Here is a 57,671-nt window from a genome sequence, read left to right as displayed (position 1 = left end):
AGCCTGCCTGCCCCTACCCTTGCGCCGCCTCGGGCCTCCGCATCGTCCCGGTGTAGAAAATCGTGAGCGTCACTTGTGTCCCCGTCTCGGATTGGGACATCTTGTGAATCTTGACGTCAGGGATATATCCCAGCCATTCCTGCAACAACGCTTGAAGCTTGTTTCCTTCTTCCCTGAAAACGATTACCTGCATGATGCGTCCGACTCCATTTGTGTTATAGTGTGCGAAAACTACCCATTTGGGGGACAACGTCAAGGATCAGCGGATAATTATCCTTCTTTCCCGACTTCGGACATCTCTTCCACCCTCATGCTTTCCGCAGGAGAAGGACTCAGATGGCGCCAAGAATCCTTTTCCGGATTCAACGCCTGCGGCGCGCCAACCAGCCGACCAGTGCCAGATTGAAAATCAGCAGGATACCGGGCTCCGGAACGGAGGTGATGGTGACGAATTTCGTCGCGCCCCCCTGATCGCTGGCAAAGTTCCCGCCACCCGAGCTGTCCGCGTAGTTGAAGAGCCATGAATTCCCGCCTATGGCGAGAACACCGCCATCCGTGACCGGTGTCCCGTCCACCGAGAACAATCCTCCATCCCAGCCGTCGACGTAACTGATCAGCGTCAGCTTGGAACCATAGGCGGCGAGTGCGGAGAGATCACCGCTGAATACCAGCGACGCCCCCCATTCGATGCCGAGTCCTCCTTCCGAATGAATGAGGCTGCCATGCAACGTCGTGGTGTTCATCGCATAGGTGAAGGTGGAGCCGCTGTCCAAGACCAGATCACCCACGCCGAGACTGCCGATGTGGGATCCGAGGGAATTCCCTGGAGAAATCTCGCCGGAGATCAACACATCGCCGGAAATCTCTCCGCTCCCCTCCAATCTCGCATTCAGACCGACTTCAACCGAGGAAGCGAGGCCACCATTAACGACAAGGGAACCGGCCTCGACCATGGTGGGCCCGGAATAGGTGTTTTCACCGGTCAGGATGACATCGCCTCCATCGAGTTTGCGTATGCCTCCCAGACCGCTGATATTTCCCGCCAGCGTTCCCTCGCCACGGATCGTGGCCGTCGTTCCACCGCTGATGACCATATTGCTGACAATGACATCCTCCGTCGCGAGCCGGAGGGTGACGTTGGAACCGGCGAGCGACACCATCGTCCCCACTCCGAAGGCGGATCCGCTGGCAACCTCCAGTTCACCCGCATTCACGACGATGGAGCCGGTGAAAGCAGCCGGTCCGCCACCACCTGCCGATGTTCCACCCACACTCAAGGTGCCCGCTCCGGTCTTGAAGAGCTGGCCGGATCCAGAAAGGCCGCCACTGAGGACCAGCCGTTCGGAAATCCTGGCGGTGATCCCGTCATTCCCGCTGCCGGATACCGCCAGAACCGCCTTCAGATCACGCTGGCCCGCTGGCGCGGTGATATCGTCCGCGATCGCTCCACCCGCTCCGGGATCCACCAGGCCGGTTTCAGCGGAGGTGCCGGTGGTGCGCAGCGTCCATCTGGTGAGTCGTCCCGCCGCCCCCTGGCGCGTATCGGCGATCAGCAGGTGCCAGGTTTCTCCCACCACATTTCCATTCAACGCCGCCAGCCCGTGGGTCACATCGCCTGGATTGTAGGGGACGGGCGGCGCGTATGGATCCACACCGAGCCTGCCGTCGGCCTGATAGGTGCCGGTGGCGGTCGCGATATTGAAAACATTCTGCGCCCCGCCCGAATCATCGAAAATGATGTTGGCAGATGACAGAGGGCTTCCGAACAGAGCGGTGTCCGTCATACGCGGACGGTTCAACAGGACCGCGACGCGCTCTTCCTCGGAAGCCGTGCCGTGCGTGAGTGAAACGTAATAGTCGCCCAATCGCATCGAATTTCCGGCGGCCCCTTCCAGCTCGAGTCCCACATCCACGTCCGTGATCGTGGCGAAACCGCTGTCGAAGTTCCTCACGTCCAGATAATGGCCGTTGTCAGGGACATTCTGGTTCACTTGAAACACACGCTCCACGGTGATCTGCGAGCGTGCCCTGGCGGCAAACGCCAGAAGGCACAGGATCGTGAACGCGTGGGGTTTCATGGATAGGATGGAGGAAGGGTTTTGTGGAGCGCGTTCAACGCCGCGCGCGGAAGAACAAGCTGCTGTTCCATGCCGCGGCAAAGTTGCCGGGGCGGTTCAGGAAGACGGTGAACGAGCCGGTCGGCCCGGTGGAGACGGTCCCGGCGGAAAGCCATTCCGCAAGATCAGTGGAATACTCGATCTGATAGTTCTGCCCGGGCACCCCGGCGAAATCAAAGCTGCCGGTGGTGCGGCTGCCGTCGAAGACCGCCGGTCCGCGCCTCAGCATGTTCAGATGGAAGGTGGGCTGGAATCCGGAGACGTTGACCGTAACCGTGACGGCGGCGGAGGACAGACCATCGCTCACCGTGTAGGTGAAGGTGTCGCTCGATGCGGTCGAAGGGACGAAGAGGATCCAGCCCGCGTCCGCCCCGGTTCCCCGGTAGACGGCATTCCCCGCTCCCGGCGCAACGGCGGTCACGGCCAGGCCGGCGGAGGTGATCGTGCCATTGGCGAGGACCCGGGCGTCATTCGCGAGAAGCTCCGACACGGAGATCAGGATCGACGCGTGATTCGCCGGCTTGGTCAGCGTGTCCGCGGCAGGAAGCGGTCCGGTGATCACGAAATCAAAGGAGGCGCTTCCGGCATACCACGAACTCGTGGGAGTCGCGGTGACGGTGTAGAGACCGGCCATGGAAGGCGCGCCTGAAACCGGACCGTAGGAGGTGCCTCCCCTCCCCTTGTAACTGAAGGTGAATCCGCTGTCCGCACTGCTGGTGACGTTGAAATTCTTCGGCCCGCCATCCGCCGCCAAACTGGCGGGAGGAATGAAGGTCACCGCCGGCAGTCCGGCGGGATCCTGCAACTGTCCGGCGTATCCGCTACGGGATTCATAGTGGGAAGATCTTCCGGCGTTTCCCGGGGATGCGGAGAAGCTTGCGCTGTAATCCCCACCGGAGGCGGACCGGCCGCCTTGGTCCACCGCCAACGGTTCGAGCGTGTAGCTGACGCTGGCCCCACCGATGGCGGAGCCCCGCATCAGAAGCATGAGCAATGCCTTGCGCGGGAATGTCATCGGTCACCTTCTCCGATCGCGGCTTCCAGTTTCCTCAGGCGGGCTTCCTGATCCGCCACCCGTTTTTTCAGGACCTCGTTCTCGCGATGGAGTTCCTGGATGGCGGCGGCGGAATAGATGGTCAGCGGATAGGTGTCCACCTGCAGGATCTCCGAGCCGTCCGACAATTTTTCCCCACCCCCCCGGACATGATCGGGAAACACGGCGGCGAACTCCTGGGCGATGACATTCAGGAAGCGGCCGTCGCCCAGCGAGGGATGCAGGGCGAGGTAGTCATCCGTGTAGCGGAAATCCACGAGCCGGACCAGATCCAAGGTTTCAAGAGCGCCTGTGACCGTGCGGATGTCCGTCTTGATGCGGCGGTCCGAGTTGGCGAGCCATCCGCCCGCGCTCGTCTTGCTGGCGTTTCCCTCGACTTCGAGGGGGTTGAGAACCGGAGCGCGTCCGATTCCAATCTTTCCGACATTGCTTTCATCAAGGCGGGCGACACGCACGGGAAGGGAATCCGCACGCAGGGCCACCAGATGATCTTCTCCGGCGGCGATGGCCGTCAGACGGCTGGCGTCAACCGGCACATCCAGCAGGCCCGGGCCGCGGGTGCCCCAGGCCACGAACGTTCCATCACTTTTCAATGCCGCGCTGAAGGAGTAGCCGCCGGCAACCGCAATGACTCCGGAGAGACCGGGCGGCACCGCCAGTTGCTGGCCATTGTTCCAACCCCAGGCAACCACGGTTCCGTCCCTCCGGACGGCGAGACTGTGGAAATCACCGGCACCGATCGCGACGACGTCCGCAAGATCCGCGGGGACATCGAGCTGCCCCGCGGTGCTGCGTCCCCAGACGACCACCGTTCCATTTCTTTTCAACGCCAGGCTGTGGTAGCCGCCGGCGGCGATGGCGATGACATCCGCCAAGCCCGCCGGCAGGTCCGTCTGTCCGAAACTATTGTCGCCCCAGGCCCTCACCGTTCCGTTCGCCAGCAAGGCGAGACTGTGGTCCTCACCCGCCGCCACCGCCGTGGCGGTCGTGATTCCGGCGGGAACCGCGGACTGCCCCAGACTGTTGTCCCCCCAGGCCACGACGCTGCCATTGCTCCTGCGGGCGAGATTGTGATTCCCGCCTGCGGCGATGGCGGTCACCGAATCGAGGCCCGCAGGTACCGCTGGACCGTCGCCACGGGTAAGAACCGTGCCGCCATCCAGCAACACCAGGGTATGGCCTCCGCGTGCGGAAATGGCAGCCACTCCAGCCAGCGGCGGCAGGCTGGTCTGTCCATGTTCATTGGATCCCCAGGCCAGCACCTGCCGGGATGGGGCACCCACGATCGCACCAGAGTCCACTTCCAACGCTTTTTCAGCCATCATCGCGTAGGGCGCGGCGGCAAGGCGATGGTCGGGGGCGATGTGTTGGAAACCGTTCACCCCATCGTTGAACCAGACGCGCAGGCGGACGTCCGCGTTCTGAAAAACCTCCGCCGGGACCGGAGTCATGTTCGTGATCGCGGCATCCCCCAGCAGCACCGAGTAGAGGCCGCGGGTGACATCGAGTGAAACGAAGGTGGTTGGTTCGCCTCCTCCGTTGCTGGAGCCGTCGTTGCTCCAGAAACTCTGCGTTCCCTGGCTGTTCACCAGCGCGAATTTGAACCGGCCGGTTCCCTGGAAGTTCGCGCCCGCGACAGCGATCCGCCCCTGGTGATTCAGGACACGCGGGGATTCGGCCTGGCCATGGGCGGCGAGCAGGCTCAGGGAAATCGCGCACTGGCAGAGGATCGCTCGAAAGGAAATCATGGATTGGGCTTGGGAGGTGAGGTAACGGGCAGACGGCCTTGGACGGTGTCCGGCACGGGTGCGGGTGCGGACTGCGGTGTGTGTGAAACCCCTTGTTGGAATCCGCCGCCCGAATCGGTCGCCAGAAGCACCTTGCCATCTTTGCTGAAAACGAGCCGCATGTGCCCGCGCGGTGCTTCCAGAACTTCGACCTCGCCGCGTTTGAAAGAAAACCACGATGGAGCCCCGTCCGAGACCGGAATCTCACCACTGGGGCGGAGATCGAACGCATTGTCCTCGCGGAGATGTTTCACGAGCGCGGCTGAAGGCTTGAGCTTGATGAACCACTGCCACCGGTTCACCCCATCCGCATCCGCCCACTCGCGCCGTTCTGCCGCCTCGATGCGGTCCTCCCCGGTGGGACGCTTCCAGAACGCCCGCTGGAACACATCGGCGGGATCGGCGTTCACCGAAGTCGGCGCGGGTCCCCGGGACGGGGCCGGCACAGGAGAGCGCGATACGGGAGGAGCGGATTCCCCGGCCCGCCATAGAAACACAGCCGCCGCAGTCACGCAAACCACGGCGGAGATGGAAAGCGCGGCTTTCATCAGTTCCCGGAATTCGAATAGGTGCGCAGGAAGAGCTGGATATCCTTCACGCTGGCGGCGAACCGGCTCAGACCGTCCTGTTCGTTGTTGGAAAGCGTGTTGGCAGGGATCACAAGCTTCCATTTGCTGTTCCAGACACTGCGGCCGATGAGACGGCTGTTGGTGAACTCGGCCGGCACGGAGCTGTAGAAGGCGCTCGCATCGGGCACCATCCGGAAGGCCTGGTGCTTGCGGAGTATCCAGGGCTGTTCGCTGAGAGTGCCGTTGGCGTTGAAGAACTTCGTGCTGTTGAAGTCGTTTGCTCCGAGGTTGTAGGGCAACGGCAGCGCCTGATCCTTCACCTGCCACGCCCGCAGGATGTTGTTGTCTCCGAGCGGCGGGGCGAGCATGTAGTCGCTGCCACACGGAATGAGATAGGCATACGGCGTGGCGCTGAGGGAATTGGCTCCCCCGTTGGCGGGTGTGCCGCTCACGACATTGCCGGTCGCGTAGGTATCCATGCCCACGTAGCCGGGAAGCGCGACGCCCACGTTGTAGATCTTGGTGGCGAAATTGCTCGGAGTGTAGGCGTGGTCACCACCCGCCAGGCTGAGTCCGAAGAAGTTCTTCCCATCCTGGATGGTCGTGCTGAATGGAATGACGATGCCGGGTATCGCCGTGCCATCGGGCTTCCTGGCGATGCGGCAGTAAGCCGCCACATCCGAGTCGCCGAGGACGTTCGCCACGATATGCCGCTCGAGCGTCTGCTGCCACGCGTTTTCATCACTGGTGATCGATGGATCGTCCAGCAGGCGGAACAACTCTTTCCGGAGCGAGAAGACGGTGCCGTATTCATCCGGGTTGTTGATTCCGAGGCGGCCCTCCGCCACCGAGAAATCCGCCTTGAGCTGGGCCATCGTTCCCGCGAGCCCCGCATCGCCGAGCGTGCTGACGGTGGATTGAGGCACGCCGCCGGTAAGATCACCCAGCGAGCGCGAGGCGATGATCTTGTCGAAGACTTCCTGACCTCTCGCCGTGCCGAGGAGGCCGGTTTCATAATCGTAGCTCTTGGCCGCGAGATAGCTGTAGCGGCTCGCGAGATCGAACAACGAGCGGTATTGCTCCAGCGCCTCATTGCGGAAGATCCGGAATCCGAGATCCCTGGTGCGGTATCCCTGGATCACCGCGGCGGCGCGCTGGCGGAAGACCTCGCGCTCGGCGAGGATGCGGTCGCCTTCGGCACGCAGGTTGACGGCTTTCTGGTCGGCGCGCTGCTGGTTGGCCACAAGTTCTGCGAACTCGAAGTGCTGGCTGAGAAGGTCGCGGTAGGAAGCCTCCATTTCATAAGCAAGCTGCTTTTCCTCCAGGTCCAGATTCATCTCCTGCAACGTGTCCTTCAGCAAACCGGAGAGAACATCCGCCGAAGCCTCGCTGGCGATGGCTCCCGCCATGAGTCCATATTTCGCGTAAGCCATCCCGTTCATCACCGTGGAGGTGGCGAGCTTGATGCTGCCACGGACAGGAGCGGTGGCATCGGTGGCGAGACCGACGGACTTCGGCAGCGACTCCGCGGCCGCCTCGGAAATCTGGTAGGTGGTGTCGGAGGTGATCGTGAGGAAGGACTGCGCGCGCGTCATGATCATGGAGGCCGTCTGCAGGGATTTCACCGCGATGGCGGTCTCCTTCGTTTTATCGAACTGGATGCGGTGGTTGCTGACGATCTCGCTGAACGCCCACGCCTGACGGGTGAAATTGGCCTGTTTCACCTTCAACTCGTTGGCCGCCTTGAGCAGCGCCATTTGCGAAAGATAGGAATCCAGCAGCGCTTCCTGCAGGGAACCCGTCTGCGGCCGAGTCCCTCCGATTCCCATGACCTCGGCGAACTGCGCGAAACGGTTCGGATTGATCGTCACGGCAGCCTCCTTTGTATCAACCGAATTGTAGCTTCCCACCACATCGGCGATCGTGTCACCGGTGAAGCCCCTCACCTGGGTGGGAACACGCATGGTAACGGTCACGGGCTTGGTGGTGTCCACCAGATCCGAAGGACGGTTCAAGACAAACCACCGCTCGGTATCGGGACCGACGTAGCCTTGCGCGTAGGTTTTCCCGGCTCCCACATCTCCCGAGTAAGGGCGGCCGAAGATATCGATCAACTGGTTCACGTAGGCGCGTTCCTGCTGGACGATCGCCGTGTTGTAGTCGTCGATCTGGTTCTGCTGGTTGCGCAGCGAACGGGTCATGCGGCTGGCCTGGTTGAAGGCGCCGCTCGCGTTCACGAGGGCGTTCAACGAGCGGGAATACACCTGCTCGAACTGGGAGTTCCCGGCCTTCATTTCCGAAGGAGAAAGATCGAAGGCGATGGTTCCCGAAGTCAGGCCCAGCGGATTGATTCCGGAGTTCGCATTGTCGATCGTGGTTTGGAAACTGGTGGCCGTGGCGACGAGCTGGGAAATCTCGGGCACCGTGGTGCGGTCGATTTTCTGCACGCCCGAATGGCTGATGTCATGGTCCGGCACCATCGCGTTCGCCACGGCCCAGTTGAGATACGCTCCCTGGGTGCTGCGGCTGACCCACTCGTCAAGTCCCTGGCGGCTGGTGATGCCGGTCTGCGGGTTGCTCCCTCTGGAATCGCGGTAGGAACTCCAGCCCGCCGATGGGTCGTCCTTGTAGCTCTGGCGGAAGACAAGCGCGCAGATCTGCTGGGCGGTGCGCGCGATATTCGATGCCGCGGCGGCGAACTTCCGTTCATCCATGTAGTCCACCGTCACCGGCTGGCCGAGCACGGTCACGGCCTCGGCACGCGGCGTCCACGTGAAGTTGCTGTTGGTGAGCAGGCGATAATAACCGGTGAGCGCGGTCAGGTAGTGTCCATAGGCGTCGCCATGGCCCTGGGGGAACATGCGCTGGGCGTCCGACTCGTCGATCACGCCATCCGCCGTGCTGCCGCCGACCTTCTCCTTCACGTTGTAATTCACCGCATAGATCACCTCGCCGCTGTTGATGCCGCGGGTATAGTTCCAATAAAGGCGGTTGTAGGCGGGTGCGGTGCTCACACCCGGACTGAGGAAATCATCCCGCCCGCGAAGCATCGCGAGCTCCTCTTCCAGGGAACTCGCCACCTGCCCCTCGAACGAGAAGCGGCTGGTGTTCACCTCGTTCACCGAGGTTTGGTCGTCCAGGGAAATGGTCGGGTTCGCGGCATCCGCATAGGCCTCGTTGCCGAGAATGGTGTAGAGATCGTTCAAATAACCCGCGGCGAGCGTCAGCGCGTTGTTGGTGTCGGGATCGTTGGTATTCGCGTTGATGCTCATGTCCTTTCCACGATTGAGCACCGTTTCGTAGATCGCGATGAGTCCGACGTCATTGATGTTCGACATCGTGAGCGCCACATCCCCTTCCCAACGCGTGCCGGCCTGGGTGAGCACGCTCACATCGGTGTTGGTCGCGTTGTTATACAGGTCCTTGACGCGCTGTTCGAACGGATTGATCGCGGCGAGCACGCGCTTGATCCATCCTTCCACGAACTGCGGAGGCATCCAGCGCGACCATTTCACCTGGCTCTGGCTCAAGCCATCGGTGAGGACGTTGCCACTGGAAACCTTCGGACGGTAGCGCATGGTGAACCACCGGTCGTTGAGAACGAACTGCGGCCCGCCGAACGGCAGCTCGCTCGAACTGCCGACCATCGCGATGTTGGTGTTGATTCCGGTGGGATCGAGCGGCGTCTGCCACACGTCTCCGGTCACGACCGCGTCGGTTTCCTGAGAAGCCTCGAGCATGAAGTCCAGCGACGTGACCGTGTTCGGATCGGCGGTGGTGTAAACCGCCACCTCGATCGCGTTGGGTCCCGCCGTGAAATAGCTCGGCGCGATGCTGAACTGTTTGGAGAGTCCGTTCTGGGTGAGACCCGCGCTCGCGTTGGTGAGAGCAAGGCCGGTTGTCGCAGCGTTGTGCGCGAGCACCGGACGCTGGTTCACATACAGGACCAGACCGTCGTAGCTGCCCAGAGCCGCGCTGAACACGATGTCACCGGGGACGCCGCTGCTGAAATCCACTCCCACGCTGGATTTCACCACGAGAGCCGGATAGCCCGCGGCCGCCTCGGCATCGGTGTAACTGGACGATGCGATCACCTCGGACGTCGGACGGTTCTGGGCATCGAGAACGTAGGAAACAGGATGGACATTCTCGCCGCGCGGGAATGGCAGGGAGCTTCCGGCAGCGGTGTATTGGTCGGCGGTCGGTCTCAAGGCACCGGGATCGCGCACCACCAGCCACTTGTTGGAGGCGTTCGACGCATCACCCACACGCTTGGTCATGACGGTCGAGTAGACGGCCGGCGCGCTCGCCGCTCCTGTCGTCCAGCGCCACTCGAACTCGTAGTCCTCGGGGCGTGAGGCGAAGTCGCCGCTCTGGCGCAGGGTGACCTGCTCGTCGAGCGGATTGCCGGACTGGATGACCTTCAGGTCCCCCACATAAAGCTGCTTGGCGACCTTGATGACCTTCACCTGGACCGGATCCTCCTGCGGCTGCTGGTCGGGGTTGCCGCCATTGCCGAAGACCATCGTGACATAGCCGGAACCCTTGCCCGACGCGGTCAGGGCGTAGCTGTCGACCGGAATGTTCGGATTCTCGGTGTAGGGAATTTCCTGGGTCCGGTAAGTGATGGAGTTTCCGACCACATAACTGCCCGCGCGGGACGGGTCCGGCACGTGGATGTCCACCTGGGTCTTCAGGGCGTCAATGGCGGAGTCCCAATCGGACTTGCCGGTGGTGCCCGTTGGCAGCAGGGCCTTGATGATCTCCACCTCCTTGGCGGCGAGGGTGTTCAGATCCAGATAATCCTCGCCCGCGGGCTCGTCATGGAACGCTCCGGCCAGAACCAGGGTGCCTTTGGTCCCTCGGTTGGGATCGTAGTAAAAGCGCTGCTGCAGATGGGCGGGCAGTCCTTGGAAATAAGTCCTCCCCTGATAGCTGGTGGTCTTGAGCAGGGACGGCACCGCGGCAAGCGTCACGCCACTGGAGGCAAGGGTGGCGACCTTCTCGCGCGTCGGGTCATGAAGCACGACGCTGTGCTTCGACATCGCGGACGCGGTGGCCGCGTTCGCGATGGACTGCTGATAGAAGATCTCCGTGCTCGCCTGCCCGCGCACCTGCGGCAGGCCGAACTTCGGCAAGGTCAGGGTTTCCGCCACCCGGAGTTCCGGAGCATCCGCCGGCCATGCGGGACGATAGGTGATCGTCAGAGGTTCGTCGATCCCACCGGGAGATCCGTCGGCATTGGAATCGATTTCTTTCAAACTGAACTCCTGTCCGCTCCGTTCCGGCCTGCGCAGGAACGGCATCAGGGTCCCTACCTCGGGTTCACCGGAATAAGGGATGAAAAATCCTTCGCGGCTGGGGTAATACAGCTTCATCCTCAACGTCGGAGACGCTTCCGCGGTATGGGGCCCGCGATGGATCCATGTGAATCCCTTGCGATCCTTGAACGTGAATCCCTTGTAGGCGGGCAGGGTTGAAACGGTTCCGTTCGCCGGAGCATCCGCACCGATGATTTCAAGATCCTTGCTGGTCCGGTTCGCGCCGGTACCCACCATCGGCGCCGGCATCAGCGGCAGCGGATAAGGTTTCACCAGCAAGGTCCCCGCGGTGGCGGTGTAGTCGAAGTCATAAGTGGCGTTCGACCGCCTCACCTTGTAGGCCTTCATCGCCGGACGGGCGTCGACGGGATTCTGGTAAGCGAGAAGCAGGAAGGGCTCGGAGGTGTAATTCTCCCCGCTGGTGATATTGAGGTCGTCCCGCAGGGCATACGCACGCGGTGATATCGAAAAGGCGTGTTCCTCGTTCGGATTGTAACCGGGCTTCGAGGGATCGTTCTGGTAATAGACGTATCCCGCATCCTGCGCGGCGGAAAGATCGTCGGTGCCGACGCCCTGCGCGATCACGATCTCGGGAGAGGTGGTGGCGGGATAGCTGACGGTGTATCTGCCGATTTTGCCGGGCACGTAGAGATCCGGAAATTCCGTCGAGGGACGCGCGATCTTCTTGAACCAGCGGACGGTAAGCTGCTGGTGGTCGGCAGGAATGACGTTCACCGGGATGATCGCCCCTTTGTTGGCCGCTTGGATGCCGGCGACGAAGGGATTGACATAGCCTTGAGGGAAATAGCCTGTCCCGTAAGAGATGTAGCCCGCGTTCTCATGCCCGTCGGGAGCAACCAGGCGGTCGCCCACGGTCGCAACGGTTTTGATCGGCGAACCGACGTCGCTTTCAACGGTGTGAACCAGGGTGGCGAAGTTCCGGAGGGTGAAATTATCCAACAACAGCGAATGGTCGCCGGAGACAGTCGCATTCTCGATCAACAAAACGGCGGTGGCTCCTGTCGCGGTGAAAACAACCTTTTTCACCTGGTAGCCGCCCGAGGAGACCACCTCCGACAACAAGGTCTTTCCGTCAGCCTTCACCCTCATGGTGGGCGTGTTGCCGCTGCGGGCATTGACACCGAACGAAACCTGATAGCTCCGCCCCGCGATCAGTCCTGTGATGGTGGTGGACAGGTTGTCGGTACCGGTTTCACGCTGGATGAAGGCGACATTCGATCCCTGGGGGATCGTTCCGTTGTCGGCGAACGGACCGGCAGCGGTGTTCAGGCCAACCCTGCCGGCTTTCGTCCATCCGGTGATGCTGTTGGCGGCACTGACATACCCCGGGCCTGCGGGTGCCGCATTCGCCTCGAAACTCGGATTGCTGATTTGTCCTTCCACCACGGGCACGCCCGCTCCCACGGGAACCATGACGTAGCGGGTCCCGTCAATGATGCGCGTGATCACCCCGTGGCCCGGAATCCCGGCACCGGTGACGACCATTCCCACTTCCAATCCCGCCGTGCTGCCGACCGTCACCGTGATGGCGCCATTTTCAGCGATCATTGTGGAATCAAGATCCAACGAGCGGGCTTCTCCCTGGCTGTAGAGATTCACATACCAGACATTCGAACTGCCGATGAATTTCAGCAACGAGCGGTTCCGTTGGTCGGAATCGGCGGCGAAATTGACGAACAACCGCTGTGTCGAGAGATCGATCGACGCCTCGCTCTGGGCCGGATCATCCTGATAGATGATGGATGGCAGCGAGCCGTCGGAGAACGGCACCCCGGTGCTGGCGTTACCGAGGGAGGAATCAACGGTGTAATGGGCATAGTCCCGGAGATTCGGCGACCAACGGAGCCAGTAGCGGTCCTGAAATTTCGGCCACTGGATCCCGTAGGCACCCGCCTCAAGCCAGTAGAAAACCACCCGGTTGTAAGCGTCCAGGGAGGCCGGCGTGCCATCGTCCGGGGTGTTCTCGCCACTCGTCGTACGTTCGGCGAAATAACCGACCGTAGAATCGGGCCGGACGGTCGTCCCATAGTAGCTCGATCCATTCTGCAGGCTGCTCAGGACCGGAGCGGGCGTCAGGGCCGGGTAGCCGCTACCGCTGTTGACCAGGGTGAGCCCGGTGACCGTTCCATTCACCACCGTCGCCGTGGCGGTGGCCGCCATGCCCTTGTCCGGCGTGGCGAATGTCACGATCGGGGCGGTGCTTCCATAGCCGCTGCCACCGTTGATCAGGTTGAGGCCGGTGACCTTGCCGTTCGTCACCATGGCGGAGGCCTCCGCCGCCGTGCCGGCGCCCGGAGGCGGAGCGATCGAGACGGATGGTTCGTGGGGCCCGATCTCCTTGCCGAGGTGCACCGTGTTGTAATGGACCTCCGGCACGCGGACGATCTCCACCACATCGGAACCGATGAACTCGTGGATATTGCCACCGAGGCGGACATTGCCGAGATATTCGATGAAGATCCGGCCTTCGACGTTGTAGGCATGGAGCTGGCCGATCCCGCTGAACTTGTCGAACGAGAGCGTGGTCAGATTCGGCGTGAGCGGATTGTTGCCGGGAATCTGGATCTCCTTCGCAACCGCCTTCGGCACCGTGCCGTAATACGCGGGATTCACCGTGGTGATGCGGCTGTCCGTGATCTGCACCTTGGGCCCGTCGAAGCCGCCTTCGGTCCAATAAATCCTGCGCACCGGCAGCGTGGTGTTGGAGGAAACTGCGAAATCCTCGGTCCGGATGAGGTAATTGTTGTTCGCATCGGGCACTCTCGTCACCCAGGTGATGGTCACCCTGCCCGCTTGTGAGGCGAAGACCTTTTCCGCGTGCGGACTGTAATAGTACGTGTTCGCGGGCATGATCTGGACCGATGTCGCGCTGTTGATCGTTGCGTTGGAATTGCCCGCCAAAGTGACGTTGTTGCCTTCGATCGAAGTGATCGGCTGGCCGAGAATGGTGGCACCGACGACCAGGCTGGCCGGCAGCGTGCCGCTGACGGTCACGCTGGTGGTGTTGATGGACGCGTTCGCAACCGTCACATTGGAAACGGGAAACACGGTGGTCGCCACACCACCGATTTGGAAAATTTCTCCGGGCTGGACCGGCTGCACGCGCCAATAGGAGGAACCGGCGGTGGTGATGCCGTCGGCCTGGGCGAGCGGAGGGGTGATCACGTCGCCGAGGGAGAACCGCGGGACCCCCGAGGCGAACACGCCGCCGATCGTCACCTGACGCAGCACCAGATTCTTCGCCGTGTTCGACGGATAACGTGATGTCAGGGTCGATGAGTCGGAAAGAGGTCCGCCTCCACCCGCCACCTGCCCCATGGAGGAGAACTGCGAGGAGGTGGGAGGAGGATTCGTGACATTGGGCGGACCGGAGGGCGTCGCCGCCGTACCGCTTGCGGTCTGCGGCACGAACATGCTGTTGAAATTACCCGATTTCAGCTCGTACTGCCCCATGGCAGCCGCTGCGAGCATCAGCGAGCCGAGGAAGGATAGAACACTGCAGGTTCGGTTCATTGCGTGAGTTGAGTGGAGGAATGAAACAGGAAGACAGGATCAGCCACGGATTCACTCGGCACCGGTCTCGTGCGAGACGGTGCGGAGCTTGCCTTCACCCGAGCCGAGGGAGCTCTCGATGGCCGAGAGGCGCGCATCCCGCTCCTGGTCTTTCGTTTCGAGCGCGGCGAGACGCGCGCGCAAGCCATCGTTCTCCGCCTTCAAGTCCTGGATCTCCTTGTCCTTTTCCTTCTTGATCTGCTGCGTCGCCGAGATGTTGAGCATCGAGAGCGCATCGTAGTCCACGGTGCGGAAATCCTTCACCTCACGGCCGTAAACGAGAACTTCGCCGTTTTTCGAGTCGACGTCGGCACGGAATTTCCGACCTCCCGCCGAAACCTCGAGGACTTCATGCACGGCATCCTTCTCGGCGGTGACGAGCCTGACCTTCTCTCCTTTTTTCAGGTCCGTCTTCATGTCGATCCAGCCATCCTCGCATTTCGCCATTTCCAGGATGTCGGGGATCGTTCCCATGCCTTTCTTGACCGCTGGCGGATAGACTGCCTCCACCTGCTGCGCGACCACCTTTTTTTGCACGGGGTTCGCACGACCTTCCGGCAGTTCCCTCATCGTGTAGTTCGTGATATGGATGCCCTGGAGCGTGCGGAGATCCTCGGCTCCGTTTGAAACACCTTGGATCTTTTTAATCCGTTCGTCCGATTGGACCACGAAATACTCACCAGCGATGGCCCCGGAAGCCCTGATGGAAGTTTCCCAAGCTGACGTTTGATCGTCATCGTTGTAGCCACCGTTCGCGATGCGGCCCAGGCGGGTGATCGTGACATACGGCTTCCTGTTGATCTCCAGCCCGGCAAGCGGATTTGTCGTTCCGATGCCCACGTTGCCATTTGGCATGATCCGCATCTTCTCGACGTTGTCCGTCCAAAAGGTCATCGTCCCGTCGGCAGGCGAATAAATGCCGCCGTCAACGTCGTTCGCGGAGAAAGTGTAGCCCGTCGCCGAAACATTTCCCGACACCGTAAGCCGATGGTTCGGATTGGTGGTCCCGATTCCCACGTTGCCTCCCGACCCGCACAAGACAAGGTTCCTCCACGCGACATTCTGCTCCACAGCCTCGATATATCCATAGTTGTCGGTCGGGTTGAATCCGATCCCGAGCTGTTTGTTCGTATTGGCTTCCGCTTGAATCACCATTCTCGGATTGTCGGCCTGGATGGTGAGCCTGGAACCCGGGTTGTTGGAGCCGATGCCCACGTTTCCATTGGCGGCGATCCTCATTCTCTCGGTCACCGCGTTTGCGCTGCTGACCTCGCCGAAGGCAATGCCACCGGTGCCAAGCCCCTTTTGATTGAGTATCCACGACTCTCCCGCTCCGTTCTTGTTCCATTCAAGGTGGATGCCCTGGACATGGTTGACGGAGCCGTAGGTGGCCGTGATTCCACCGTTGACCTGGAGACGGGAGGTGGGATTGGAGGTGCCGACACCCATATTGCCGTCCCAAGTGACCCGGACTTTCTCTGTCGAATTCGTGCGAATCGTGATGGTTCCATCTTCCGGGGAAAACAGACCGCCATCACCATCGCCGCCACCGTTGAAGGTGTAGCCTGCTCCGTTCGCGCCGGTTGCCGAGATGCCTCCCTGGATCTCAGTGTTGCCGACCACGGTCAGCCTGCTTCCCGGACTAATGGTACCGATTCCGACATTTCCGCCTCCGGAATTGAGCACAAGATTGCTGGCCGAGGAGGCCCCCGCGTAGGATTGCAGGGAACTGTAGTTGCTGGAGGTGTTGTAGCCGATCAGGAGGCGTTTGTTCGTATCCGAATTGCCGCGGATGTTGAGCTGCGCCGGCACAGTGTTGGAATCATCTCCCTGGAGAACCAGCCTGGTGGTCGCGGCGGCACCGTTGAGTTCGCCGCCGATCCCCACCGCACCGGTGGCGTTCCAACGCAGCGCGATGTTCCTCGTTGCTCCGTTGACCGAGCCGAGTGCTCCGCCCGATAGGCCGAAAAGCACCGGGCCATCCACCGCGATGGTGTTGAACGGGCGGGTCGCGCCATAGTAACCGAGACCGTAGTTCGAGTTGTTGTTGAGCTGCAGGTCGGTGCCGGAGGCGATCATGTCCGCGGCACGGGCGCGGAAGCTGTAGGCGGTGGTGGTGATCTGCTGGCGCGGCGCGATCGCCGCGTCGGAGGTGTTGAGAATAGTATCTCCGTTATCCACGACGATCTCTACATAACGTCCCACACCGGCGGTGGTGAAAACCGTATCGAGCGGCGTGTTGGTCTTCGAGGGATTCTCGGTGGCACTGTTGTAAACCGCATCGATGCCGTTGCCCAGCAGGACGCTGAACTCGCCACCGGAGAGGGTCACGGTGTGCTGCTCCGACCAGAGACGGTTGCCGCCGGTGGGCGCGTCGAAAATCCGGAAGATGACCTTGCGGTTGACCGGGGTGCCGGTTCCCAGGCCGACACCGGCGCTGTCCGTCAACTTGCCTTGGTAGTTGATGTATGGCGGCACGGTCTGTGCGTGCATCTGGCCGGCGGTGATCCCCAACAGGGACGAAAGGGTGAAGAGGCGCGTTTTCATGGCTGGGAACGGTTTGGAAAAAAGGCTTGGGTTGGAGGATTATTCGCTGAGGGTTCCGATTTCGGATGCGCGGTTGAGTTCGAAGGTTCCGGAGACGACCACGGGAGTCTTGTGCACGCCGGTGATGGTCTCTGTGTAGGTTCCGCCGATCACGCTGCTGCCCCAGCCGGTGGACGAGGTGCTCCCGGCCGGCGGTGTGGGAGTGAACGTGAACGTGCAGGTCCGGAGGATATCGTAGCTTTCCACTCCCGCTCCCACCGGACGCTGGCGCGCGTCCTTGTTGTCGTGGTCCGGATGATACTGGTGCACGAAAGGGTTGGTCGGATCGTTGTAGGGAATGCCCACCTCGCAAGTGAGGGAGCCACCCATCTCAACGCCACCGTCGCCGATGATGACCCTGTCGAGCGGCAGGTGGGCGGCGACGAGACGCCGGGCCTTCGCCTTCTCATCCTGTTTCAGGAGCGCCTCACGCGTGCAGACCCCCTCGTCGTTGGGAGCGACGGCCAGCCGCCCGAGGAATACCTGGGAGAGCAGCCTGGCGGTTCCGTTTCCGGACACGTGGATGAGCGTCCTTAGCGGAAAGCTCTGCGGCGTGCTATTTCCCGTCGCTCCGGCAACCTTGCTTTCGACGGCACTCACCTTGACATCCCCGATCCAAAGGCCGGCCAGCGAGGCCGGCTGCGCCCTGACTGGCAGATACACATCCATCAGGTTTCCGCTGTCGGTGATGCGTAGGAAGGAGGCGAACAGCGATTCGAGGTCGCCATCCATGGATCCGCGATCAAGACCAAACAATATCTCGAGCGTGCTTTGCGGGGCGATCGTCTCGGTGATGGCCCCGGTCAGCGGCACATCGACCAGGGCCACCGCTCCCGGATCATAGATCCGCCGGGTCAGCGGAACCGCTCCGGCGATCGCCGTCTCGTCTCCAGGACTCGCCTCGCTGTTGACCGGTGCAAAGGTCACGTTGACCACCTCGGTGCTGCGGTTCCTGATGCGGAGGGTCACGGACGATCCCGAGCGGCCGAAGTCGAGACCGGAGGAACTCGACAGGCTGAGTTCGAGCGGAGCGTAGAAATTCTCCACCACTTTCGCCGAGAACCAGTAGGCCTGCTTGCGGTCGAGTTTTTCGGAAGTATTGGAAAAAATCTGGATCGGGTTGGCCGGTCCAAGCTCTCCGCCGACATATTTGTAAATCTTCGCATTCGCCGCGACCGCCGCGGGGAAGGTCGAGAAATAGCTCGCGATGGAGGGAGAGTTCGCACCGGTGCCATAGGTGGGAAAGCCCATCAGGTTCGCGCCATTGCGCACCCAGGCGGCGCTGGGCAGGAAGGGCGACTGCTTGATCGCCACGGTATGGGTGGTGGAAGCGGAGCCGTCTGATTTCACCAGGTAGGCGGTCTGGCCGCCCAGTTGGGTCAGCTTGCTGTCCGCGGGAAATCCCCTCCTCCACACGGTCCACTCGGAAGTGCCCTCGGATGGAATCAGCGAGGATTCCGTGAACTGGACCTGGGTCGGATTCGGATTCCAGCGCCACACCTCGGTGACCGCCGCCGGGAAAATGTTGTCGAGCGTGTCATATCTCGCATCGCCGCTCAGGTAGATCGAACTCCATCCGCCTTTCAAGGTGTAGGTGGTGGTCTGCCATTGGGCGTGCGCGGTGCCGAGGCACAGCAAGGGCAGGAAGACGGTAAGCAGGCGGATCAATTTCATCGGACTGTCAGGCGGTAGAATTCCTCTTTGTTGTTCCGCAGCGCGGTGAAGGCGGAAACGATACCCACGCCGGTCGCCCGGTGGGCGATATCGGCCTCCGTGGCGGCACCGACAGTGAACGGCACCCTGCTCCAGTTCTTCAGATCGGAGGTGCTTTCCAAGGTGTAAACCTTGCCTGTGATGCCGAAGAACTCGAGACGCACGCGGTCGGAGGTCTTTTCCTTGATGCTCAGGGCGAAGGTCTCCGTCGCATCTCCTGCGAAGGTCCCGGCCAGATATTCAAGATAGTTGCTCTGCCCGTCCTTGTCGAAGTCCCCGTTTCGGGAGATCAGACCGAGATCCCATTGCCCGTCGTCACCGGGAAAATGCCCGGCTTGGTAAAGCTGCCATTGTTCCCATACATCCGGAAGGCCGTCGCGGTCGGAGTCCTCACCGAGATTCAGGTCCAGTTTCACCCGCTCGCCGCCCTTGCCCACACGGAGGGTGCCACTGACTTCGATGGGATAGAACAACGAGCCGTTCATTTCCACCACCAGGCTGTACACCCCTTGGGGGGCCACGGCTTTCTCCGAATAAAACGCGGTGCCGTTCCGCGCCTGGTCGATCCGGATGTTCAACTCGTAGTTCTGATCGATGCGCCCGGTGGAAATCAGGGTCCTTCCGATCTCGGCACCGTCTTTCAGGAGAATGATCGTGGCGCCTTCAGCGGTCACCGTCTGGCCCACCTGGTCCCGGACCATCCCATAGATCGTATAATGGGGCGCGGGAGGGAACGCATGGGCCAGTGAGGCGGACATCGCCAGCAGCGCGGCACACAGCACCCGCGTGGTGAATAGTTTCCGGACGGAGGGCATGATCATAAAACAGGTTCCAGAGAAAAAATCGGGTTTACTGGATTGGGCTAAAAAACACCGTAGGTTTCTGGTATCAAGCTTGGAGGGAGCGCAACATTCTTTGCCGGAGCGCGCCTTATTAAATGACGAAACAGGCAAATCGGGGGACGAATCCGGTTAGAGCCGATTCATCTTCCGCCCATCACCGCCCTGAGGCGGGAAACCGCCACCCGCCCGACGTGGAGCTCCATTTCCATATCTTCAAAACGCAGGGCCGCGACATCGCGTGATTTCCGTTCGATGGCCTGCAGCAGCTTGTGTTGGATGATCAGGGACCGCTCGAGCCGGATGAAATCCCCCATCGGCAGCCGCGCCTCCCACTCTGTCAGAGTACGTTTCAGGAGAAACGCGGCCCCGCCGTGGAGTTGCACCCGGCTGTAGTTCTGCTCCGCCTGGATCCATGCGATCCGGCTGCAGGAAACCCACTCGGCCTGTTTCCCCCGGCCCGAAGGCAACAGGAAACGCAGTTCCCCGTCAGCGGAAGGATCGAAGGGAACCTCAGGCGGTGGCTGTCCGGCACCGGCCTCGCGGCCCGCCAGTATCCGCATCGCCGTGAGATGGAGCCGGCCGGTCGAGACCGGTTTGAGAAGATAGTCCACCGCGCCCAGTTGGAACGCCCGGAGGGCGAAATCCTCATCGGAGGCCAGAAACACGATCTTCACCTCGGGACCGAAAAGCGGGATCATCTCCGGAACCACCTCACTGAGATCCAGGTCCAGAAACACAAGTTCCGGGCAATGCTCCCCGATGCATTTCCCGATCTCATCAACACTGCGCGCCACCGCGAGAATCAGGAACGAAGGATGGACTGAAAGCAGTTCGATCAAACACTGCCCCACCAACTCCTGACGGATGGCTACCAGGGTCCGTATTGAAAGACTGTCTGACATGGGAGACTAAATGGGCTTTATAAAGAATGGGGGAGCAGTCTGACAGGATGCTGTCACGCATGTCTCGGACATCCGTTCACACGAGGGTCTGGCATCCGTCTCATCGTCATGCCCGGTGAAGTTGTCACTTAAGGTGTTAGACAAAGCGTCCGACGACGCAAGCAGCAATGCAAAATGCCTCAACAATTGCTTTCCGGGAGAGGTGAAGCCTCCAGCGCCGGCGGCACCCATTTCAAATGCCCTACCCGCGCAACAACGCAGGCGCCATCCCCCCCGGCGGCCGCCCGCCATCCGGACACGAAAAAGGGAGTCTTTACAGACTCCCTAATCATTACCACCCAACAACTTCCGAAGAAGTGCTCGAAAGAGGACTCGAACCTCCACAGGTCTCCCTACTAGATCCTTAGTCTAGCGCGTCTACCAATTCCGCCATCCGAGCGTTACCTCGTTGGGTGGGCGGGCACTTGTTAAGGTCCCACCCGATTGTTTGCAAGAGAATCTTGGATTTTTTTTCGCCACGCACTCAAACTGCTTAGGGCTTGATTGATCCGGCCCAAACGAAAGCATGGAGCGAGATCAAATCATCATGGAATCCATCCGCGCCGAATCAGTCGTGAAATCGTTCGGAACCACCCGCGCGCTGGACGGCATCAGCGTCGCGATCGGATCCGGCGAGCTTTTTTTCCTGCTGGGTGCGTCCGGCTGCGGCAAAACCACCCTGCTGCGCTGCATCGCCGGATTGGAAACGCCCGACAACGGGTCCATCTTCTTCGGAGACCGCGACGTCACGAACATCCCGCCTCACAAACGGGAGGCGGCGATGGTTTTCCAAAGCTACGCGCTGTGGCCGCACCTCACCGTGGGACAGAACATCGCGTTCGGACTGGAAGAGCGGAAAATTTCCAAGCCCGAGATCAAACGCCGCGTCGGGGAGGCGTTGGAAATGGTCCGGCTGCCCGGCTACGGCGGACGCTCGATCGACCAGATGTCCGGCGGCGAGCAGCAGCGGGTCTCGCTGGCCCGCGCCCTGGTGGTGAAACCGAAATGCCTTCTGCTGGACGAGCCGCTTTCCAACCTCGACGCCCGGCTCCGCGTGGAGATGCGCAGGGAGATCCGCCGGATCGTGAAGGAAAACGGACTCACCGGTATCTATGTCACCCACGACCAGGAGGAAGCCCTTTCGATGGCGGACCGCATGGCGGTGCTCTCGCACGGAAAAATCGGCCAGACCGGGACACCGGAGGAAATCTACCGCAGCCCGCACAATTCCCACGTGGCGGGCTTCATCGGCGAGACCAATCTCATCACCGGCACCGCCCTCGAAACCCATGGCGGCTTCACCCTCGCGAAAACCGCCGCGGGTCCCATCATCGGACGCGTCGGCGACCCGGGTTGGACGCCCGCGAATGAAGAGGAGCTTTGCCTTTCCATCCGCCCCGAGGCCTGGCGGCTGCGGCCACAGGAGGGAGACAATGTGGTTTCCGGAAACATCGTCGAACGCAGTTATCTCGGTCAGCGCATCCAATACTGGGTCTCCACGGAGGCGGGGCGGCAGCAGGTGGTGGAGATGAACCCGCATTCCATCCACGCTCCGGGGGATGCCGTCATCAACCTTCACTGCAGGCATGAGGACGTCGTGATCCTGAAGCCATGAAAACACGGGCGGGAATCATTTTCGGACTTCTGACGCTCATCGTCGCGCTACCGATGGCCTTGCGCCGGGAATCCGCCACCACCACCTCGCGCGGAGCGGATGACAGCCTGGTGATTCTCAGTCCGCACAACCAATCCATCCGCCAGGAATTCGGCGAGGCATTCGCCACCCACTGGAAAAAGACCACCGGACGCTCGCTTTACATCGACTGGCGCACGCCGGGCGGCACCTCGGAGATCCGCATGGTGCTGGACGCGGGATTCAAGGCCGCGGAGGAAACCAAACGGCCGGGCATCGGCGTGGATGTCTTTTTCGGCGGAGGCGAGCCGGACTTCGCCAGCCAGGCGAAAATGGGACGCCTCGTGAAGCTGGATGTTTTCGAAACCCATCCCGGATATTTCGCCAGCGACGGTCCCATCCCGGAAACATTCACGGGCGAACGATACTATCCCGCCGACCACGTCTGGGTCGCCACCGGCATGTCGCAGTTCGGAATTTGCTACAATCCCGACGTCCTTCGACGCCTGCGGGTCCCCTCGCCCACCGTTTGGAACGACCTTGGTGACCCACGCTACGCGGGCACGCTCGCCTTGGCGGATCCCACGAAGAGCGGATCCGTGGCACGCACCTTCGAGCTGCTGGTCCAGGGAGAAATGCAGCGGGAGCTCGCCGTCCCGGGCACGGACCGGAACGAAGCCATCGCCAAAGGCTGGGACTCGGGCCTGCGGCTCATCCAACGCATGTCGGCCAACGCGCGCTATTTCACCGACAGCGCCTCGAAGGTGCCGCTGGATGTGGGACAAGGAAACTCCTCCGCCGGCATGTGCATCGACTTCTACGGTCGCTCGTTTTCCGAAAAACTCGGAACCGCGTCCGGAACGCCTCGCGTCCTCTGGATCGCACCGGTCGGCGGCACGACCTTGAGCGGCGATCCCGTCGCCGTGTTGAAAGGAGCGCCACACCCGGAAATCGCACAAAAGTTCGTGGAGTTCCTCCTCACTCCGGAAGCGCAGCGGCTCTGGTTCACCAAGCCGTCGCAACCCGGAGGTCCGAAAAACCATCCGCTCCACCGCCTGCCCATCCGGCGCGACAGCTACACACCGGAAAATCTGGCGGCCTCCACCATGCCGGCGGCGAAGCCGTATGAGGACCCCGCGAACTTCACCTACCGGAAGGAACTGACAGGAGCCACCTTCAACACCCTCCGCCAGCTCGTGAAGATCATGTGCATCGACTCGCACGAGGAGATGAAATCCGCATGGCTCGCCCTGCGTGACGCGGGAATGCCTGCCGACGCCCTCGCGGTTTTCTCCGACGTCTCGCGCGCGGACTACGCGAGAATGGGCAAGGGCGACCCCATTCTGGACGGTGCCGACGCGCTGAAAGCGGCGGAACACGCGACCGAACTCGGCGAGTGGTTCCGTGCGAACTACCGCAGGGCCGAGGCCATGGCGAAATCCTCCACCGCCACCACACGATGAAACGCGGAAATGCCATCCTCATCAGCCTGGTGGTCGTCGCCTTGTTCGCCGTGTTCTTCATCTATCCCGCCGGGATGGTGGTGAAACAGGCGTTCGAGGGGACCCGGGCGGACGGCTCCCACTATTTCACCTTGGATTTCTTCGCCGCCATTTTCCGCAATCCGATCTATCAGGAAGGCCTGTGGAACGCGTTGTTGTTGGGAATCGCCAGCACCGTCGCCACCCTTGCCATCGCGCTTCCCCTCGCCCTGATCGGCCACCGGTATGATTTTTTCGGAAAAAGCGCGCTGGGTGTCCTGGTCCTTTCCCCGATGATCCTGCCGCCTTTTGTAGGCGCGGTGGGCGTGAAACAGATGCTGGGGGTGAACGGAGCGTTCAACGCGCTGCTCATCGACCTGGGGATGATGGACGCGGCCGCGCCCTACGACTGGCTGGCGAACGGACGCTTCCTCGGCATCGTCCTGATGAACGCGCTGCACCTTTATCCGATTCTCTACATGAACATCGCCGCCGCGCTGGCGAACCTGGACCCGGCGATGGAGCAGGCGGCGGAGAACCTCGGCTGCCCGCCGTGGAAGCGCTTTTTCCGCGTCACCCTGCCGCTCGCCATGCCCGGCGTGTTCGCGGGGTCGTCCATTGTCTTCATCTGGGCGTTCACCGAACTCGGCGTGCCGCTGGTGTTCGACTTCGCACGGGTCGCTCCGGTGCAGATCTTCGATGGTTTGAAAGGGCTTGGAAAAAACCCGGTTCCCTACGCCCTGACCGCCGTCCTGCTGGTCGTGGCAACCGGGGTGTTCGCCCTTTCCAAGCTCGTCATCGGCAGGTCTCCGCTCGGCACCGCGCCACGTCCCAAGGGACGGGCGAACGCCATTCCGCTTGGTGGCTGGAGATCCGCCGCCTGCTCGCTGCTGTTCCTCACGACTTTCCTCATCGCCACCATCCCCCACCTCGGTGTCCTGCTGCTTTCGTTCGCCGGACGCTGGTACGGCACGGTGATTCCCGACGAGCTGACCGCCCGCCATTACATTGAAGCGCTTGGCGACGGACTTGTCGTTCCATCCATCCGGAACAGCCTGATGTATGCGGGCACCGCCACCGTCATGGCACTCGCCATCGGCCTCTCGGTGGCCTGGGTGGTGGTCCGGTCGGACTTGAAATTCCGCAACGTGCTGGATGCGCTGGTCATGCTGCCTCTCGCCGTGCCCGGACTGGTCATGGCATTCGGATACCTCGCGCTCTCGCAGGATGGAAAGGCGTTCCATTTCCTCGTCGGAGGCGATGGCAGCCCGTTTCTGCTCATCGCCGTCGCCTATGCGTTCCGCAGGCTGCCTTACATCGTCAGGTCCGCCGTCGCCGGGCTGCAGCAGGGCAATCCCGCATTGGAAGAAGCGGCCAAATCGCTCGGAGCCACTCCCTGGCGGACACTGCGCCGCATTTCGGTTCCGCTCATCGGAGCGAATCTGGCGGCGGGCTCCATCCTCGCCTTCGCCTTCGCCATGTTGGAGGTGAGCGACAGCCTCATTCTCGCCCAGCAGGCGCAGCACTACCCCATCACCAAGGCGATCTACACCCTGCTTTCCACCTTGGGAAATGGCACCGAGCTTGCCGCCGCACTGGGGGTCTGGGCAATGGTTTTCCTTTCGTTCGCCATCATGGGTGCGGCGGTGCTGGGAGGCAGGCGCGGAGGACTCTTCAAGGTCTAGCCAAGCGACCGCATCACTTCGGAGAAAATTTCAAATGATCTCAACCTCGCACCGTGGTCGTGGATCTGCGCGGTCGCGATGATTTCATCCGCGCCGGTTTCACGGATCAGGTCCTCCGCTTTTCCCCGGACCGTTTCCGCGGAACCCACCAACGAATAGTGTGTCATCCGCCGCACATGCTGTTCCTCGGCCACGGACCAGCGCAACCGCATGTCATCGACCGGCGGGCGGATGGCACCGGGGTTTCCCCGGATCAGGTTGAGGAACTGCTGCTCCAGCGAGGTGAACAGGTGGCGGGCTTCCTCGTCCGTCTCCGCCGCGAAGACATTCACGCCGACCATCGCGTGCGGTTCCGGGTTCCGTTCCGACGGTTGGTAGTTTTTCCGGTAAATCTGTAGCGCGGTTTGCAGGTAATCCGGCGCGAAGTGGGAAGCGAAGGCGAACGGCAGTCCCAGTTCCGCTGCCAGCCGTGCGCTGAAATCGCTCGACCCCAGCAGGTAGAGAGGCACCTCCAGTCCGGCACCCGGGATCGCCTGCAGAGGCTGGCCTTTCACCGTGGGCCGGAAATACCCCTGGAGCTCCAGCACATCCTGCGGAAACGTGTCTCCGCTGCTGCCGAGATTTCTCCGCAAGGCGCGCGCCGTCACCTGGTCACCACCCGGAGCGCGTCCGAGTCCGAGATCGATCCGCCCCGGATAGAGGGCCTCCAGCGTGCCGAATTGTTCCGCAATGACGAGAGGAGCATGGTTCGGCAACATGATGCCGCCCGACCCCACCCGGATTTTGGAAGTGCCGCCCGCCACATGGCCGATCACCACGGAAGTCGCCGCACTGGCGACACCGGGGATGTTGTGGTGCTCCGCCAGCCAATACCGGTGGTAGCCCCATTTCTCGGCATGGCGGGCGAGGTCCAGGGTATTTCGGAAGGCGAGGCCCGCATCCCCGCCCTCGATGATCGGCGCGAGATCCAACACAGAATAAGGAATCATGCGCGGAACCTAACGCTACCCCGGGGAAACGCAAATCCACCTCCGGGGATGCTATGTGAGAGGAGAGGCCGTGTTCGGAACCGTGAACTTCCGGCTCAGCGAAGCCGACGATGGATCTCCGAAACGCCATGGAAACTCCACCGCCCTGGTGATGCCGATCCGCTCTCCACAACAGGTTTCCACCCGCTCTCCCCGATAGATGCCACAATCGCGGTCGTTGAGAAAATCACCACCGTGGGCGGAACCATCGATCCCGAACGCCTTGGTCAGCTTCCCGGGCCCGGCGGCCAACAGGTGGTCCGCGAAGCCCGGCCGCCGCTCCCGCATGGGTTCCAGTCCCTCCAGCGGCTCCAGCGCGCGGAACAATACGAATCCGGAACCGTCATCCCCCTTTACCAGCACGTTGAACAACCAGTGCATCCCGTAATTCAAATAAACATACGCCGCACCTGCCGCATGGCTTTCCACGAAACTCCGTGCGCTCGGACGGAACCAGGTGTGGCATGCCGGATCGTCAACGGACAGATAGGCCTCGGTCTCCACGATTTTTCCAACACAGCCATTCCAGTGGAAACGCGCGCCGATCAGCTCCCGCGCGCAAATCACCGGATTCCGTTCGAAAAACGATGACGTCAGGCGCTCCATGACATCACCGTTAGCCGAACGGGTGGACCATTCAATGGAAAACATTCTGGGAAAAATCTTCCGAAGCCACTCGTTATGAATGTGAAGATTCGGTCGCATAAAATCTCTGGAAAACGCGCTTTTCCAACGCTATTTTCTTCGACGCATGAATTCCCATTAACGGGATTCGTGAAACCATCATGAACGCGACATTCGATCAACAAGCGGCATCCCGCGGTCTGGCGTATCATCCAGCCACCCCTTCCCCGATTCATTCCCATGAATCGCCCGTTGATCCCCCCAAGCCCCACAACACATGGTTCTCCAGCTACGATGAGGAATGGGCCGCATTCCTCGCCGAGAAATCCCGGAGGAAATCGTCCGCCACTCCCCATCCCGACGGCTTCGAAGTTCTGCCCCGGGTATGGAATTCCCCAGCTTGAAGACGAGGATTTTCCCGACCTCCGAGGATTTAATCCCCATGATCTGGTCGCTCTTGGCTGACAGGCCGGGAGACATTTCCTGTTGACTTGAAATCCGCTTGGCGGGTGGCGTGGCCAGGCATAGAAATTCCACCACATGGAACCGCCGCCGCTCCCTCATTTCGCATACCTTCCCCAAAAGGATGACGAGCACCTCAAACTGCTGGCGGTTTTCCATTTCATCGTCGGCGGGTTTTCATTGGTAATCATCGGCTTCCTCGTGATGCATTTCATGATCATGAAGCAGGTCTTCATGAATCCCAGCATGTGGAAAGGAAGCGGCGGACCAGCCCATGCGCCCCCGGCGGAAGTGTTCCAAATCTTCATATGGTTCTATGTTGTGGCAGGAGTGCTCGTTGTGCTGAGCGGCGTTGCCAACGTGCTGTCGGGGCTGTTTCTCCAGCGGAAAAAATATCGGACCTTTTCTCTCGTCGTCGCCGGAACCAATTGTCTCCATTTTCCGTTCGGCACGGTGCTTGGAATCTTCACCCTGCTGGTGCTGCTGAGGGAATCCGTCCGGCAGTCCTACGAACGGGAGAACGCGGTTCCCATGCGATTTTGAAATATGGATGCCTTCACCCACGCACTGGCCCCGGTCATCATCACGAAACTCGCGTTCGGCCACCCGCCATGAATCCGTAAATATGGATTCATCGCCATCGGTCTCTCCGGCGCCCTGCCGGATCTGATCAATCCCCATCTGAACCTCGCCGCCCGGTTGTCGAGCTGGTCGCACGGCCTGCCTTTTTGGGGCGGATTCACCGCATCACTGCTCGTTTTATCCGTCATCAGGCGTTCATGGCTCGACCCCCGCCTGGCCGTGATCCTGTCCATGGCCTATCTGCTCCACATGATCTGCGATGCCATCTCCGGAAGTATCAACTGGCTGCATCCGTCGGGCAACTTCATCTGGGGAGATTATTATGTGGACCCCATCTATTGGATTCCGCTGGATGTGGTTTGTTTCCTCACCACCTACTATCTCTTCCGTATCGCGCCGTTGCGGAAGAAGATACGTGGAAAGATTGAAAATCCCTCATAATCCCCGGCTGGCGGGGATATGAGGAAATGAACCAGCCGCCTCGGCTGTGCTCCCGGTTATGGGTTTCAAGAGCCCTGTGGGCCAAAACGGACTGGCATGGAAATCTCCGCGTGGAAACCGGATATTTCAACTGATTTCTCAATCCCCCGTCAGGGGTCATGTTTTCTTTGAAAAACAGAACGGATTGGTCGCCTTATCAATCATGAGAACCCTCACCCGCTCTCACGGACCGCGCGCACCCTCTTGAGGATCTGACGGAGTTCCTCGGGGTTGACGGGTTTCACCAGGTGCTCGTCGAAACCGGCATCGGTGGTCCTCCGGCGGTCCTCATCGCTGCCCCAGCCACTGAGGGCGACGATATAGGCGTGCGGGCAGATTTCCCGCATCCGGCTCGCGGCCTGATAACCGTCCAGAACAGGCATGCCCAGATCCAGGCAAACGAGCTCCGGGCTGAAGCGTCCGGCAACGGCCAATGCCTCCGCTCCGTCATAGGCCACCTCGCATTCCATCCCCTCCATCCGGAAAAACATCCCAAGGATATCGGCGGTGCTCTTCCCGTCATCCGCCACCAGCACCCGGATCTTTCCGGCAGAAGCGGGAAGGACCGGCTCCGGTTTTTCATCCACGGGCGACCGCGTCAGAACTCCGGGGACCTCCACCACGAACTCGCTGCCGAATCCCTCGCCCTCGCTGCTCACGGTGATGGTTCCGCCGTGCATCTCCACCAGCGACCTTACCAAGGTCAGTCCGATCCCCAACCCGTCCTTCGGTCCCGACGCGCCTTGGTCGAACAACTCGAAAATCCGGGTTTGATGCTCGGGCTTGATTCCCTTGCCATTGTCCCTGACGGAAATGCGGACATGATCGGAACCGGGCTGATTGACGGAAAGGATGATCCTGCCTCCGGGCGGCGTGTATTTCGCCGCGTTGGACAACAGGTTCGAAATCACCTGTGTGAGGCGGTGATAGTCGGCGCTGAGGGTCAGCGCGGGATCGGAATTCTCGACCACCAGTTCGTGTTGGAACGCGGCGATGAAGGGCTGCACGGACTCCACCGCCTGCTTGACCACCACCGACATGGCAACGGCGTCCTTCTGCAATTCGATCTTTCCGTGGTTGATGCGCGAGACATCCAGCAGATCGTCGATGAGATGTGCCATCTGGCCGACCTGGCGTTTCATCATGCCGGCGATCTCCTCCAGGGTGGAAGCCTCACCGGGAGAAGCCAGCAGGATCTCGATTCCGGTCAGCAGAGGAGCCAGCGGGTTGCGGAGCTCGTGCGCCAGCATCGCGAGGAACTCGTCCTTCTTCTTGTCCGCGTTCGCCAGTTCCGCATTGCTCCAGGCGAGTTTCTCGTTCGAGTCGCGGAGCTGGCGCTCGCGTTGTTCAAGCGACTGCCGCTGCACCGCGAGTTCGAAAAAGACGGATGCCTTGTTCAGCAGGATCGTCGGATCGATCGGCTTGGGCAGGAAATCGATGGCACCCGTTTCATAACCGCGGATTCGGCGCTCCTGATCCACATTCCCGGCGGTCAGGAAGATGATGGGCGTGCCACGGGTTCGCTCGGTGCTCCGCATGATCTCCGCCAGCTCGAAGCCGCTCATGACGGGCATCTGGATGTCCACGAACGCCAGGGCGATCTCATGGACCAACAACGCCTCCAGAGCCTCCTGTCCGGACCTGGCCTTCAGCAGCTCGAGGCCGTCCCTCTTCAACAATGCCTCCAGCGCGACGAGATTCTCTTCGAGGTCATCGACAAGGAGGAACTTGATTGGTTTGGGGGTGGTCATGTCAACGAGAGTGGAGGGAGTTCAGTGCCGCAGGAATCTCCGACAGAGAGAGGGATCTGGCCCCCGGACAGGCTTTCAAGGCGGCGAGCGGCATTTCGTGAGCGTCGGCGGTGTCGGGGGTTTGCACCAGCGCTATTCCACCCGCATCACAAATGGCACGCAACCCCTTCGCTCCGTCGCTGTTGGAACCCGTCAGGATCAATCCGGTGAGATCGTCGCCGAAGGCATCCGCGGCGGATTCGAAAAGCACGTCGATCGAAGGGCGGGAATAGCGGACCGGCTCGTCGCTGGAAAGCGAGAGGCGGTAATCCGACTCCGCGAGCAGATGATAGTCGGACGGGGCGAAATAGATCGTGCCCGGGGAAAGCGGTTCCTTGTCCTCCGCCTCCTTCACCCGCAGATTGCAGCGCCCGGCGAACAAGGAAGCGAGGTGGCTCCTGGGATCCGACGGAATGTGCACGACGATCAGCACGGCATAGGGAAAGTCCGCGGGAAGGGCTGGAAGGATATGTGACAAGGCCTCGACCGCACCTGCGGATGCGCCAATCACAATCACGGGAATACGAACCGGTTCTTTCATCCTTCCGCTTGTTTCTGATAGATGCGCTCGTCCCTGTCGAACTCGTTGAACGACTCCGAATGGCTTGAGAAACGCAGGTTTTCCTTGGATCCCAGCCCCAGAAAGCCTTTACGGACCAATGACTCGCGGAAAAGCCCCACGGCACGGTCCTGAAGCTCACGGTTGAAATAGATGAGGACGTTCCTGCACGAAACCAGGTGCGTTTCCGCGAACACCGCGTCCGAGACGAGGCTGTGGTCGGAGAATACCGTCTGCTGGGTGAGCGAGGGATCGAACTTCGCACGGCCATACCCGGTGGTGTAGTAATCCGAAAGCGAGCTTTTCCCGCCGGAACGCCGGTGATTTTCGGTGAAAAGGGCGATCCGGTCCAAACCGAACACCCCCGCCCTCGCCTTTTCCAGCGCATCCCCGTTGATGTCGGTGGCGTAGAAGATGGTGCGGCTTTCCAAGCCTTCCTCGCGGAAAAGGATGGCCATCGAGTAGAGTTCCTCACCCGCGCTGCATCCCGCGATCCACACCTTCAGCGAAGGATAGGTTCTCAAATGCGGGATGACTTTCTCGCGAAGAGCCCGGAAATAGGACGGATCGCGGAACATCTCGCTGACCTGGACGGTGAGGTAGGGCAGCAGGCGGTCGATGATCTTCGGTTCATGCAGCGCCTTGTGCTGGAGTTGCGAGAAACTCTCGCACCCGAAGTGTGTCCTGGCCTGGACAAACCTGCGTTTCAAGGACGCGGGCGAGTAGCCGCGGAAGTCATAGTGATACTTACGATAGATCGCCTCGAGCAGCAGATGCAGCTCGATTTCCTCCGTTTCTGCGGCATGGCTCTTCATCGCGGCATCCACACACGGATGAGTGAAAGGAGTTTCTCAACATCAAGCGGCTTCGACAGATAATCGTTGGCCCCCGCCTGGAGGCATTGCTCCTGGTCGCTTTTCATCGCTTTCGCGGTGAGCGCGATGATGGGCAGCTTGCTCCACTCGGAACGCTTGCGGATCTCCCGCATCGCGGTGAGACCGTCCATCTCCGGCATCATGATGTCCATCAGCACGAGGTCCGCCTGCAGTGCCGGATCGGTGAGGGACTTTTCCAGGATCGTGACCGCCTCACGCCCGTTCCTGGCGATGAGGAGCTTCACTCCCCGCCCTTCGAGCAGGCTGGTCAGCGCGAAGATGTTCCTCACATCATCCTCCGCCACGAGGATGCTGCGTCCTTCGAGCGCGGAATCCCGGTTGTTGGAGCTCTCGATCATCCGCTGTTTTTCCTCCGGCAGGTCCGAGACCACCTGGTGAAGGAACAATGTCACTTCGTCCAGAAGGCGCTCCGGAGACTTGGCCCCCTTGATGATGATGGATTTCGAATAACGCCGCAGCTTCTGCTCTTCCTCGTGGGTCAGCTGCCTTCCCGTATAGACGATGACGGGAGGGAAAGAGTAGTTGTCATCCAGGCTGAGTTTCTCCAACAGGGCGAAGCCGGAGGAGTCCGGCAGGCTGAGATCGAGCACCATGCAGTCGAACGTCTCCGCGCTCAGCTTCTCCAGACACTCGGCGGCGGTCTGCGCGCAGACGGCCTCGACATCTCCGGAGCCAAGCAGGTCGCACATGGCCTCCACCTGGACGGGATCGTCCTCCACGACGAGCACCCGCCGCATTTTCTGGGTGAAGCGGGTCTCAAGATTGCGGAACGCCTCCGCAAGTTCGTCTCGCTTCACCGGCTTGAGCATGTAGCCCACCGCGCCGAGGGCCATCGCGGTCTTGGTGTAGTCTCCGGCCGAGACCACATGAACCGGAATATGGCGGGTCCGCGAATCCGACTTCAACCGTTCCAGAACAACCAACCCCGAGTTGTCCGGAAGCCCCACATCCAGCACGATGGCACTGGGGAGAAACTGCTTCGCGAGAACCAGCGCCTCCTCCGCCGTGGTGGCGATGAGACACTCGAAACGCATGTCGTGCGCGAGATCATAGACCACCCCCGCGAATGGCTCGTCGTCCTCCACTACAAGAATGACACGTCCGGCGGAAGTGAGTGATTCGCGATCATCATGAACCTTCGCCCAGACGGGGACGGCTGTGGGCGGGGCTGACGGCGCCCGCCGGGTTTCCTCGGCAAAGACGATTGGCTCGCCGATCTCCACCGGACCGTCATGGATGACCGGGATGACCACGCTGAAAGTACTACCCTCACCCAGTTCGCTGCTCAGGAGGATCTCCCCGCCCAGCAACCGGGCGAGATTGCGGGAAATGGAAAGGCCCAGACCGGTCCCGCCATACTTCCGGGCGGTGGTCCCGTCCGCCTGTAGGAATGGATCGAAGATCGCCCTCTGCTTGTCGGGGGCGATGCCGATGCCGGTATCCGAAACCGAGAACGCGATGCTGTTGTTTTCCGCTGCCGCCACACGCAGTTTGATCGTTCCCTGTTCGGTGAATTTAAGGGCGTTCGACAACAGGTTCTTCAAAACCTGCACGAGGCGCAGGGGATCCGTTTCGATGACTTCCGGCGCGGAAGCGTCCATATCGATGAGCAGTTCCAGCGACTTTTGCGAAGCCATCGGCGCGAAGGTATCCCGCAGGCTTCCCAGCAGGCGTTGGACCTTGACCGGTTCGACGTTCATTTCCATGTGCCCCGCCTCGATCTTGGAAAGGTCGAGCACATCGTTGATCAGGGTCAGCAGGTCCTCTCCGGCGGACTCGATGGTGAGAGCGTATTTCACCTGCTCTTCGGTCAGGTTTCCCTTGGGATTCTTCGCCAGCAACTTGGCCAGAATCAGGGTGGAATTCAACGGGGTCCTGAGTTCGTGCGACATGTTCGCAAGGAAGTCCGACTTGTAACGGCTCGCCTGCTCCACCTCGCGGGCCTGGTTTTCCAGATCCACCTTGGCGAGCTGCAGATCGCTCTTCTGGCGTTCGAGAATCTGCGTCTGTTCCTCAAGCTGTGTGTTGATTTGTTCCAGTTCCGCCTGCTGCAGTTCCAAGCGGGATTGGGATTCGCCGAGCGCGCGCCCCTGCTCCTCCAGCTCTTCGTTGGAGACGCGCAGTTCCTCACTCTGCGCCTGCAACTCCTCGGCCTGTTGCTGCGTTTCCGTGAGCAGTTCCTGAAGGTGCTCGCGATACAGCGCGGACTTCACGGCGACTCCCACCAGTTCGGAAATCTGTTGGAGAAACTCCTGTTTCGCACCGGTGACGGGATGCAGGAAACCGAGTTCCAGCACCGCGTTGACCGAGCCATCCGTCGATGCGGGAACGATCAACAGGTGCCGCGGCCGTCCTTGTCCGAGGCCGGACCCCACCATCAGGTATCCCTCGGGCACATCGTCGATCCGGCGTGCGGTTTTTTCCACCACCGCCAGACCGAGCAGTCCTTCGCCCGCCTTGAATTTTTCCGGAATGTCGCTGGAAAGCGGGGAACCAACAAGCGCGACCCGCTGGAAATGGTCCTTCCTCAGGATGAAGATCGCTCCCGCGTGGGCATCCACATAGCGCGTGAGAAAGCCCAGGATGCTTTCCGCCAGCGGGCCGAGCGTCTTTTCGCCGGACACCACCGAGTTCAGTTCAAGCCTGCCGTTCTGGGACCACTCCTGCCGCATGCGGAGCAGGTGGGCCCGACGGATCAGCCAGGTGACCGCGAACGAAAGTGCGATGCCCAGCCCGGCGGTGATCATGCCGCTGGCCAGTGCGGCGCGGTGGGAAGCGTTCATCTCCGCAGTCCGGAGATCCATCATGCGCTTCTCCTCGCGTTCCATGGCTCCGAGATTCGACCGGAGTCCGTCCATGGTCTGCTTGCCACGATCGGTGATGACCACCTCGCGGGCGGGCTCGAAACCGCGCTCGCGCCGGAGGGAGATCGTTTCCTCCATTTCCACCAACTTCGACTCGATCTGCGCCTCGACCTGCGGCATCAGATCCGACTGGATGACGCTGTTCCGGGTGAATTCACGCAGTTTGGCGACCTCCGCATTGATGCCCGTCCGTGCCAGTTGGTAGGGTTGGAGATAGCTTTCCTCGCCTGTGATGAGGAATCCCCGCTGTCCGGTCTCCGCATCCTTCACGGAGGAGAGGACGTTCTTCAACGCGCCGATAACGGCATGGCAGCGTTCCACCTGCTGCGTCCCTCTCTGCAACGAAAGAGTGTTCTGATAGGAACTGTAACCACTGATGACGAAGAAGATCACACCCGCCGTGAAACCGATGTAGAGGGGAAGATTGGTAGCCGCAGCTGAAGCCCGGGGCGGAGACGGACGATAATTCGTAGGCATGGAATACACGCAAGGGAATGCATTTCTGAAGCGACGTCAAACAGGCATGGTGTCAGATTCAGAAAAACGCATGATTCGGGCAAAAAGCAACGATTCAACTCATGCGACTGACTCGAAGCCAGCCAGATCCGCTCAGATCACTCTCTCAGTTCGTTTCAACAAACGACGGAGGAAACGCCATGGCCCAAAGTTGTTCCCACGAGATTCCCAACGATTTGGCCCACGCCCGGAGTTCCCTGCAAGATGGAATGACGAGGCCTTTTTCGGCATCGATAATGACCCCATCCCGCAACTTCGCACGCGTGGCGACCTCCTGAACCCCCAAGCCCTTCCGCTTCCTTTCCCGGCGCAGGAGCCCGAACACCTGGCGCAGGTAATGCAAGTCCGAGAATCCCTGGAACTGTTGTGAGGAAGGTTGGGCGAATGGACCGGAAGCGGCCCTTTCTGAGGCTGGAGCCAAGGCGGAAGCCGAAGCCGGGGAAGACGGAAAATCCAAAGAGATCATGATGCGGCCACCATTAGCTGGTGAAGTGCCATCATCCCTCACCAAGACAACATGTTGATAATACTACAGTGTGACGAAGACGTAACGTGATCGGGACCAGGACCGTCATGCACTTTTCAATCTTCATGTTGCAACGTGCAACTTGGCTCGCAAATAAAAAGCCCGCCATCTTCCGATGACGGGCTTTCACGGGTAGAAGGGATGTCAGGCATGCTGGCCGCGATGCGCGCCTTCCAGGATTTCCTCACACATCTTGTTGCAGAAATCCGGAAGGTCGTCGGGCGAGCGTGACGTCGTCAGTCCATTGTCCACCACGACACTCAGGTCTTCCCAAGTGGCTCCGGCATTTTCCAGATCCAGCCGGATGGATGAATAGGAGGTCAGCGTCCTGCCGTCCACCAGGTCCGCCTCGATCAGCAATTGACCGGCATGACAGATGGCCGCCACGGGTTTCTGCTGTTCGAAGAACTCACGCACGAACTCCACGGCATCGGGAATGGTCCTGAGCTTGTCGGAATTGAGGACTCCACCGGGCAAAACCAGAGAGTCGTAGTAGTCCGCGTTGACCTCGGCCAGGGCCTTGTCCACCTTCCGCGATTGTCCCCAGTCCTTGCCGCTCCAGCCGCGGATGGTGCCAGCCTTGGGCGCGACGATGTCGACCTGGGCACCGCAGGTCTGCAGCGCTTCCACGGGCACATCCAGTTCGGATTGTTCGAAGCCATCGGTCGCCAGGACGGCGACGCGTTTTCCAGAGAGATCATAAGTCGCCTTGAGTAGATTGAAGTCGGTTTTCATGGTCCGCCCGCTCTCGCATGAACCATGCCGCGGGTAATCCGTTGGAATGGCAGTGTTTCGGACGAACAGGTGACTTTACGCGGATGCATGTTGCACCTGTTTTTTGCAATTCGCATCCCGCACGTCCCGAAGAGAGACCTGCGTTGGCGGAAGGACCCGTTCAACAGCAAGACCCTACGGCTGAACGTGCCCCATGGCATGACTCGTGATGAAGGATGCACATCCCGGGCTGGCGTGAAAACGTGCCCGGTCATCCATCACCCCTATCTGACCTACTATGAAAGCGAACAACGATGTGGAAGCTCCGGAGGAAGCCATCTATGCCCCGGAAAGCCATCCGGTGGCCGGAGGAATCGGCGCCTTGGGTGGCGCGGCGGCGGGTGCGGCACTCGGAGCTGGCCTCGGTCCCCTCGGGGCCGTTACCGGGGCTGTCATTGGAGTCGCCTGTGGAGCCATCGCCGGAAAAGCGATCGCCGCAGGAATTGATCCGGAAGCCGAGGACGTCTACTGGCAGAAGCAATACCGTCACGAACCCTATTATGAGAGCGAGTATGCCTACGACGACTATGGCCCGGCCTACCGCCTGGGCTGGCAGCTATACTCTCCCCACCAGTCGTTCGAGGCTGCGGAAAAAGTCATGAGCGACGAATGGGCTCAAGGGCGCGGTTCATCAAAGCTTGAGTGGAACCAGGCCAGACACGCCGCGAAAGCCGGTTGGAGCAGGATCGGTTCGCTTCAGGTGGGGGACTGATCATCACATCCGACCCGATTACAATCATACCTCCCCGGAATAACCCATCAACAACCACCAGCCATGCCACAGGGAGATAAATCCAGCTACACGGACAAACAAAAACGCCAGGCCGAACATATCGAGGAAAGCTATGAGAAACGCGGTGTTTCGAAGGATGAGGCGGAAAAACGGGCATGGGCCACCGTCAACAAGGAGTCCGGTGGCGGTAAAAAATCCGGAAGCGGTAGGAAGACGGCTTCCAGGAAGGTCGGAAAGCAGGCGCGGAAATGAAGCTGGTCTACACCACCGACCAAATGCCGGGATACCGGAGGCTTCGCAAGGGAAAGGGGTTCTCATTCCGGCTGCCGGACGGAAGCCGCCTGCTTGATGAGGGCGAGAGGCGCAGGATCCTCTCGCTTGCCATCCCTCCGGCCTATGACGATGTCTGGATCTGTTCCTTGGCAAACGGCCATCTCCAGGCGACCGGCATCGATGCGAGGAAACGCAAACAATACCGTTATCATCCGCTATGGCACGAAGGTGCCGCGGATCGGAAGTTCGAAATGCTCGCCTCCTTCGCCGCGGCGCTGCCGAAAATACGGGCAAGCCTCCGCAGGGAACTGTCCGACACGGAACTCACCCGGGAACGGGTGATCGCGGGCATTGTCGCCTTGTTGGATCTGACCGGCTACCGCATCGGCAATTCGCGCTATGTCAGGGAAAACAAGACCTTCGGGATTTCGTCGCTGCTGGGACGGCACCTGAGGGAGGAGGACGGACACCTGCTTATGAAATTCCGCGGCAAGGCCGGGCACGAGCACCAGGCCGAGATTTCCCACCCGCGTCTGACGAGGCTGATCGCGGAACTCCAGGAGCTTCCCGGACAGCACCTTTTCCGCTACGAGGATACGGATGGAAATTTGCACGACATCGGGACCTCCGATGTGAATGCGTGGCTCAAGGAAACGGGCGGGGGCGACTATACCGCCAAGCAGTTCAGGACGTGGCGTGCCAGCCTCTTGTTCGCAAGACAACTGGCGGTATCTCCCCCACCCGATTCAGCCACCGCGCGCGAACGGATGGTGCGCGAGGCCATCAAGACCACCGCGGTCAATCTGAACCACACTCCGGCCACCTGTCGCAAATATTACATCCACCCTGCCCTGATCACCGCCTACCGGAGCGGCGAACTCCACACGGTGATGAACTCGACCCCTCCCCGCCTGAGCCGGATCAATGGCACGGCGAAACTGCAAGCCGATGAAAGACGGGTTTTCAAATTGATCACGGGCGCCGTCCGCCGTCCGCTCCGGGCTTGATCATGGCAAGGGAGGCCCGGTGGAGATCCGGTCGATGACTGGCACGACCGGATCTCCCTATGGGATCATTGGATCAGAAGCCGTAGGAGGCGCCGATGCCGAAGGTTTGCGACGACTGCGAGTCCGAACGGAATTCACCACGATAGGTGATGCCGACGCGGGCATTGTCGGTGACGTCGTAGAACAGTCCGAGACCGAGGGTCGCGCCCTCGCTGTCGACACCCGGAGCGCTCACCGAGAATGGCACGCCGTCCGCGCCAGACGCGGCGAAGGTCGAGCCGACCTCATAGTCGGTGTCCGAAAGGTTTCCAACGTAGCCGACCCGGCCTCCAACCGAGAAGCGCTCCGCGAGCTGGTAGCTGATGTCAAAGCCGACATCGAGGAGCACGCTGTCGATGTCCTGCGAATCCACCGAGAGCGGAACACCCGGGCCGCTTTCCTCGAAGCTGTCCACGCTGCCACCGATGTAGGTGAGGGTCGCGCTCGGAGCCAGGCGGAAGCCATCCTTCTGATACAACACGGTGCTGACGCCCAGCGAGAGTTCGATCGAGTCCGCGCCGATGCCGTCGGCCCTCGCGTCCCCTTCGAAGCTGTCACGGGTGGCATCATAGTCGTAGCTGCCGTAGGCGGCGACGGCGGTGATCTTCGTCTGGTTCGGATCGTTGAAGCGGTAGCTGCCGAAGCCGCCGATGACGAGGCCCTTGGCGTCGGTGTCGATGAGCTGGCCCTCGATGTTTCCAGTGTCCAGGCCGAAGAGGCCGCCGACCTGGAAATTCTTGTCCACGTCGTGACGCACACCGGCGGTGGCTCCGGTCATCTCGATGTCGTAGGCGGCGTTCGACTCGGTGGCGTCGGTACCGTCCGAAGTGTTGTGGACGGTGGCGAACACCTGGGTCTTGCCGACGCGGGCGACGGTGGCGGCGCTCTCCACCTCACGCACGTGGTTGCGCAACGATTGCTCGGTGTAGTCCGCCATTCCGCGGTGCACTTCCGGAGAAAGCAGGTTCATCGTGTTCGCATCGATCGTGCCCGGATTGGAGAACGTCGACTGATACAGCGCGGTGGCCAGCTGGGCATCCCCGTTGGTCGGGCCGCTGATGAACTTGACGAGCTTGCCCGAGCCGGACGGATTGTCCACGAGCACGACGTTTTTCTGCCCCGGAGCCACAGCATCGTCATACAGCGCGAGATAGGTGGCGGTCTGGTTCTTGGACAGGTTCAGGTATTTGGCGGCGTTTTGTGTGCCGCCGGCCATACCGATCGCGATGCCGGTGCGGTCGTTGAAGAGCACGCCGTTGTCAAAACCGATGGTGGTGAAACCGGACACGCCATTCGAATAGGTATTGGCATCGATGAGCTGCGCCATCTCCCCATTCGCAAGACCCGATCCGTCGTTGGTGAGGACAAGGTCGCCACCGAGATTCGCATGATCGGCGCTGATCTGCTCGAAGTCGTTCTTGTCATTCAGGGCGAGGGCGATTGTGCCGCGGGTGTAGAGATCGCCGGTGATGGTCAGCTTGTCCCCCATCGAGTCCACGGCCAGCGTGCCGAAGTTTCTGAGGTTTCCATTGATCACTCCGGTTCCCTTCAGCGTGCCGGGGGTGTTGATGAGGGTCGGTGAATTGACCGTGCCGGTGAGTGTGAGGGTTCCGCTGTCCACATGGAGGAAACCTCCGCCGATGGTGCCCGAGACCAGGACGTCCCCGGTGCTGGTGGTGTCTGCGAGCAGATGGCCGGAAATCCTGCCTCCGCCAAGTGTCGCACCATCCGTGGCGGTCAGGCTGCCGGTGCCGGAAAGCTCGCCATTGCCGTTCTGCGCGTAGGTTTTCACCGTATCGTCGAGATTCAGCCAGAGCTGGCCGTCGTTGGTGATCTCGGCCACGGAGGAAAGGCCTCCCGCGGCGTCCAACAAGGAGGCACCTGCGGAGATGTTCACCGGAGTGTTCGTCGAGGTTCCGGTGAGGGTCAGCGTGCCGGCGGTGATGGCAAGCGAGCCGCCGCCGATGGAACCGGAAACCAGAACCGTGCCGGTGCTGGTGGTGCTTCCGAGGAGCTGGCCGGAGACCGTGCCGCCATTGAGGGTCGCACCGTTGGTCGCGGTGAGTGCGGCGGTTCCTGTGAGGACACCGCTGCCATTCTGGGTGTAGGTGGAAACGGCATCCGCGGAATCCACCGTGAGCAGGCCCGCGTTTGTCACAACCGCCGCGGAGGAGAGACCTCCATTGACATCCACGAGCGAAGCGCCTGCGGAAATGTCCACCGGGGTGTTTGTGGATGATCCGAAGAGGCTCAGGACGCCGCCGGTCACGGCAAGAGAACCGCCGCCGATGGTGCCGGTGACGACCACGGTTCCGGTGGTGGTCGTATTCCCCAACAGATTTCCCGAGACCGAGCCTCCGTTGAGGGTCGCACCGTTTGTCGCTGTCAATGTCGCGATACCGGAGAGTTCGCCGAGGTTCTGGGTGTAGGTGGAAACGGTGTCGTCGGCATCCACGAGGAGCAGGCCCGCGTTCGTGACGGTGGCGGAGGCGAAGAGGCCGCCGTTGGAATCCAGCAAGGAAGCACCGGAAGAAATCGAAACCGGTGTATTGGTCGAGGTGCCGCTGAGGATCAGAACGCCTCCGGTCACCGAGAGCGAACCATCACCGATGGAGCCGGAAACAAGTACGTTGCCGGTGCTGGTGGTGTTGCCGAGAAGCTGGCCGGAAACGGTGCCTCCGTTGAGTGTGGCACCACCTGTCGCGGTGAGGGCGGCGCTGCCCGCCAGGGTTCCACCGCCGTTCTGCGTATAGGTGGAAACGGTGTCGGCGGAGTTCACCGTGAGCAGGCCCGCGTTCGTGACCAGGGCGCTGGCGAAGAGTCCGCCGTTGGAATCCAGCAATGAGGCACCTGCGGAAATGTTCACGGGGGTGTTCGTCGAGATGCCGGTGAGGGTCAGCGTGCCAGCCGTGACGGCAAGAGAACCTCCGCCGATCGAGCCGGAAACGAGGACCGTGCCGGTGCTGGTTGTATTACCCAGCAGGTGACCGGAGATTTCTCCGCCGTTGAGTGTCGCACCATCGGTCGCGGTCAGGCTGCCGGTGCCTGCGAGGACGCCGCTGCCGTTCTGCACGTAGGTTTTGACAGTGTCGTCGAGGTTCAACAGGAGTTGCCCGGCGTTGGTGATTTCAGCAAGCGCGGAAAGACCGCCGTTGGAATCCACCAGGGAAGCGCCCGACGAAATGTTCACCGGAGTGTTCGTCGAGGTGCCGGTGAGGGTCAGCGTGCCGGCCGTGACGGCAAGCGATCCGCCACCGATCGAACCGGACACCAGGACGGTTCCGGTGCTGGTGGTGTTGCCCAGAAGCTGGCCGGAAACAGTGCCGCCGTTGAGCGTCGCACCACCCGTTGCGGTGAGCGCGGCGGTTCCCGCGAGGGTACCCGTGCCATTCTGGGTGTAGGTGGAGACGGAATCGGCGGAATTCACGGTGAGCAGGCCCGCGTTCGTAACGACGGCCGCAGAGAAGAGACCGCCGTTGGAGTCCAACAATGCGGCACCGGAAGCGATGGTCACAGGAGTGTTGGTCGAGGTGCCGGTGAGTGTCAGGGTGCCGGTGTCCACGTGCAGGAAGCCGCCGCCGATGGTGCCGGAAACGAGCACCGATCCGGTGCTGGTTGTGTCTCCGAGGAGATTTCCGGAAACCGTGCCGCCGTTGAGCGATGCGCCGCCGGTCGCCGTGAGCGTGCCGGTCCCGGCGATGGTGCCGCCCGTGCTGACGAGCGTGCCGATGGTGTCGGATCCGTTCAGGGTAAGCGTGGTGGCGTTCGCGAGTTTCACCTGGATGGTGTCAACCAGGTTGTTGCCTGTGAGAACGACCGACGATGTCTGCACGTCGAGCGTCGTCGCGGTCAGGGTGGATCCCGCGGTGAAGGTGCTGGTGCCTGTGGAGGTGAGCGTCATCACGCTGGCGGTGCTGGCACCGACGAAGCTCGTGTCAGAGTCCTCCTGGATGGCCACCGTTCCGGCGGAGTTCACATTGAGAGATCCGAAGTTCGTGGTCTGGCCCGCGCCGCCAAGCTGGATCGATGTGCCGCTGATGGTGGCCAGACCGGAAACGGTGAGGTTCGACGCATCCGTCACGGCTCCTGTGGATGACAGGGTCAGGCTGGCGGCGGTGCTGGTGCCGGTGAGCGAGGTGGCGGAATTTTCCGCAATGGTCACCGCGCCCGCCGAGTTGAAGGTCAGGCTGCCGAAGTTGACCGAATCTCCCGCGACCGTGCCGAGCGTGATGTTCGCTCCGGTGAGGTTGGCATTGTTGGTGACGGTGAGGTTTGTCGAGGCGTCGTTGGTGATGTCACCGGTGGAGGTCAGCGTGAGGCTGGAGCCGGTGCTGGTGCCGGTCAGCAAGGTGGCGGAATCTTCGGAGATCGTCACCGCCCCGCCCGCATTGAAGGTCAGCGAACCGGCATTGAACGAGTCTCCCGCCGTCGTGCCAAGCGTGATGCTGGTGCCCGCGAGGTTCGCATTGTTCGTGATGGTGATGTTCGCCGTCGCGTTGTTGGTGATGTCCGCGGCCGATGTCAGCGTGAGGCTCGCACCCGTGCTCGTGCCGGTGAGGAGCGTGGACGAATCTTCTGAGATCGTCACCGCGCCCGCCGAGTTGAAGGTCAGCGAACCGAAGTTCACCGCATCGCCGGCGGTGGTGCCCAGGGTGATGCTGGTACCGGTGAGGCTGGCGTTGCCCGCGATGGCGAGATTCGCGGTGGCATCGTTGGTGATGCCCGCCGAGGAGGTCAGGACGAGGCTGGAACCGGTGCTGCCACCCGTGAGCAGCGTCGAGGAATCTTCCGAAATGGTCACCGCACCCGCCGAGTTGAAGGTCAGCGAACCGAAGTTGATCGAATCACCCGCGCTGGTGCCCAGGGTGATGCTGGTGCCGGCGAGGTTCGCGTTGTTCGCGACGGTCAGGTTCGTCGTGGTGTCGTTGGTGATCCCGGCGGTGGAGGTCAGGGCGAGGCTCTGACCGGTGCTGGTGCCGCTCAACAAGGTGGAGGAATCTTCGGAAACGATCACCGCGCCCGCCGAGTTGAAGGTCAGCGAACCGAAGTTCATCGAGTCGCCCGCCGTGGTTCCCAGCGTGATGCTGGTGCCGGTGAAGCTCGCGTTGTTCGTGATCGCTACGTTCGCGGAAGCGTTGTTGGTGATGCCGGCCGCGGAGGTGAGCGCGAGCGTGGAACCGGTGCTGGCTCCGCTCAGCAGTGTGGACGAGTCTTCGGAAATCGTCACCGCCCCGGTCGAGTTGAAGGTCAGCGAGCCGAAGTTCACCGAGTCTCCCGCCGTCGTGCCGAGCGTGATGCTGGTGCCGGTGAAGCTGGCGTTGTTCGTGATCGTGAGATTCGCGGAAGCATCGTTGGTGATGGCACCGGTGGAGGTCAGCACGAGGCTGGCACCGGTGCTCGTGCCGCTCAACAGGGAGGAGGAGTCTTCGGAAATGATCACCGCACCTGCCGAGTTGAAGGTCAGGGATCCGAAGTTCACCGAATCGCCCGCCGTCGTGCCAAGCGTGATGCTGGTGCCGGTGAGGTTCCCGTTGTTGGTGACCGTCAGGGTCGCCGTGGCATCATTGGTGATGGCGCCCGTGGAGGTCAGCGTCAGGGTCGAGCCCGTGCTGGTGCCGGTGAGAAGTGTCGAGGAATCCTCTTGAACCGTCACCGTTCCCGCCGAGTTGAAGGTCAGCGAACCGAAGTTCACCGAATCACCGGCGCTGGTGCCCAAGGTGATGCTGGTGCCGCTCAGATTCGCATTGTTGGTGACGGTCAGATTGGCAGTGCCGTTGTTCGTGATGTCCGAGGTCGAGGTCAGCACGAGGCTGGAACCGGTGCTCGTGCCGGTGAGAAGCGTGGACGAGTCTTCCGAAATCGTCACCGCGCCAGCCGAATTGAAGGTCAGCGAGCCGAAGTTGAACGAATCACCCGCCGTGGTTCCCAAGGTGATGCTGGTGCCGGAGAGGTTGGCGTTGTTCGTGATCGCGACGTTTGCGGAAGCATCGTTGGTGATCGCGGCGAGGGAATTCAGCACGAGGCTCAGGCCGGTGCTGGTGCCGCTCAACAAGGTGGACGAATCTTCGGAAACCGTCACCGCTCCCGTGGCGTTGAAGGTCAGCGAGCCGAAGTTGATCACGTCGCCCGCGGTGGTGCCCAGTTCGATGGTCGTGCCGGTGAGGCTGGCGTTGTTCGTCACCGTGAGATTCGCGGTGGCGTTGTTGGTGATCCCGGCGGTGGAGGTGAGAGCGAAGCTTGCCGCGGTGCTCGTGCCTGTGAGCAGGGTGGAGGAATCTTCCGAGATCGTCACCGCGCCCGCCGAGTTGAAGGTCAGCGAACCGAAGTTGACGGAATCCCCACCGGTGGTTCCCAGCGTGATGCTGGTGCCGCTGAGGCTCGCGTTGTTGGTGATGGCAAGGTTCGCGGTGCCGTCATTGGTGATGCCCGCGGTGGAACTCAACACCAGGCTGGAACCCGTGCTCGCTCCGCTCAGCAGCGTGGAGGAATCCTCCGAGATGATCACCGCGCCGGTGGCGTTGAAGGTCAGCGAGCCGAAGTTCATCGTGTCGCCCGCCGCCGTTCCGAGCGTGATGCTGGTGCCGGTGAGGCTCGCGTTGTTGGTGATGGAAAGACTGGCCGCGCCGTTGTTCGTGATGTCGGCGGTGGAGGTCAGCGCGAGACTTGAGCCGGTGCTGGTGCCGGTGAGGAGGGTGGAGGAATCTTCCGAGATCGTCACCGCGCCTGTCGAATTGAAGGTCAGCGAACCGAAGTTCACCGAATCCCCCGCCGAAGTGCCCAGAGTGATGCTGGTGCCGCTCAGGTTCGCGTTGCCCGTGATCGCCAGGCTGGCGGCGGCGGCATTGGTGATCCCGTCCGCCGAGGTCAGGACAAGGCTGGAACCCGTGTTCGCGCCGGTCAGATGGGTGGACGAGTCCTCGCTGATCGTGACAGCACCGGTTGAGTTGAAGGTCAGCGAATCGAAGTTCATCGAATCACCCGATGTCGTGCCAAGTGTGATCGAGGTACCCGTGAAATTCGCGTTTCCGGTGATGGCGAGATTCGCCGAGCCGGTATTGGTGATGTCCGAAGCGGAGGTCAGGGTGAGGCTCGAACCGGTGCTTGTGCCCGTGAGCGAAGTGGAGGAATCCTCGCTGATCGTGACAGCGCCGGTGGAATTGAAGGTGAGGGAGCCGAAATTCACCGAGTCCCCTGCCGTGGTTCCCAACGTGATGCTGGTGCCGGTGAGGTTCGCGTTGTTCGTCACCGTGAGATTGGCGGTTCCGGTGTTCGTGATGTCACCGGCCGATGTTAGTTCGAGCGACAGTCCCGTGCTCGTGCCGGTAAGCAGGGTCGATGAATCTTCGGAAATCACCACCGCACCACCGGAGTTGAAGGTCAGCGAGCCGAAGTTCACCGAGTCGCCCGCCGTCGTGCCCAAGGTGATGCTGGTGCCGGTGAGGTTCGCGTTGTTCGTGATCGCGAGATTCGCTGTGCCGTCGTTGGTGATGCCGGCGGCGGAGGTCAGCACCAGCGATGAACCGTTGCCGGCACCGCTGAGCAGCGTCGAGGAATCCTCGGAGATCGTCACCGACCCGGTGGAATTGAACGTGAGCGAACCGAAATTGATCACATCGCCCGCGGCCGTGCCGAGCGTGATGTTCGTGCCGGTCAGATTCGCGTTGTTCGTCACATTGAGGCTCGCACTGGCGCTGTTGGTGATGTCCGCGATGGAGTTGAGCACCAGGCTCAGGCCGGTGTTCGCACCGGTGAGCAAGGTGGACGAGTCCTCGAAAACGGTCACCGCTCCCGCCGAATTGAAGGTCAGCGAACCGAAGTTGAACACCTCCCCGGCGGTCGTGCCAAGCGTGATGCTGGCGCCCGCGAGGTTCGCATTGTCCGTCACCGTGACATTCGCACTGGTGCTGCTGGTGATCCCCGCGGTCGAGGTCAGTGCGAGGCTCTGGCCGGTGCTCGTGCCGGTGAGATGGGTGGAGGAATCTTCTGAAATCGCCACCGCTCCGGTCGCGTTGAAGGTCAGCGAGCCGAAGTTCACCAAGTCCCCCGCCGTCGTGCCCAGCGTGATCGCGGTGCCGGTGAGGCTGGCATTGTCGGTCACGGAGAGTTCCGCCGTGCCGTTGTTGGTGATTTCATTGATGGATGTCAGCTCGAGCGAAAGCGCCGTGCTGGTCCCGGTGAGCAGCGTGGAGGAGTTTTCGGAAATCGTCACCGCTCCTCCGGAGTTGAAGGTCAGGGATCCGAAGTTCACCGAATCCCCCGCTGTCGTCCCGAGCGTGATGCTGGTGCCGGTGAGATTCGCGTTGTTGGTGATGGCGAGGTTCGCCGTGCCGTCATTGGTGATTCCCAGGGCGGAGTTCAGCACGAGACTCTGTCCGGTGCTCGTGCCGCTGAGGAGCGTCGACGAGTCTTCGGAAATCGTGACCGCTCCGGTCGAGTTGAAGGTCAGCGAACCGAAGTTCATGCTGTCGCCCGGCGTGGTGCCCAGCGTGACGCTGGTGCCGGTGAAGCTCGCGTTGCCGGTGATCGTGACATTCGCCGAACCGTTGTTGGTGATTCCGGCGGTGGAGGTCAGGGCGAGGCTCTGGCCGGTGCTGGTGCCGGTGAGGAGCGTCGCAGAGTCTTCCTGGATCGTGACCGTTCCGGAGGAATTGAAATTGAGCGAGCCGAAATTCGTCGTCTCCCCCGCCCCGCCGATCGTGATCGTGGCTCCGCCCAAGGTCGCCACACCGGCAACCGAAAGATTTCCGCTGTCCGTGAGGGCGCCGCCGGAAATGGCGGTGAGGTTGCTGGTCACCGTCAGGGACTGGAGGTCGAAGGAGGTGGTGTCCTGGACATTGACATTCGCCAGCGTGCCGCTGGAGGCGACGAAGGTCACGGTGCCGTTGAAAACGTTGCCCGCGTTGCTGACGATGATGTCCTGTCCGGCACCCGCGGTGAGGGTGGTGTTTCCGCCGACATTGAAGGCGGTGTCGTCGAGCACGATCGAATTCGCCCCGCCCGCGCTGATGTTCGCCGCGCCGGTCACGCCCAATGTCGTGCCCGCCTGATCGGTGATCCCGGCGGCGGAGGTCAGGAGGAGGCTGCCCGCGGTGTTCGTTCCGGTCAGCACCGTGGCGGAATCCTCGGCGATGTTCACCGCGCCGGTGGAATTGAAGTTCAATGACCCGGTGTTGAAGGTGCCGTTGCCAAGAGTGATGCTCGTGCCGCTGAAACTGCCCAGTCCGGTGACGGTGACACTTCCGCCCGCCGCATCCGTCAGGGATCCGGTGGAGGAAATGGACGCGCTGCCCGCGGTGTTCGTGCCGACGAGATCCGTGTTGCTGTCCTCGGCGATGTTGACCGCACCCGCGGAGTTGAAGTTCGTGGTCAGGGCGTTGAAGGTTCCCCCGCTGCCGAGCGTGATAGCGGTTCCGGTGAGTGTGAGGACTCCGGTATCCACGCTGGCGGCTCCGGCGTCGGAAATCGCGCCAACCGCCGAGAGGGTCGTCGTGCCGCCGGTGTTCGCACCGACAAGGTCGATCCCGCTGTCCTCGGAGATGGTCACCGTTCCCGCGGAGTTGAAGCTCAGGGTTCCGGTGTTGAAGGTGCCAGTGCTGCCCAGATCGAGCGAGGTGCCGGTGAAGCTGCCCAGACCGGTGACCGTCATGCTGGTGGCTCCCACATCGGAAATGTGACCGCTGGACGTGAGGACCACGCTGGTGCCGCCATTCGCACCGACAAGGTCCGTATTGCTGTCCTCGCTGACACTGATGTTTCCACCGGAGACCGTCAGGGTGCCGAAGTTCGTGGTTTCCCCGCTGTCGCCGAGCGTGATGCCCGAGCCATTGGAAACAAACGTGGCGTTGTTCACCACGCTGATGTTGCCGGTGTCGGTGATCGCGTCGGCGGATGTCAGGCTCAGCGAGGTGGCCGAGACTCCGGCAAGCACCGAGCTGCTGTCTTCGGTGATCGTGATCGCGGAGCCGGTGAGGTTGAGGCTGCCGAAGTTCGTCACGTCGCCCGCATTGTCACCGAGGGTGATGGCATTCGCCCCCGCGTTCAGGGTGGCGAGGCCGGAGACCTGGACCGAGGCACCGGAAAGATCCGTGATGCTGCCTGTGGATGTCAGCGTGAGTGTCGTCGTCCCCGCGCCCTGCAACACCGTGGCGTCCACCTCATTCACCGTCACCGCGCCGCCGTCCAACTGGAGGCTGCCGAATTTGTTGTCCGATGTCAGGGTGATGGAACCCGATCCGGCGTCGAAATCCGCCAAACCATCGATCTCGAGCTTGCGGATCGCCGCTTGGGTGACTCCGGTGGAAACCACCGCGAGCTGGCTGCTCCCGCCGGCAAGGATGACGTCGGCATCAAAGGAGACATTCTGACCGGCGTTCAGGGTGAGATCGCCACCGCCGATGTTGGTGATGGTGGCCCCGATGGCGATCGCGCCGTCTGCCCCGAGGGTCAGGTCGCTGCCGGACGCCCAAGTGATCGAGTCCACCACCGAAATCTGTCCGCCCAACGGGCCGGTACCAGCCGCGGTGACCGTGCTCACCACGACATCCGCCGTGCCAAGAGCTCCGGTAAGCGTGGAGGCGTTCAGATTGGAAGTTCCGCCATTGTTCGTCGCATCAATGAATGGCGAGACGGCGGAGATATCAACATCCGCGACGTTGCTGATGGTGATGTCCGCCGTGCCAGCCAGCACCAGATGCGTGCCCATGGAGAAGAAGATGACGGATGAAAGCAGTTTGCGGGATGGTTTCATGAAGGGTGAATGTTACGGTAAAGGGATGAGGGGCGGATGGATCAGTTGAGTCCGTGGACGGGATATTTCTCGGAAATGGTGTCTTGAAATTTGGTTTCGGCCTCCTGCCGGAGCCGTTGTTGTTCGTTGCGGGCGAGTTCGTCGGCGACGGACTCGAAACTCCGCAGGACGGCGGGTTGCCCGGCCATGACGCGGACGAGGAAAACGCCTTCGGGTCTGTGGATGACCTCGCTCACCCCGCCGGCGGCCGGCAGCTCGAAGGCGATCTCCGCAACGGCCTTGGACCATGGATCCATGGTCCCGCCGCTTTCCAACCAACCGACGACGCCGCCCTTGTAGCGGCTGGCCTGATGCTCGGAGTAATCGACGCTCAGCACCGAGAAACCCTGGTCCGGGTGCGATTTCAACTCGCTGTTTTCCGCATACCACTGCCGCGCGGCGGTGAGTTTTTCCACATACTGCTTTTCGCGTTCGGGATTGCCGTTCGGATTCAGCCAAAGAACGGCGACCTGACGCTTTTCGTTCGAGCGGAAACGGGATTCGTTCGCCGTGTAGATCTCGCGGAGGCGGGATTCCGACGGTGTCGCGGCGGCGGTCTTGAGTTCGGGAGAAAGCTGGATTTCCTTCAACCGGCTTCCGAGCACCCGGGCGATTTCCGAGCGGACCACGGGATCATCCTGGAGACCGGCATCCAAGGCCGCCTGCGCGAGCTGGGCACGGGTGGCGAGCTCGGCAAGAGCCTGCTTGCGGGAATCATCCCCCGTCCGGCCGGGGTGTTTTTCCTTCAGGTGAAGATCGAGGTCAGACTGGAGGACAGAGATCGAACCGACGCTGAAAAGGGACTTGGGATCCGGCTTGGAGGGAGCGGGTCCGGATCGCGCGCTTTCCTCCCGGCCGCACGAAGGCAGCAGCGCGAGAAGAACAAATGCCGCCAGCGCCCCCGGTTGGCATGGACCGACCCGGCACGGGGTGATCCCGCGCATCGCCATGGCCATGGGTCTGAGGACTTGTCTCGTCATTTCGCCAGATTCCGGATCACGGCCTTGCCCGTTCCCCGTGTGAATTCCCACATCAGCAGGTGCTTGCCGGCGGTCGTCAGGTTTTTCCTGATTTTCACGGCATCGCTGTCGGTTTCGGACTGTCTCACGCCATCGATGTAAAACACGAGCGAATCGTTCCGATTTCCGCCAAGGATCTCCATTTCAAAGTCGAGCGAGACAGGACCGGTCACATTGGAGATGATGCGGTTGGTTTCGCCGGAATTGCCGCCGCTGCTTACGAGCGCGCCGGTGCCTGCATCCGCATTCCAGTTCGCGTTGCCGCTCATGCCGTATTGCGAGCTGCCCGTGGTTTGGGAAATGCTGCTGCTGGCGAGCTGGCCTGGCTCGGTCTTCATGCTGAGACGATAGAAGCGGCTGCGTCCCGATTGCTGTATCGGCGGGCCAAGGAGCTTGAGGCCGTTCGGATCAGCGTTCCGGACGAAGGTGCTGGTGGCATCGGAGAAGCCGCCGAGACTGTCGGATGCCTCCACATCCCATTTCAGGTCCGCTCCGTTGAACTGGCCGGCAGCGGTCAGCTCGGGGCGTCCGTTCACGACGCGCAGGGCGATGTTCGCCTTGTCCGCGTCATCCACCGACTTGAGGCCGTAAGCATACGCCTTCAGGTAATCCGCGACACGGTCAGGAGCGAGACGTTCGAGGTCCGCGCGGCAGGTCATGCTGCCCCGGCTGATGGTCGCGAGCCAGCGGTCGAAGCCTGCGCCGTTTGTCTCGGATGCGGTGTTGCCCACGTAGATGACCGCCTCGTGCGGGTCGCCCAGCAGATAACGGTCCTTCGAAGCGAGGCGGACGAGCAGGGCCTTCGGCCCCGCGGTGAGTCCGGAGGCAAGCGCGGAGATCTGGATTTCCTTGCTGGCCACACCCGCGGGGATCGTCACCGTCGTGGTATCAGGAATCGTGAAGTGGGTTCCGCTGACAGCCGTGCCACCGAGACGGTAGTTGACCGTCAGTGCCGAGGTCGTGCCGCCATTGCGGCGTACGACGATGCGGGCGGGCTGGGAAATGCCCGCGACGGCATTCGCCTGGGTGATTTCCAACCAGACCAGCGGGTTGTCCGTGACGGTCCGCGCGACAGAACCACCGCCGACGGTGTATTTGAACTGTGGCAGCACGGCCACCTCAAGATCGGAAACACCGTTGGTTTCCAGATCGGGCACCGGGTGGACGGTCACGGTCTTGGTGGTCTCACCACGTGCGAAGCTCACCACGGAGCGGGGTCCGTCGTTGGAGGAAGCGCCGTCAACCACGAATTTGCGGTTCGAACCCTGGATGAGACCGAGCGGCACGTCCAGCGCGGCACTCACTCCGGCGCCGCTGCGGGTGAGATTCACCGTGAACGATTGCGAGACCGACTCTCCGAGCGGCGCGGTGCCGGAACCCGGCGCGAGCGAAACCTGGACGGTCGTCGGGATATTCAGGCTGCCCATGCGGATGTGGCCTTCGGCGATGAGCCGGATGAGCTCGGTCGCGCCGAGCACCACGTTCTGCAGGACGATTTCCTGTTTGCTGCCATCCGGACGGCTGACGATGAGCGTGCTGTCCAGCGTGGGAATCTCCCCGCCGTAGTTCACATCAAGACGCACGGTGATGTGGTTGCGGGCGTCGCCGGTGACACCCCAGAAGGGTGCCGACAGGTCGAGAATGTCGTTTGCGGAATCGAAGTCGGTGATCTGGTCACGACCGAGATCCACCCCACCGAAGACGAAACGGTCCGCGCCGGGTCCGCCGGTGAGCAGGTCATCCCCCGCCCCGCCGGACAGGACGTCGTTGCCCGCGCCACCCGAAAGCTTGTCCTTGCCGAAGCCGCCGCGCACGATGCGTGATTCGGTGCCGGGTCCCGAGGCCAAGGTGATGTCCTTGAGGTTGGTGCTGAAGTCCCAGATCACCGCGCCGCTCCATTTGGACTGGAGGTAGTCGTTCACGCCGCGCAGCTTCTGCTCGGGCAGGGCGTTCGGGAAAACCAGCAGTTCCTGGATTCTCCCGGAGAAAACCTGATCCACCGGAGAGCCGGAGCCGCTCGGAAGCGCGGAACGCCGGGCACCAAGCGTCGGCAGGACCGGATCGATCGTCGCGGTGACGCGGTTCTCACCGTCGTAGGACAGTCCGAGCATGTTTTGCAGCAGGGAGTTCTGACGGCGGAAAATCGAGGTGGTGGGCTTGCCGGTGGCGTTCTCGTAGCCGAGAAGCGCGGTCCCATCCACCTGATAGGTGGGAGCCCCCGGGTAGGAAACCGCCTGTGCGGTGGCGGCGAGCTGGAGGTAACCACGGTTGGTGGAGAGCAGGGTTTGCGGAGCTGCCGAAGAGGCGGCGGCCGAATAGGATGCCAGCACCGTATGATCCCCGCCAGGCAGGGATGAATCCTGGAAGAAAAGGTGGGACGCGGCCACCTTCGAGAAATCCGCCGCGTGGTCCGTGACCTTCGGCTGATAGGCCGGCAACGGCTGTGTCGCGTTGCGGCCGTTGCCGGAACGGTCGGTCCAGGTGCTGACCGCCGCGCCGCCGGCCGGCAGGTCGTAACCATCGAGCCAGAGCGATGCGTCGCTGCCATCACGCGTGGTCGGAGACACGACGCGGACCTGGACGGCACCGGAAAATGCTTCTCCACCGTCGTTCCAACTGACCGGCAGGGATACGCCGCGCACCGACCGGTCCGCATGGGAGATCGTCAGCCGGCCCGAACGGAAATCGGTGAGCGGGAAAGCCTCGCCCTCTTCAAGCGGCTCGCCGTCATATTTGATCTCGAAGCCATTGCCGGAGTCCGCAAAAGTCAGGTGGATGCCGGAGTCCGCGGTATCGGAGTCCAGCACCTGTGGATAAATCCCGGCCTCGCCGGATTCCGGCACCAGGATTTCCGAAGTGACGAGCTGCGGATTGCGGTTGCTGAGGGCGGGATTGCTGCCACGGAGGAATTCCTGGAGGTTGCTCCAACCGTCGTTGTCGAAGTCACCGTTCGCATCCGCGAGGTTGGGATCCAGACCGAAGAGTTTCTCCCACCAGTCCGGCAGACCGTCGCCATCGCTGTCGGTGCTGTTTCCGGAGACGAGCAGGTCGAGCCGGTAGTCGCCGGAGCGGCTGGCGAAACTGAGGCCGTAGAATTCCTTGCTGCCGTCCGGCAATGTCGCAGGCACGCCGTCGATGGTGATTTCCTGGATCTTGAAATTCGTGGATGAGTTTCCGACCGCCAGGAACTGCCCGATGCGCGGGGCCTCCGGCAGGTACGCCAGAGGCACCTTCAGGGAGTAGGACCATGGCTTGGTCGCGCCGCTGCCGGTCGGCCGCAGTTCCGTTTCCAAGGTCACCCGGTTGGCCGGATTGCTCTGGTTGACGAAGGTGAGCTTCAGGTGACCGCTCTGGAGCAAGACCGTCTGGCCACCGCCGGATTTCCGGACTTCGCCGTAGAAGACGATGTCGGATTCGGTGAAGCCTTGGGCATGAACCGCCTGACCGAGCACGCCGAGGGCGGCGAGGATCACGGCAAAGATGAGGGCAAAGGTGTTTTTCATCGTGTTGGGATGGTTGGATGGTTTTTGGCCTCGGTGGGATTACTGCCCTTGATGGGAGTAGGTCAGGAAGTAGAGTTTGATGTCGGAAATGTTGTCCGTGAGCTTCTGGAGACCGGCTTCCGGGTTGGCATCCAGACCGGCACCCGGGATGACGAGCATCCATTGCGAGTTCCAGACCGAGCGGCTGATGAGGCGCGAGTCCATGATGAGCTCGCTGTCGTCCGCCTCCGGATCACCATTGTCGTGATACATCCGGAAGTCTCCATGGCGGCGGAGATCGCTGAACGATCCGTCCACACCGTTGAGGGTCGGAATGTAATTCGGCGACGAGATGTTGCCCGCGTTGATCAGATAAGGCGTCGGAATGCGCTGTTCCACGATGTTCCAGGCACGCGTGATCGGCTGGCTTGCGGTCGAGTTCCGCAGGTAATCCGTGCCGAGCGGGACAAGGTAGGCGCGTGGGGAGATGGACAGCCCCGCCGCGTTGTAGTTGTCCAGCCAGACGCCGAGCGCCTGGATCTTCGTGGCGAAGTTCGCCGTGCTGTAGCTGTGGTCTCCGGCGATGAGCGGCAGCCCGAAGAGGTTCTTCCCTGTCTCGATGGTGGTGCTGAAGCGGATCACGAGGCCCGGTTGGACGCCTGTCGCGAAGGGGCGGCAATGGCGTACGAACTCGGGCATGGTGTTCAGGTCCGGCACGATGCGCGCCTTGAGCGCGTCCTTCCAGCGGTCGTCACTGGCGGGGCCTTGGGCAAGGGCAGCCTGGTTCTCCTCATCATCCAGGGTGGCGAGCAGCAGGCGCTGGTCCATGGTGAGCTGGGACTCGGGGATGTTCAGGGCGGCGATGTTCGCCTTCAGTTCCTGTGCCGCGGACAACTCCGAATCCATGGTGTTGATGCGGAACAGCTCGCTGCGGAGGGAGATCTTCTCGTTCGCCTCCTGCGGGTTGCTGATGCCGAGCTGGCCCTTGAGCACGTTGAAGTTGCCCTTGAGCTGGGCGAGGATTTCGGCAAGGCCGCCGTGTCCGATCTGTGGCACGCCATCCGCCCATGCGCCGAGCTGGCGCTCCTTCACGATCTTGTCGAGCAACGAGCCCGGTGCGGCAGGATGGCCGGGGTCGAGGCTGGTCTCATAGTCATAGGCACGTGCGGCGAGCCATGCGTAGCGCGCGGCGGCGTCGAACGAGCTTTGATACTTGCTCATCGCCTCGTTGCGGGACAGGCGGAAGATCATGTCCTGATAACGGTTCTTCTGCACCTTGGCGGCGAGGATCTTGTTGAATGCCTCGCGCTCGCGCAGAAGGCGGAAGCCCTCGGCCTGTGCGGTGATGTATTCCTGGCGGTGCACCTCCATGTTCTGGATCGCGGCACCGATGGCGTTGCGTTGCGACTGCTCGGCACCGGCGAGGCTCTGGAATTCCTCGATCATGCCTTCCAGCTCGGCCACCTGGTCGAGCTGCTCGTTGCGCAGGTCGATCTTGTATTCGTTGGCTTCCGCATCGCGGGTGACGATCGCCACGCTCAGTTCCTTCACCGTGTCGGCGATCCCTTCAACAACTTTGGTAATACCCCAGATGGATTTCAAAACACCTCTCGGGACCGAAGTCGCGTCGAACGAAAATCCGACAACCTCGGGAATGGCTTCCTTGCCCGCCTCCATGGCAGCCGAAAGGAATCCGGCGACCCTGGATACGATGCCGAACGCCGTCTCCAGTCCGATCACCGTGTCGCTCAACTTCTTGCGAAGCTTCGCGATCTCGTCGTGGTTGTCGTTTTTCTCCTGGAAGATGGCCAGCTGGCTGTCGATGCGGTGGAGCTTGTTCTCCAACTCCCGCAGGTAGGCGATGTAGTCGGAAATGGCGCTGTCCAGCTCGATCTCATCGGCGAGCATGTCCTGCAACGATGCCTGAACCCGACCATAGCTGGTCCGCGTGCCCCATCCGGGAAGGGACTGGAACGCATATTTCGAAGCGGTCGTGTAAGGCGCGGTGAAGGTCTTGTTCTCGAAACGATAGTTGTTGTTTCCGATGAGGGTCTCAAACGCGGTCGTGCGTTTCGTTCCCGGACTTCCATCCCAGGCACCCTTGTAGAGATCGACCATGGACTTCTTGTTCATGATGCCGGTCGCTTCCTTGTAGATCGTGTCAAAAGTCACGACCTTCTTGTCGGAGGACGCGCGCTCCGGAACGATTTCGGAGATCTTTGTCTTGTCGAGATAGGCGTAGAGCAGGGTGTCCGGGCCGAGATAACCTTCCGGATAGGCCTTGCCGACGCCGATGGTGCCGTCATACGGACGACCGAAGATCTCGATCAGGCGGTTCCGGAAATCCAGGTCCTGCGCCATCGCCTCCTGGATGAGCCCGTCGGTGTCATCCGCGAGAGAGCGCAGCTTGTTGCCGGACTGGGTGGCCATGTCGAGGGTGGTGAGCGCGTTGGCGCTCGCGTCCAGGGCACGGGTGTAGATCTGCTCGAACTGCGAACGGCGGTCGCCGCCGGACGCGTTGTTGTAGAACTGGAGCTCGATGTCGAAGGCGAAGGCGTCGGAATCGAGGCCCAGCGGATTCACCCCGCTGTTCGCTTCGTCCATGGCGACCTGGATCTCATGCAGTCCGCCCGCGATGGCCCCGATCTCATCAATGGCTCCCGAACGCTCGATGCGGTCGAGGTTTTCAGGATTGGTGACCGGAGTGGCGGCACCGGCGTCCTCAGGAAGAAGAGCGTTCGCGACAACCCAGTCGAAATGGCTGGCCTGGCCGGCGCGATGTGCCCACTCGGAAACACCCCAGGCACGGGCGGGATCGGCACCATCGGTGTAGCCCTGCCACTGTCCGTCGGGGTTCTGGGTGTAGTTCAGGCGGTAGGTGTTACGCACGATGTCGCGGCCGGCGCGGGCGCGTTCGGCACCGAGACGGGCGAAGGTCTTTTCGTCGAGGAAATCCACCTCGAGCACGTTCTGCATGAGCGAATAGAGCTCGGAGCGGGTCTTCCAGCTGAAGCCGGAGTGCTGCAGCAGCGTGTAGTGCATGTCGAGCGCGGAAACGTAATGTCCCCATGCGTCGCCGTGACCCTGCGGGTAGAGCTTGCGGGCGTCGTCCTCGTTGATGAAGCCGTCCGTGTTCACGTCGTAAATGTTGTAATTCACGTTGTAGGCCGCTTCGCCCAGACCCTTGGCGTAGTTCCAGAACATGCGGTTGTAAATCGGGTAGCTCTTGCCGAAATCGGTTCCCCGCAGGAGGGAAAGTTCCTCGTGCTGGAGATCCGACTCCATGTTTTGGAAGGCATGGGTGAAGGAAGCGACACTGGACAGCGCGGCGTCCTCACCCGAGTTGATGGTGGAATCCTGGGCGTCGCTGTAGGCTTCATTGCCCAACAATTCGTAAAGCACCGAGAGGCGGGTGGCGGCGAGCAGCAGCGCCTGATTGATGCCGTCGGTCGTGTTTCCATTGCTGGAATTGTCGATCGACAGTTCCTTGGCGCGCTCCAGGACCGTGCGGTAGAGCTCGATGAGGCCGGTGTTCTCGATGACGTTCTTGCTCGGGTTCAGCGCCACGTTTCCGGCGTATGGAGCCCCGGCGATCTGGATCTGGCTGCTGTAGGTCGCCGGACTTTCATTGCTGAAGAAGTCCGCGTAGCGGGCCTCATAGGGATTGATGCGGTCGAGCACGCGCTTCACCCACCCCATGACGAGTTGCGGGATGTAGCGCTTGCTGCCGTCGGCCTGGAGCTGCGGGGAGTTCGCGGCACCCGCCCATTGGAACGGAGCGGCCGTGACAGGAAGGACGCTGCCGGGTTTCCATGCCACGGAGGCGTTCGCAAATTCGAAGGGCACGAGTTTCCAGTTGCTCTCGCTCCTGTGGCGGTAGCGCATGAGCACCAGCTTGTCCGCCAGCACCACGTCCGGCCTGCCTTCGA

The 57,671-nt window shown here is 61.6% G+C and carries 30 protein-coding genes and 1 tRNA gene (1 of these 31 only partly in view); 9 read left to right on the top strand and 22 right to left on the bottom strand.

Annotation, left to right across the window (positions count from 1 at the left end; all coding sequences use genetic code 11):
* Window positions 1-13: 13 nt before the first annotated feature.
* From JIN84_RS01610 to JIN84_RS01560, 11 genes are all read right to left on the bottom strand, one after another.
* Window positions 14-193 (bottom strand): hypothetical protein, encoded by a 180-nt coding sequence (locus JIN84_RS01610; RefSeq protein ID WP_200349270.1) that lies wholly within the window; start codon window positions 191-193, stop codon window positions 14-16.
* Between the two features lie 169 nt (window positions 194-362).
* On the bottom strand, window positions 363-2,078 hold the full coding sequence (locus tag JIN84_RS01605; RefSeq protein ID WP_200349269.1) for an autotransporter-associated beta strand repeat-containing protein: 1,716 nt from the start codon (window positions 2,076-2,078) through the stop codon (window positions 363-365).
* A gap of 34 nt (window positions 2,079-2,112) precedes the next feature.
* Entirely contained in the window at window positions 2,113-3,132 is a 1,020-nt protein-coding gene (locus JIN84_RS01600) for a hypothetical protein (RefSeq protein ID WP_200349268.1), read from the bottom strand.
* A complete protein-coding gene (locus JIN84_RS01595; RefSeq protein ID WP_200349267.1) occupies window positions 3,129-4,919 on the bottom strand; it encodes a tail fiber domain-containing protein in 1,791 nt (596 codons plus the stop codon). The genes JIN84_RS01600 and JIN84_RS01595 overlap by 4 nt, the downstream gene beginning before the upstream one ends.
* Window positions 4,916-5,506 carry a hypothetical protein gene (locus JIN84_RS01590; protein ID WP_200349266.1) on the bottom strand — a complete coding sequence of 197 codons (591 nt, stop codon included), beginning with the start codon at window positions 5,504-5,506 and terminating at the stop codon, window positions 4,916-4,918. Before JIN84_RS01590 ends, JIN84_RS01595 begins: the two co-directional genes overlap by 4 nt.
* A complete protein-coding gene (locus JIN84_RS01585; RefSeq protein WP_200349265.1) occupies window positions 5,506-14,382 on the bottom strand; it encodes a DUF642 domain-containing protein in 8,877 nt (2,958 codons plus the stop codon). The genes JIN84_RS01590 and JIN84_RS01585 overlap by 1 nt, the downstream gene beginning before the upstream one ends.
* Before the next feature lie 51 nt (window positions 14,383-14,433).
* On the bottom strand, window positions 14,434-16,968 hold the full coding sequence (locus JIN84_RS01580) for a tail fiber domain-containing protein (protein ID WP_200349264.1): 2,535 nt from the start codon (window positions 16,966-16,968) through the stop codon (window positions 14,434-14,436).
* Window positions 16,969-17,007: 39 nt separating this feature from the next.
* The gene (locus JIN84_RS01575) at window positions 17,008-18,681 is read right to left on the bottom strand and encodes a hypothetical protein (RefSeq protein WP_200349263.1); all 1,674 of its coding nucleotides are present in this window, start codon (window positions 18,679-18,681) and stop codon (window positions 17,008-17,010) included.
* The gene (locus JIN84_RS01570; protein WP_200349262.1) at window positions 18,678-19,535 is read right to left on the bottom strand and encodes a hypothetical protein; all 858 of its coding nucleotides are present in this window, start codon (window positions 19,533-19,535) and stop codon (window positions 18,678-18,680) included. Before JIN84_RS01570 ends, JIN84_RS01575 begins: the two co-directional genes overlap by 4 nt.
* Before the next feature lie 167 nt (window positions 19,536-19,702).
* A complete protein-coding gene (locus JIN84_RS01565) occupies window positions 19,703-20,464 on the bottom strand; it encodes a LytR/AlgR family response regulator transcription factor (RefSeq protein WP_200349261.1) in 762 nt (253 codons plus the stop codon).
* Between the two features lie 357 nt (window positions 20,465-20,821).
* Window positions 20,822-20,903 (bottom strand) — tRNA-Leu (locus JIN84_RS01560).
* A gap of 147 nt (window positions 20,904-21,050) precedes the next feature.
* Between JIN84_RS01560 and JIN84_RS01555 the strand changes: the two genes are divergently transcribed.
* From JIN84_RS01555 to JIN84_RS01545, 3 genes are read left to right on the top strand one after another with little or no spacing between them, the layout of a single operon-like run.
* Complete coding sequence (locus JIN84_RS01555; RefSeq protein WP_200349260.1) at window positions 21,051-22,118, top strand: ABC transporter ATP-binding protein; 1,068 nt, start codon at window positions 21,051-21,053, stop codon at window positions 22,116-22,118.
* Entirely contained in the window at window positions 22,115-23,599 is a 1,485-nt protein-coding gene (locus JIN84_RS01550; protein WP_200349259.1) for an ABC transporter substrate-binding protein, read from the top strand. The genes JIN84_RS01555 and JIN84_RS01550 overlap by 4 nt, the downstream gene beginning before the upstream one ends.
* Window positions 23,596-25,302, top strand: coding sequence for an ABC transporter permease (locus tag JIN84_RS01545; protein ID WP_200349258.1), 1,707 nt, complete (start codon window positions 23,596-23,598; stop codon window positions 25,300-25,302). The genes JIN84_RS01550 and JIN84_RS01545 overlap by 4 nt, the downstream gene beginning before the upstream one ends.
* On the opposite strand, the gene JIN84_RS01540 is transcribed toward JIN84_RS01545, so the two are convergent.
* Together JIN84_RS01540 and JIN84_RS01535 are read right to left on the bottom strand one after the other, a co-directional pair.
* Entirely contained in the window at window positions 25,299-26,291 is a 993-nt protein-coding gene (locus JIN84_RS01540; protein WP_200349257.1) for an LLM class flavin-dependent oxidoreductase, read from the bottom strand. The genes JIN84_RS01545 and JIN84_RS01540 overlap by 4 nt on opposite strands.
* 51 nt (window positions 26,292-26,342) lie before the next feature.
* Window positions 26,343-26,981, bottom strand: a complete 639-nt coding sequence (locus JIN84_RS01535; protein ID WP_200349256.1) for a DNA-3-methyladenine glycosylase — start codon at window positions 26,979-26,981, stop codon at window positions 26,343-26,345.
* 134 nt (window positions 26,982-27,115) lie between these two features.
* On the opposite strand from JIN84_RS01535, the gene JIN84_RS01530 reads away from it, so the two are divergent.
* From JIN84_RS01530 to JIN84_RS01520, 3 genes are all read left to right on the top strand, one after another.
* Window positions 27,116-27,358, top strand: a complete 243-nt coding sequence (locus tag JIN84_RS01530; RefSeq protein ID WP_200349255.1) for a hypothetical protein — start codon at window positions 27,116-27,118, stop codon at window positions 27,356-27,358.
* Between the two features lie 136 nt (window positions 27,359-27,494).
* A complete protein-coding gene (locus tag JIN84_RS01525; RefSeq protein ID WP_200349254.1) occupies window positions 27,495-27,959 on the top strand; it encodes a hypothetical protein in 465 nt (154 codons plus the stop codon).
* A gap of 270 nt (window positions 27,960-28,229) precedes the next feature.
* Window positions 28,230-28,439: a hypothetical protein gene (locus tag JIN84_RS01520; RefSeq protein ID WP_200349253.1), complete on the top strand. Its 210-nt coding sequence runs from the start codon at window positions 28,230-28,232 to the stop codon at window positions 28,437-28,439.
* A 212-nt stretch (window positions 28,440-28,651) separates the two neighbouring features.
* On the opposite strand, the gene JIN84_RS01515 is transcribed toward JIN84_RS01520, so the two are convergent.
* The 5 genes from JIN84_RS01515 to JIN84_RS01490 form a co-directional block, all read right to left on the bottom strand.
* Window positions 28,652-30,229 carry an ATP-binding response regulator gene (locus JIN84_RS01515; RefSeq protein ID WP_200349252.1) on the bottom strand — a complete coding sequence of 526 codons (1,578 nt, stop codon included), beginning with the start codon at window positions 30,227-30,229 and terminating at the stop codon, window positions 28,652-28,654.
* A gap of 1 nt (window position 30,230) precedes the next feature.
* A complete protein-coding gene (locus tag JIN84_RS01510; protein ID WP_234043136.1) occupies window positions 30,231-30,809 on the bottom strand; it encodes a chemotaxis protein CheB in 579 nt (192 codons plus the stop codon).
* Window positions 30,806-31,642, bottom strand: a complete 837-nt coding sequence (locus tag JIN84_RS01505; protein WP_200349282.1) for a CheR family methyltransferase — start codon at window positions 31,640-31,642, stop codon at window positions 30,806-30,808. Before JIN84_RS01505 ends, JIN84_RS01510 begins: the two co-directional genes overlap by 4 nt.
* Entirely contained in the window at window positions 31,639-35,064 is a 3,426-nt protein-coding gene (locus JIN84_RS01500) for a response regulator (protein ID WP_200349250.1), read from the bottom strand. Before JIN84_RS01500 ends, JIN84_RS01505 begins: the two co-directional genes overlap by 4 nt.
* 709 nt (window positions 35,065-35,773) lie before the next feature.
* The gene (locus JIN84_RS01490; protein ID WP_200349248.1) at window positions 35,774-36,364 is read right to left on the bottom strand and encodes a type 1 glutamine amidotransferase domain-containing protein; all 591 of its coding nucleotides are present in this window, start codon (window positions 36,362-36,364) and stop codon (window positions 35,774-35,776) included.
* A 277-nt stretch (window positions 36,365-36,641) separates the two neighbouring features.
* Between JIN84_RS01490 and JIN84_RS01485 the strand changes: the two genes are divergently transcribed.
* The 3 genes from JIN84_RS01485 (at window position 36,642) to JIN84_RS01475 (ending at window position 38,416) form a co-directional block, all read left to right on the top strand.
* Window positions 36,642-37,115, top strand: a complete 474-nt coding sequence (locus tag JIN84_RS01485; RefSeq protein WP_200349247.1) for a hypothetical protein — start codon at window positions 36,642-36,644, stop codon at window positions 37,113-37,115.
* Between the two features lie 63 nt (window positions 37,116-37,178).
* The gene (locus JIN84_RS01480) at window positions 37,179-37,388 is read left to right on the top strand and encodes a hypothetical protein (RefSeq protein ID WP_200349246.1); all 210 of its coding nucleotides are present in this window, start codon (window positions 37,179-37,181) and stop codon (window positions 37,386-37,388) included.
* Window positions 37,385-38,416, top strand: coding sequence for a DNA topoisomerase IB (locus tag JIN84_RS01475; RefSeq protein WP_200349245.1), 1,032 nt, complete (start codon window positions 37,385-37,387; stop codon window positions 38,414-38,416). The genes JIN84_RS01480 and JIN84_RS01475 overlap by 4 nt, the downstream gene beginning before the upstream one ends.
* 73 nt (window positions 38,417-38,489) lie before the next feature.
* Here the strand turns inward: JIN84_RS01475 and JIN84_RS01470 are convergent, their stop codons facing one another.
* The 4 genes in view from JIN84_RS01470 to JIN84_RS01455 are tightly spaced (at most 41 nt apart) and all read right to left on the bottom strand, a layout consistent with a single transcriptional unit that may run on beyond the window.
* Window positions 38,490-49,202, bottom strand: a complete 10,713-nt coding sequence (locus JIN84_RS01470; RefSeq protein ID WP_200349244.1) for a hypothetical protein — start codon at window positions 49,200-49,202, stop codon at window positions 38,490-38,492.
* Between the two features lie 41 nt (window positions 49,203-49,243).
* A complete protein-coding gene (locus JIN84_RS01465; RefSeq protein ID WP_200349243.1) occupies window positions 49,244-50,221 on the bottom strand; it encodes a peptidylprolyl isomerase in 978 nt (325 codons plus the stop codon).
* On the bottom strand, window positions 50,218-53,763 hold the full coding sequence (locus tag JIN84_RS23180) for a hypothetical protein (RefSeq protein ID WP_267908136.1): 3,546 nt from the start codon (window positions 53,761-53,763) through the stop codon (window positions 50,218-50,220). The genes JIN84_RS01465 and JIN84_RS23180 overlap by 4 nt, the downstream gene beginning before the upstream one ends.
* A 39-nt stretch (window positions 53,764-53,802) precedes the next feature.
* Window positions 53,803-57,671: the 3' portion of a choice-of-anchor D domain-containing protein gene (locus tag JIN84_RS01455; RefSeq protein WP_200349242.1), read on the bottom strand. 6,760 nt of this gene lie beyond the right edge of the window; only the last 3,869 of its 10,629 coding nucleotides appear in the window; its start codon lies beyond the right edge, outside the window; the stop codon is at window positions 53,803-53,805.

Origin of the sequence: Luteolibacter yonseiensis, assembly GCF_016595465.1 — a bacterium.
Taxonomy (GTDB): domain Bacteria; phylum Verrucomicrobiota; class Verrucomicrobiia; order Verrucomicrobiales; family Akkermansiaceae; genus Luteolibacter; species Luteolibacter yonseiensis.
Note: the sequence above shows the minus strand (reverse complement) of the source record. Positions and strands in the feature narration are given on the sequence as shown.

Excerpts from the sequence above, each read along its gene's own strand:
- JIN84_RS01610 (WP_200349270.1), bottom strand. The coding sequence starts at position 193 with ATGCAGGTAATCGTTTTCAGGGAAGAAGGAAACAAGCTTCAAGCGTTG.
- JIN84_RS01605 (WP_200349269.1), bottom strand. The coding sequence starts at position 2,078 with ATGAAACCCCACGCGTTCACGATCCTGTGCCTTCTGGCGTTTGCCGCC.
- JIN84_RS01600 (WP_200349268.1), bottom strand. The coding sequence starts at position 3,132 with ATGACATTCCCGCGCAAGGCATTGCTCATGCTTCTGATGCGGGGCTCC.
- JIN84_RS01595 (WP_200349267.1), bottom strand. The coding sequence starts at position 4,919 with ATGATTTCCTTTCGAGCGATCCTCTGCCAGTGCGCGATTTCCCTGAGC.
- JIN84_RS01590 (WP_200349266.1), bottom strand. The coding sequence starts at position 5,506 with ATGAAAGCCGCGCTTTCCATCTCCGCCGTGGTTTGCGTGACTGCGGCG.
- JIN84_RS01585 (WP_200349265.1), bottom strand. The coding sequence starts at position 14,382 with ATGAACCGAACCTGCAGTGTTCTATCCTTCCTCGGCTCGCTGATGCTC.
- JIN84_RS01580 (WP_200349264.1), bottom strand. The coding sequence starts at position 16,968 with ATGAAAACGCGCCTCTTCACCCTTTCGTCCCTGTTGGGGATCACCGCC.
- JIN84_RS01575 (WP_200349263.1), bottom strand. The coding sequence starts at position 18,681 with ATGAAATTGATCCGCCTGCTTACCGTCTTCCTGCCCTTGCTGTGCCTC.
- JIN84_RS01570 (WP_200349262.1), bottom strand. The coding sequence starts at position 19,535 with ATGCCCTCCGTCCGGAAACTATTCACCACGCGGGTGCTGTGTGCCGCG.
- JIN84_RS01565 (WP_200349261.1), bottom strand. The coding sequence starts at position 20,464 with ATGTCAGACAGTCTTTCAATACGGACCCTGGTAGCCATCCGTCAGGAG.
- JIN84_RS01555 (WP_200349260.1), top strand. The coding sequence starts at position 21,051 with ATGGAATCCATCCGCGCCGAATCAGTCGTGAAATCGTTCGGAACCACC.
- JIN84_RS01550 (WP_200349259.1), top strand. The coding sequence starts at position 22,115 with ATGAAAACACGGGCGGGAATCATTTTCGGACTTCTGACGCTCATCGTC.
- JIN84_RS01545 (WP_200349258.1), top strand. The coding sequence starts at position 23,596 with ATGAAACGCGGAAATGCCATCCTCATCAGCCTGGTGGTCGTCGCCTTG.
- JIN84_RS01540 (WP_200349257.1), bottom strand. The coding sequence starts at position 26,291 with ATGATTCCTTATTCTGTGTTGGATCTCGCGCCGATCATCGAGGGCGGG.
- JIN84_RS01535 (WP_200349256.1), bottom strand. The coding sequence starts at position 26,981 with ATGTTTTCCATTGAATGGTCCACCCGTTCGGCTAACGGTGATGTCATG.
- JIN84_RS01530 (WP_200349255.1), top strand. The coding sequence starts at position 27,116 with ATGAACGCGACATTCGATCAACAAGCGGCATCCCGCGGTCTGGCGTAT.
- JIN84_RS01525 (WP_200349254.1), top strand. The coding sequence starts at position 27,495 with ATGGAACCGCCGCCGCTCCCTCATTTCGCATACCTTCCCCAAAAGGAT.
- JIN84_RS01520 (WP_200349253.1), top strand. The coding sequence starts at position 28,230 with ATGGCCTATCTGCTCCACATGATCTGCGATGCCATCTCCGGAAGTATC.
- JIN84_RS01515 (WP_200349252.1), bottom strand. The coding sequence starts at position 30,229 with ATGACCACCCCCAAACCAATCAAGTTCCTCCTTGTCGATGACCTCGAA.
- JIN84_RS01510 (WP_234043136.1), bottom strand. The coding sequence starts at position 30,809 with ATGAAAGAACCGGTTCGTATTCCCGTGATTGTGATTGGCGCATCCGCA.
- JIN84_RS01505 (WP_200349282.1), bottom strand. The coding sequence starts at position 31,642 with ATGAAGAGCCATGCCGCAGAAACGGAGGAAATCGAGCTGCATCTGCTG.
- JIN84_RS01500 (WP_200349250.1), bottom strand. The coding sequence starts at position 35,064 with ATGCCTACGAATTATCGTCCGTCTCCGCCCCGGGCTTCAGCTGCGGCT.
- JIN84_RS01490 (WP_200349248.1), bottom strand. The coding sequence starts at position 36,364 with ATGAAAACCGACTTCAATCTACTCAAGGCGACTTATGATCTCTCTGGA.
- JIN84_RS01485 (WP_200349247.1), top strand. The coding sequence starts at position 36,642 with ATGAAAGCGAACAACGATGTGGAAGCTCCGGAGGAAGCCATCTATGCC.
- JIN84_RS01480 (WP_200349246.1), top strand. The coding sequence starts at position 37,179 with ATGCCACAGGGAGATAAATCCAGCTACACGGACAAACAAAAACGCCAG.
- JIN84_RS01475 (WP_200349245.1), top strand. The coding sequence starts at position 37,385 with ATGAAGCTGGTCTACACCACCGACCAAATGCCGGGATACCGGAGGCTT.
- JIN84_RS01470 (WP_200349244.1), bottom strand. The coding sequence starts at position 49,202 with ATGAAACCATCCCGCAAACTGCTTTCATCCGTCATCTTCTTCTCCATG.
- JIN84_RS01465 (WP_200349243.1), bottom strand. The coding sequence starts at position 50,221 with ATGACGAGACAAGTCCTCAGACCCATGGCCATGGCGATGCGCGGGATC.
- JIN84_RS23180 (WP_267908136.1), bottom strand. The coding sequence starts at position 53,763 with ATGAAAAACACCTTTGCCCTCATCTTTGCCGTGATCCTCGCCGCCCTC.